General features: G+C 64.0%; 48 protein-coding genes. 13 read left to right on the top strand and 35 right to left on the bottom strand.

What is annotated here, in order from left to right; translation table 11 throughout:
• Positions 1-14: 14 nt before the first annotated feature.
• The 11 genes from R3X27_RS09030 to R3X27_RS08980 form a co-directional block, all read right to left on the bottom strand.
• Positions 15-167: a hypothetical protein gene (locus R3X27_RS09030; RefSeq protein ID WP_317708524.1), complete on the bottom strand. Its 153-nt coding sequence runs from the start codon at positions 165-167 to the stop codon at positions 15-17.
• Positions 168-353: 186 nt separating this feature from the next.
• Entirely contained in the window at positions 354-1,328 is a 975-nt protein-coding gene (locus tag R3X27_RS09025; RefSeq protein WP_317708523.1) for an SLAC1 anion channel family protein, read from the bottom strand.
• A 136-nt stretch (positions 1,329-1,464) separates the two neighbouring features.
• A complete protein-coding gene (locus tag R3X27_RS09020; protein WP_317708522.1) occupies positions 1,465-1,833 on the bottom strand; it encodes a DUF5368 domain-containing protein in 369 nt (122 codons plus the stop codon).
• 10 nt (positions 1,834-1,843) lie between these two features.
• Complete coding sequence (locus R3X27_RS09015) at positions 1,844-3,148, bottom strand: FAD/NAD(P)-binding oxidoreductase (protein WP_317708521.1); 1,305 nt, start codon at positions 3,146-3,148, stop codon at positions 1,844-1,846.
• A 592-nt stretch (positions 3,149-3,740) separates the two neighbouring features.
• Entirely contained in the window at positions 3,741-5,546 is a 1,806-nt protein-coding gene (locus tag R3X27_RS09010; RefSeq protein ID WP_317708520.1) for a SulP family inorganic anion transporter, read from the bottom strand.
• 250 nt (positions 5,547-5,796) lie between these two features.
• Positions 5,797-7,308, bottom strand: coding sequence for a sulfatase (locus R3X27_RS09005; protein ID WP_317708519.1), 1,512 nt, complete (start codon positions 7,306-7,308; stop codon positions 5,797-5,799).
• Positions 7,309-7,364: 56 nt separating this feature from the next.
• Positions 7,365-8,786, bottom strand: coding sequence for a sulfatase (locus R3X27_RS09000; protein ID WP_317708518.1), 1,422 nt, complete (start codon positions 8,784-8,786; stop codon positions 7,365-7,367).
• A 178-nt stretch (positions 8,787-8,964) separates the two neighbouring features.
• The gene (locus tag R3X27_RS08995) at positions 8,965-9,948 is read right to left on the bottom strand and encodes a tripartite tricarboxylate transporter substrate binding protein (RefSeq protein ID WP_317708517.1); all 984 of its coding nucleotides are present in this window, start codon (positions 9,946-9,948) and stop codon (positions 8,965-8,967) included.
• 137 nt (positions 9,949-10,085) lie between these two features.
• Positions 10,086-11,609 (bottom strand): tripartite tricarboxylate transporter permease, encoded by a 1,524-nt coding sequence (locus tag R3X27_RS08990; RefSeq protein WP_317708516.1) that lies wholly within the window; start codon positions 11,607-11,609, stop codon positions 10,086-10,088.
• 13 nt (positions 11,610-11,622) lie between these two features.
• Positions 11,623-12,090: a tripartite tricarboxylate transporter TctB family protein gene (locus R3X27_RS08985; RefSeq protein WP_317708515.1), complete on the bottom strand. Its 468-nt coding sequence runs from the start codon at positions 12,088-12,090 to the stop codon at positions 11,623-11,625.
• 79 nt (positions 12,091-12,169) lie between these two features.
• Entirely contained in the window at positions 12,170-12,979 is an 810-nt protein-coding gene (locus tag R3X27_RS08980; RefSeq protein ID WP_317708514.1) for a MarR family transcriptional regulator, read from the bottom strand.
• Between the two features lie 524 nt (positions 12,980-13,503).
• On the opposite strand from R3X27_RS08980, the gene R3X27_RS08975 reads away from it, so the two are divergent.
• Together R3X27_RS08975 and R3X27_RS08970 are read left to right on the top strand one after the other, a co-directional pair.
• Complete coding sequence (locus R3X27_RS08975) at positions 13,504-14,682, top strand: anaerobic sulfatase maturase (RefSeq protein WP_317708652.1); 1,179 nt, start codon at positions 13,504-13,506, stop codon at positions 14,680-14,682.
• A gap of 230 nt (positions 14,683-14,912) precedes the next feature.
• Entirely contained in the window at positions 14,913-15,128 is a 216-nt protein-coding gene (locus R3X27_RS08970) for a hypothetical protein (protein WP_317708513.1), read from the top strand.
• Positions 15,129-15,365: 237 nt separating this feature from the next.
• Here R3X27_RS08970 and cydX read toward each other — a convergent pair whose 3' ends face one another.
• From cydX to cydD, 5 genes are all read right to left on the bottom strand, one after another.
• A complete protein-coding gene (cydX, locus tag R3X27_RS08965) occupies positions 15,366-15,476 on the bottom strand; it encodes a cytochrome bd-I oxidase subunit CydX (protein WP_317708512.1) in 111 nt (36 codons plus the stop codon).
• Between the two features lie 15 nt (positions 15,477-15,491).
• Positions 15,492-16,655, bottom strand: a complete 1,164-nt coding sequence (cydB, locus tag R3X27_RS08960; protein WP_317708511.1) for a cytochrome d ubiquinol oxidase subunit II — start codon at positions 16,653-16,655, stop codon at positions 15,492-15,494.
• Between the two features lie 6 nt (positions 16,656-16,661).
• Positions 16,662-18,275, bottom strand: a complete 1,614-nt coding sequence (locus R3X27_RS08955; protein WP_317708510.1) for a cytochrome ubiquinol oxidase subunit I — start codon at positions 18,273-18,275, stop codon at positions 16,662-16,664.
• Between the two features lie 117 nt (positions 18,276-18,392).
• Positions 18,393-20,069, bottom strand: coding sequence for an amino acid ABC transporter ATP-binding/permease protein (locus R3X27_RS08950; RefSeq protein WP_317708509.1), 1,677 nt, complete (start codon positions 20,067-20,069; stop codon positions 18,393-18,395).
• Entirely contained in the window at positions 20,066-21,757 is a 1,692-nt protein-coding gene (cydD, locus tag R3X27_RS08945) for a thiol reductant ABC exporter subunit CydD (RefSeq protein ID WP_317708508.1), read from the bottom strand. Before cydD ends, R3X27_RS08950 begins: the two co-directional genes overlap by 4 nt.
• A gap of 128 nt (positions 21,758-21,885) precedes the next feature.
• Here cydD and R3X27_RS08940 point away from each other — a divergent pair, with 128 nt between their 5' ends.
• The 4 genes from R3X27_RS08940 to R3X27_RS08925 all read left to right on the top strand — a co-directional run bounded on the left by R3X27_RS08940 (position 21,886) and on the right by R3X27_RS08925 (position 24,605).
• Positions 21,886-22,326, top strand: coding sequence for an Rrf2 family transcriptional regulator (locus R3X27_RS08940; protein ID WP_317708507.1), 441 nt, complete (start codon positions 21,886-21,888; stop codon positions 22,324-22,326).
• Between the two features lie 108 nt (positions 22,327-22,434).
• Entirely contained in the window at positions 22,435-23,202 is a 768-nt protein-coding gene (locus R3X27_RS08935; RefSeq protein ID WP_317708506.1) for a YbaY family lipoprotein, read from the top strand.
• Positions 23,203-23,328: 126 nt separating this feature from the next.
• Positions 23,329-23,949, top strand: coding sequence for a MarC family protein (locus R3X27_RS08930; protein ID WP_317708505.1), 621 nt, complete (start codon positions 23,329-23,331; stop codon positions 23,947-23,949).
• 74 nt (positions 23,950-24,023) lie between these two features.
• A complete protein-coding gene (locus tag R3X27_RS08925; protein ID WP_317708504.1) occupies positions 24,024-24,605 on the top strand; it encodes a TIGR02281 family clan AA aspartic protease in 582 nt (193 codons plus the stop codon).
• A gap of 24 nt (positions 24,606-24,629) precedes the next feature.
• On the opposite strand, the gene R3X27_RS08920 is transcribed toward R3X27_RS08925, so the two are convergent.
• The gene (locus R3X27_RS08920; protein WP_317708503.1) at positions 24,630-26,075 is read right to left on the bottom strand and encodes a TrkH family potassium uptake protein; all 1,446 of its coding nucleotides are present in this window, start codon (positions 26,073-26,075) and stop codon (positions 24,630-24,632) included.
• 21 nt (positions 26,076-26,096) lie between these two features.
• A complete protein-coding gene (locus tag R3X27_RS08915) occupies positions 26,097-26,543 on the bottom strand; it encodes a cyclic nucleotide-binding/CBS domain-containing protein (RefSeq protein WP_317708502.1) in 447 nt (148 codons plus the stop codon).
• 520 nt (positions 26,544-27,063) lie between these two features.
• On the opposite strand from R3X27_RS08915, the gene R3X27_RS08910 reads away from it, so the two are divergent.
• Positions 27,064-28,353 carry an O-acetylhomoserine aminocarboxypropyltransferase/cysteine synthase family protein gene (locus R3X27_RS08910; RefSeq protein WP_317708501.1) on the top strand — a complete coding sequence of 430 codons (1,290 nt, stop codon included), beginning with the start codon at positions 27,064-27,066 and terminating at the stop codon, positions 28,351-28,353.
• A gap of 16 nt (positions 28,354-28,369) precedes the next feature.
• Here the strand turns inward: R3X27_RS08910 and R3X27_RS08905 are convergent, their stop codons facing one another.
• The 3 genes from R3X27_RS08905 to R3X27_RS08895 form a co-directional block, all read right to left on the bottom strand.
• The gene (locus R3X27_RS08905) at positions 28,370-28,777 is read right to left on the bottom strand and encodes a hypothetical protein (protein ID WP_317708500.1); all 408 of its coding nucleotides are present in this window, start codon (positions 28,775-28,777) and stop codon (positions 28,370-28,372) included.
• Entirely contained in the window at positions 28,774-29,949 is a 1,176-nt protein-coding gene (locus R3X27_RS08900) for a hypothetical protein (protein WP_317708499.1), read from the bottom strand. Before R3X27_RS08900 ends, R3X27_RS08905 begins: the two co-directional genes overlap by 4 nt.
• Before the next feature lie 105 nt (positions 29,950-30,054).
• On the bottom strand, positions 30,055-30,786 hold the full coding sequence (locus tag R3X27_RS08895) for an SIMPL domain-containing protein (RefSeq protein WP_317708498.1): 732 nt from the start codon (positions 30,784-30,786) through the stop codon (positions 30,055-30,057).
• A 159-nt stretch (positions 30,787-30,945) separates the two neighbouring features.
• Between R3X27_RS08895 and R3X27_RS08890 the strand changes: the two genes are divergently transcribed.
• Both R3X27_RS08890 and R3X27_RS08885 read left to right on the top strand, forming a co-directional pair.
• Complete coding sequence (locus tag R3X27_RS08890; protein ID WP_317708497.1) at positions 30,946-34,275, top strand: hypothetical protein; 3,330 nt, start codon at positions 30,946-30,948, stop codon at positions 34,273-34,275.
• A 172-nt stretch (positions 34,276-34,447) separates the two neighbouring features.
• Positions 34,448-36,379, top strand: a complete 1,932-nt coding sequence (locus R3X27_RS08885) for a cation:proton antiporter (RefSeq protein ID WP_317708496.1) — start codon at positions 34,448-34,450, stop codon at positions 36,377-36,379.
• Between the two features lie 368 nt (positions 36,380-36,747).
• On the opposite strand, the gene cobT is transcribed toward R3X27_RS08885, so the two are convergent.
• The gene (gene cobT, locus R3X27_RS08880) at positions 36,748-37,770 is read right to left on the bottom strand and encodes a nicotinate-nucleotide--dimethylbenzimidazole phosphoribosyltransferase (protein ID WP_317708495.1); all 1,023 of its coding nucleotides are present in this window, start codon (positions 37,768-37,770) and stop codon (positions 36,748-36,750) included.
• 97 nt (positions 37,771-37,867) lie between these two features.
• Here cobT and cobS point away from each other — a divergent pair, with 97 nt between their 5' ends.
• On the top strand, positions 37,868-38,608 hold the full coding sequence (gene cobS / locus R3X27_RS08875; protein ID WP_317708494.1) for an adenosylcobinamide-GDP ribazoletransferase: 741 nt from the start codon (positions 37,868-37,870) through the stop codon (positions 38,606-38,608).
• 13 nt (positions 38,609-38,621) lie between these two features.
• Here cobS and R3X27_RS08870 read toward each other — a convergent pair whose 3' ends face one another.
• The 6 genes from R3X27_RS08870 to R3X27_RS08845 form a co-directional block, all read right to left on the bottom strand.
• Positions 38,622-39,662, bottom strand: a complete 1,041-nt coding sequence (locus R3X27_RS08870; protein ID WP_317708493.1) for an aldo/keto reductase — start codon at positions 39,660-39,662, stop codon at positions 38,622-38,624.
• A 267-nt stretch (positions 39,663-39,929) separates the two neighbouring features.
• Positions 39,930-40,442: a CarD family transcriptional regulator gene (locus tag R3X27_RS08865; RefSeq protein ID WP_317708492.1), complete on the bottom strand. Its 513-nt coding sequence runs from the start codon at positions 40,440-40,442 to the stop codon at positions 39,930-39,932.
• Between the two features lie 289 nt (positions 40,443-40,731).
• The gene (gene fdxA, locus R3X27_RS08860; protein ID WP_317708491.1) at positions 40,732-41,067 is read right to left on the bottom strand and encodes a ferredoxin FdxA; all 336 of its coding nucleotides are present in this window, start codon (positions 41,065-41,067) and stop codon (positions 40,732-40,734) included.
• A gap of 49 nt (positions 41,068-41,116) precedes the next feature.
• On the bottom strand, positions 41,117-41,503 hold the full coding sequence (locus R3X27_RS08855) for an RNA-binding S4 domain-containing protein (protein ID WP_317708490.1): 387 nt from the start codon (positions 41,501-41,503) through the stop codon (positions 41,117-41,119).
• Positions 41,504-41,519: 16 nt separating this feature from the next.
• Positions 41,520-44,576 (bottom strand): helicase-related protein, encoded by a 3,057-nt coding sequence (locus R3X27_RS08850; protein ID WP_317708489.1) that lies wholly within the window; start codon positions 44,574-44,576, stop codon positions 41,520-41,522.
• Positions 44,577-44,764: 188 nt separating this feature from the next.
• The gene (locus R3X27_RS08845) at positions 44,765-45,325 is read right to left on the bottom strand and encodes a tetratricopeptide repeat protein (RefSeq protein WP_317708488.1); all 561 of its coding nucleotides are present in this window, start codon (positions 45,323-45,325) and stop codon (positions 44,765-44,767) included.
• A gap of 71 nt (positions 45,326-45,396) precedes the next feature.
• Between R3X27_RS08845 and R3X27_RS08840 the strand changes: the two genes are divergently transcribed.
• Positions 45,397-45,684, top strand: coding sequence for an SCP2 sterol-binding domain-containing protein (locus tag R3X27_RS08840; protein ID WP_317708487.1), 288 nt, complete (start codon positions 45,397-45,399; stop codon positions 45,682-45,684).
• A 12-nt stretch (positions 45,685-45,696) separates the two neighbouring features.
• Positions 45,697-46,638: an alpha/beta hydrolase gene (locus tag R3X27_RS08835; RefSeq protein WP_317708486.1), complete on the top strand. Its 942-nt coding sequence runs from the start codon at positions 45,697-45,699 to the stop codon at positions 46,636-46,638.
• A 38-nt stretch (positions 46,639-46,676) separates the two neighbouring features.
• Here the strand turns inward: R3X27_RS08835 and R3X27_RS08830 are convergent, their stop codons facing one another.
• From R3X27_RS08830 to R3X27_RS08800, 7 genes are all read right to left on the bottom strand, one after another.
• Positions 46,677-46,973, bottom strand: coding sequence for an AzlD domain-containing protein (locus tag R3X27_RS08830; RefSeq protein ID WP_317708485.1), 297 nt, complete (start codon positions 46,971-46,973; stop codon positions 46,677-46,679).
• Between the two features lie 3 nt (positions 46,974-46,976).
• Positions 46,977-47,648 carry an AzlC family ABC transporter permease gene (locus R3X27_RS08825; protein ID WP_317708484.1) on the bottom strand — a complete coding sequence of 224 codons (672 nt, stop codon included), beginning with the start codon at positions 47,646-47,648 and terminating at the stop codon, positions 46,977-46,979.
• A gap of 214 nt (positions 47,649-47,862) precedes the next feature.
• On the bottom strand, positions 47,863-50,928 hold the full coding sequence (locus tag R3X27_RS08820) for a valine--tRNA ligase (RefSeq protein WP_317708483.1): 3,066 nt from the start codon (positions 50,926-50,928) through the stop codon (positions 47,863-47,865).
• Positions 50,929-51,076: 148 nt separating this feature from the next.
• Positions 51,077-52,129 carry a lipocalin-like domain-containing protein gene (locus R3X27_RS08815; protein ID WP_317708482.1) on the bottom strand — a complete coding sequence of 351 codons (1,053 nt, stop codon included), beginning with the start codon at positions 52,127-52,129 and terminating at the stop codon, positions 51,077-51,079.
• Positions 52,119-54,518: an ABC transporter permease gene (locus R3X27_RS08810; protein ID WP_317708481.1), complete on the bottom strand. Its 2,400-nt coding sequence runs from the start codon at positions 54,516-54,518 to the stop codon at positions 52,119-52,121. The genes R3X27_RS08815 and R3X27_RS08810 overlap by 11 nt, the downstream gene beginning before the upstream one ends.
• Positions 54,515-55,171 (bottom strand): ABC transporter ATP-binding protein, encoded by a 657-nt coding sequence (locus R3X27_RS08805; protein ID WP_317708480.1) that lies wholly within the window; start codon positions 55,169-55,171, stop codon positions 54,515-54,517. Before R3X27_RS08805 ends, R3X27_RS08810 begins: the two co-directional genes overlap by 4 nt.
• A gap of 148 nt (positions 55,172-55,319) precedes the next feature.
• The gene (locus R3X27_RS08800) at positions 55,320-56,057 is read right to left on the bottom strand and encodes an FCD domain-containing protein (protein ID WP_317708479.1); all 738 of its coding nucleotides are present in this window, start codon (positions 56,055-56,057) and stop codon (positions 55,320-55,322) included.
• Positions 56,058-56,447: 390 nt separating this feature from the next.
• Between R3X27_RS08800 and R3X27_RS08795 the strand changes: the two genes are divergently transcribed.
• On the top strand, positions 56,448-57,520 hold a 1,073-nt coding region (locus tag R3X27_RS08795), incomplete at its 3' end, for a mandelate racemase/muconate lactonizing enzyme family protein (RefSeq protein ID WP_317708478.1).

Here is a 57,520-nt window from a genome sequence, read left to right as displayed (position 1 = left end):
CAAAAATAGCCCGGTCAGATACTGGCGAAATCTGTAAAGGAATAGCGCGGGCGGCGGCCCAGTTCTGGCGTCGGCTTCTGTTGTTCGCGCGCAGGATCGCGCAACGTCTTCGCCTCCGGAGGTGTTTCGGCGGCGGTCTTGGGCGGTGGGGTCTGATACTCACTCATCTTGTTTGACTCACATTGCTGCGGCCGGGAACCGCCCCGGCCGGAAGGTCGTTGGTCCTGCAATGAGAGCAGAAAAAGTTAACAAAATACAGGGAAAACCAGAGCGGAGACAGATTGTTTCCAAAACGGCCCGTATTATTGCAACATTGTGACAGGCTGCACGCCCTAGCGGTAGCGAAGAAAGGCTTACTCCGGGACGCAGATCTCTCCGGCGCGAATGGCCTTCACCGTCCGAGCGATCAACGACACCATGATGATCAGCAACAGGACGTAGAACAGGGCCGCCAGCACCGCGTGGAAACCGGAGCCCGACAGGGCCGCGAACCGAAAGGTGGCGACGGTCATCGCTGCAGATGGAAAGCTCAGCGCCCACCAGGAGAGCGCAAAGGGGATGGCACTGAATTTCGGGGCCTGAACGGCGACAAGCGCAGCGAAGATAAAGGCACTGTTGAGCAGGATGCGCGCGAAGGCGTCGATCTGGCCACCATTGAGATTGATCCAGGCGACGAAGCCCACGGCAGGCGGCGCGATAAGGATGGCCAGGGTTGGCAGCATCCGTCCGGGCAGCGGGTCATGAAAGATCAGCCGGTTCATCACCAGCACCAACAGCACGATCCAGAAGACGAGCCCGACCGAGAAGAAGAACCAGGAGAGTTCCACGAAGCCGAGTCCGACCCCGGCGAGCGGGGCGACGATATTGCCAACCGCCGGAATGAACCAGGCCGGCGAAATATGCAGCGGCTGGAAGGGCTTGTGGCCGATCCAGCCGGAGATGACGGCCAGCGTCAATCCGAGTTGCAGGCTGGCCCCGACGATCCAGACCAAACGCGCCAGCCAGGGAAGCGATGGTGCCAGTGCTGTGGCGATCAGCAGCAGAGAGATGGAGATGGCGGGGAAGAAAGCTTTCTTGACCGGGTGCTCCCACTCGCCGAGGAAATGGCCACGGTGACGGTTCCATTTCAGCGCGAAGAACCAGCAGAGCGCGGCGAAGGCGACAACCGTGCCGAGCAGGAGCAGGGTCGAGAGAAGGGCCGGCAGGCCCCATGCATGCTCGGCGGTGTGTGTGGCCAGCGTCAGCCCGGCCAGCCCCATGATGGTGGCGAAGAACGTGACCGGGAAATGCGCGAGCTTCGGCTCGGCGACCTGTTCGGCTTCAGTCATTTTTCAGATGCTCCCTGGATCACGGCGCGCGCCTTATCGGCAAATTTGGTCAAAGCGGTGTTGCCCGCAAGCCCAATCGACAGCGGCGCGACCAAAATGACCGCGCCGCCCGGTTTCCATACGACCGCGTCGCGGATCAGTAGTCGAACTCGTCTTCATCCACCTGCGGCCAGATCAGCGATTCCAGCACATAGACGAGGATCGCCAGCCCGATGGCGCCGGCCACGGCGACCCCGAGCAGCACGAAGACATCGACCGGCCCGCCGATATCGGCGAAGCTGGAATTGGTCATCTTCTGCACGAAGAGCACCGCCGCGATGGCGCCGAAGGGCATCGAGAGCTGCGCCCAGAGGAATTTGCGCCAGCTGACCGAGCGGTCGCGGATCAGCACGTAGATATAGAGCAGCGTGATGATCGCCGCGGTGACCACCATGGCCCAGAAGAGCCAGAAGCCGAAGATCTCTTCGAAGACGGCGATGAGGGTTTCGAACGTGAGGTCCTGCATGTCTCTCTCCTCAAGCCTTGCCGCGCAGCATGGCGTTATAGGTGGCTTTCAGCGCGACTTCCTTCATCAGCCAGGAAATCCACAGCTCCTCCAGCGGCGCGATAATACCGGGGAAGGACGGCACGAGATTGTTGTTGTAGTCAAACTCGACCAGCATCGCGCGTCCGATCCGGGTGATCATCGGGCAGGACGTGTAGCCGTTATAAAGCTTGGTGCCTTCCTTGCCTTCGATGGCCGCGACGAGATGGTCCTCGACCACCGGCACCTGCCATTTGACGCTCGCCGCCGTCTTGCCCTTCGGCACACCGGCGATGTCGCCGACGGCGAAGACTTCCGGGTAACGGACATGCTGGAGGTTGTACTTGTCGACCTCGAGCCAGCCCTGCGCGGCCCATTTCCCGTCCTGCCAGGGCAGGTCGGAATTGCGGATCACGTCGGGGGCGACCTGCGGCGGGATGACATTGGTGAAGTCGTAGGGCAGCTCCGTATCGCCTTCGGGCGTGGAGAAGGTCGCGAGCTTCCTGGCCGGATCGATGGATTTCAGGACGTGGTCGAAGGTGGTTTCGAAACCGCGATCCTCGAAGAGCATCCGCACTTTTTCGTTGACGATGGGCACGCCGAAGAAACTCTTGGAATGGGCCGCATAGGTGATGTTCATCTTGTCGCGCGTGTCTTTCCTGCGCGCATAATCATCGGTGATGAAGGTGTATTTCAGCGGCGCCCCGGCGCATTTCATCTCCGTGGCCGGGCGATAGAAGAGCCCCTCCCCGCCCTCGTCGGTGAAGCGGTCCATCGCTTTCCACGTCTTCGCGGCATAGTCCGGCCCGGCATAGACCGCGCCGATACCGTTCTCGCCAACCATGTCGAGCGAGAAGCCTTCGATGGCGTCCCAGTCCAGCTTGATGCCAAGCGCGACGACCAGGTAGTCATACTCGACCGTGGCCCCGCCCGCCGTCATCACCTTCTTCGCCGCAGGGTCGATCTCGGCAACGTATTCAGGGATCAGCTTGGCCGATCGCGGCAGCCAGTCCGGGGTCTGCGTGACCGAGTAATCGGCCGGCTTGAGGCCCGAGGCGATCAGCGTGAAGCCCGGCTGATACCAATGCTGCTTGCGCCCGTCGATCAGGGTGATCTCGGCGCCCTTCAGCCGGTCGTCCAGCCGATTGGCCATCGCGGTGCCCGCCGCGCCGGCTCCGAGGATCACGATCTTCGCCCTCGTCTTGACCTTGGCGGCCCGGGCCGGCGCGGCCTGCAATCCGGTCAGCGCGGCAGCACCGGCCGCAAGCCCAAAGAACTGTCTGCGACTCGTCTTCATATCTGGCTCTTTCCCTCCGTTTCACGGCTGCGAGTCGTGATCGCACCCAGAATAATCCCCGCCTGCATACGCAGGACTTTCCGGCTGATGAAGCATTGCATACATTCGCATGCATTGATCCATATCAAATACATATTTATAAAACATATTTAATTCCCCTTCCCGAGGGAAGGCCGCCAGGCTCGCGCGCCGGATAAAGGTCGAAATGCGGGAACGACTGCCCGCCGCTGATACCGCGAGGTCTTGCCGCCGGAGAAGCGCCCTTCTGCGCCCAGGTCAGGTGGTCTCAACCTGAAGCGGGAAGCAACGCATTTGGAAGCCGGTCCAAAACGATCGGCGTCGGGTGGGAGACAGAAGTGCTTGAAGTCATCATTGTGACTAGCGCCCCGGACCGTCGCTTTGCGCGCGCGAAATCGTTCCTCGCGGTTTCAGTCATCGTCCCGAGGGGCGGACAACGGATGTTTTTTGCACTCGGCTCCAACCGCCTTAGTGCGATGCGAGGCCTCTTCGGCCCGATGGTCGCAAAAGGAACTGCGTCACAACCGGTCTAACCCGCCAGACACGACCTTCGCGCGCACGCCGGAACGCCGAATCACCAGGAACCCTCGCGTTTTGGGGCGTCCTTCTTCGGCGCAACACCCGGCGGAGCCGGTTTGCCACCGCATTCGATGAAAGCCCGGATCGTGCAGTGCCGGCAGGTTTCGTCGTCGAACTGATCTGTTGCTGCCTGGATCGCCTCGCTCTTGTTGGGGTGGAGATTGACCCTTTCGAGATCTTCGAAAAGGTTCATTCGCTCCAGCGCATCCACTGTTTCCTTGAATGGAACGACAAGGTGATACTCGCCACCGGCTTTCCGGGCCTTGGCAATTTCATCAGCCAACAGGCCGACTCCCGACAGGTCGATCTTCCCAAGCCCCTTCAGCACGAGAATCTTGAAACGCGGGCCAGGAAACAGCGCTTCAAATCGGCGGAACTCACTTTCAACGTGATCGACAGAGCCGAAAAACAGCGGCCCATCCAGCCTGAGGATGCTCACTTGCGGGCACTGCTTCAGATCATGGAACAATGCGCCCCGCAACTGCCGGTGCCCGTGACGTTCGATCGGCGCAAGCACCGCGATATGCGGGTGCGAACTGCGGAACAGGAACACTGCAAGAGAGGCGATGACGCCAACGAAGATCGCGTTTTCCAGCTCTGTGGTGATGCCGGCAAGAAAAGTCAGAAACAGGATCAGCGTTTCACTTCGACTGCTTCGAACGATGTGACGGATCTCACCGAAACTGATCAGCCGCCACGCCACGTAAACGATGATCCCGGCCATTGCCGGTTTCGGGATATGGTCGACGAACGGAGCCACCACGAACAACAGCGCGAGCAGCCATGCGGCGGCAAAGACCGCGGACAGGGGCGTCCTGGCGCCGGACTCGGCGTTCATCGCAGAACGGGTGAACGATCCGGAGCCGGCATAGGCCTGAAAGAACCCTGCGACCACGTTCGAGAGGCCCTGACCGATAATCTCCTGGTTGGCGTCGTATCGCTCACGCCGGCGCATGGCAAAGGCGCGACCGATGCTGATCGCTTCGAGAAGCCCCACGAAGCCGACGGAGACCGCGCCCGGAAGGAGCGCCGGCAGATCCGTCAACGCCACGGTGGGCGCGCCAAAACTGGGAACCAGCGAGGGAAGCTTGTCGAACATCTCGATACCGGCCTCGCGGGCCCCGACGATTTCCCCGACCGCCACCCCGACAACCAGCGCCATCAGATAGGCCGGGATCTGGCGGCTGAGCTTCTGGGTGATCACGATGGTCGCCAGCGAGCACGTGGCCAGAAGCAGTGCGAGCGGATGGAAGCCCTCCCAATGCTCGACGACCCGAGCAATGCGCTCGATCACGCCGCCCCCGCTTTCGACGCTGATTCCGAGCGCCCCGCCGAGCTGGGACGCGCCGATCAGGAGCGCGGCGGCCGCTGTGAAGCCGACCATCACCGAATGCGAGATGAACGAGATCAAACCGCCCAACCGGAACACGCCCGCCAACAACTGAAACAGACCGGCCATGATCGTCAGGGTCAGCGCGAACTGGATGTAGACGGGCGTGCCGGGGGGCGCCAGTTCGGCGAGCGTCGCGAACATGACCGCCGATATCGCTGTCGTCGGCCCCGACACCATGATCATCGACATCCCCCATATCGCGGCGATCACGGGCGTGATCATGGCGGTATAGAGCCCGTATTCCGGAGGAAGGCCTGCGATGACGGCAAATGCCACGCCTTGCGGCAGGACAATCGCGGCATTGGTCAGCCCGGCGAGGGCGTCGGCGCGCACGGTCTCTCGGTTGACCAGGCTGAACCATGGTCGACGGGGGCTGAAATTCGCGATCAGTTGGTGTTTGTTCGGCATTGATCAGGTATCTTGCAAAGCTTGGGATTTGGGTGAGCCCACCCATGAAGGCCGTTCGTTCGCCAACAGACCTGCGTCACAGGCCGACTGCGTCAGCGCTCGTTCGGGCCTGTCACGCCAGAAAATGGCCGCGCACCGGCTCGCATGGAGACGGATTGCCGCCATTCTCTGCCTTTTCGCAGGAGCGCGGGCATCAGGAGAAACGCAGACACTCTCTGACCACGGACCTGCGGATAGGGAGATAGTTCCCTTAGACCCAGCTGCGCGGGCCGCGCGATCCCTCCCGATGCTGTCCCCTTGCCGGACGTCCCGGGGGCGACATCATGGACATCGCTCCGCGCACGCAGGCGAGAGGATAGCCCTGGCTGCGGATCCCGCTCTCCGTGCGCCAGCGCAGGATCTCGTCTACGAGGCGGCGCCTGGTGTCGGCATGCCCCGGATCAAGCCAAAGGTTTTCAAGCTCTTGCGGGTCCGATGCGAGGTTGAACAATTGCCCCTCCTCGCTGTCCACGAAATGCACCAGCTTGAAATCGCCCTCGCGCACCATCGTCACCATCCGGGTTCCTTCGAGCAGCGCGTCGTTGGAATGCTCGCAGAACACGCGCGGGCGGTCCTCCTGCTCGCCATTCATCAGCGGGATGAGGGACTGCGCCTCCATCCAGTCCGGAACCTCGATACCAGCCAGCTCGAGAATCGTCGGCCCGAAATCGAACAGGTTGACCAGGTCGCCCAAGCGGCGCCCGCCATCGAACCGACTGGGCCAGGAGACGATGGCCGGCACATGGACGGTGCTCTCGTACATGTTCCATTTCTGAGAATGGCCATGATCGGTCAGGCTGTCGCCGTGATCGGAGGTGAAGATCACAACCGTCTCCTCCAGAACGCCACGCCGGTCCAGCGCTTCGATGATCTGGCCGACCTGATCGTCGATCATGGACACGTTGGCGTAGTAGTGCAGGCGCTGTCTGCGCGCCTGTTCAGGGGTCGGGTTCGTCAAGTGGACGATCCCGTCCGCGTCATCCTCCAGATGGTGCTGGCGCAGCTTTTGATAGGCGGAGGGTTGTTCGTCGATATCGTCGGCGGGGATTGGATCGGGCAGATCGCGGCCCTGATACTTGTCGAGATATTCCTGCGTGGGGTCGTAGGGCGGGTGCGGCCCCGGAATGCCAACCTGCAGGAAAAAGGGCTCATTGCCCGGATACCGGTCGATCCAGCACTTCGCGAGCTGCGGCACGAAGACGTCGGGGTGCAGGATCGCTTCATCCTCCCAGACCCAGGCGCCGAGTAGATCCTCGTAGCCCTGCCGTCGGCGTTGCGTCACGCGCGAGGGCTTTTCCTTGCCACGGACGAAGTAACCCTTGTCCCAGTTGTCGAGATAGAAAGGCAGATCGTCATGGTCGCGATCCTTGTTCTCGGTGACATGCCGCTCGTGGAAGCCGAACGCGCCCTCGACCGGCCATGTATGCATCTTGCCTATATTGACCGTGTGATAGCCGGCCTCCGCAAGATCCTTGACCCAGCAATAGGACCATTCCTCGTCATTGCGAAACACGCCGTTGGTATGCGGGTAGGTCCCGGTGAAAAGTGCAGCACGGGAAGGCGCACAGGACGGCGCGGGGATATACATCTTCTCGAAAGCCACGCCGCGGTCGGCAAGCTTGTCGAGATTGGGCGTGATCATGTGATCGAAGCCCAAAGCGGCAATCGTGTCGTATCGCTGCTGGTCGGTGATGATGAAGACGATGTTGGGTCTTTTGCTCATGGTAAGCTTTCCTCTTACCGCGCCGCTCCATGGCTGCGCGATGGAACGGTTGGAAACTAGAAATTGCCGACGATTGCCGGCACCGGATCCACGGTCGCAACGCTCTGCGCGAAATTCGCGAGAATCAGGTCGCATTTGATCGACTGGTACTCCGGGTTGGCCCATTTGTTGTCGAACTCGTTCGGATCCGTTTCGAGATCGTACAATTCTCCGATTTCCTGCCCATGGAAGACGGTCAACTTGTAGCGCCCGTCAAAATACATGGTCGCGAAGACCCCTTTGTGGGAGGCCGGCAGGGAGTTGTAATACTCGCAATAGACCGAACTCTTGTGCATGTCCGGTTTGGCCTTGCCCTCCAGGATCCCGACCAGGCTGCTTCCCTGCATCCGATCCGGAATGTCGATGCCGGCAAGACCAAGGATTGTCGGCGCAAGATCAACCAGTTCAACCAGAGCCTGGCTGCGAAGCTTTTCCTTCAGGCGCGCCGGGCAGGAGAAGATCAAGGGAACATGCACCAGTTCCTCATAGAAATGCCCGCCCTTCAGGATCTGCCCGTGATCTCCAAGCATTTCGCCGTGGTCGCTGTGGAAGATGACGATCGTGTTGTCACGCAGCCCGCTTTGGTCGAGGTAGTCGATGATCCGTCCGACCTGTTTGTCGATTTGGTCGACCATCGCATAGTAGTCGGAGACATATTCCCTGATTTCGAGGTCATTGAGCTTCTTGCAGCTCGGACCCAGACCGCTTTGCCCGCCATTCTCGTAATCGTCCGTCTGGACAAGCGGCTTGGTGTCTAGCTCGCCGTCCCTCCATTTGGGCAGGGGCATGTCTTTGGCGGGGTACTTCTCCTTGTACTCCTTCGGCGGGTCAAAGGGGTGATGCGGATCGAAGATGTTGATGCTGAGCAACCACGGCCTGTCCGCATTGGTTTCCATGAAGTCGATGGCTTCATTCGCACACCAGGTCGTCTGGTGGTACCTGGACTCGATGCCGCCTTCCTCGCCGTGGTAATCCTTGTCCCAGGACTTGCCCTGCGATTTCAGCCAGACCTGATAGGCATTGTCGTCGCCCCACCCATCCCGAGGCCCGTGGCTCCATTTGACCATGTCATAGCCATGATGTTTGGGGAGGACTTCCGTCCGTCCATCCGCCGCTGAAAGATGCAGTTTCCCGATCAACCCGCATGTGTAGCCATGCTGGGACAGGATATGCGGGACGAGGATCTCGTCGTCCGGGAAGTAGTCGTTGCCGTTGCGGGTCGTGCCCGTCGTGCGAGGATAGCGTCCGGTCAGAAAACTGGCCCTGCTCGGAGTGCAGACCGGGGCCTGACAATAGGTTCGATCAAAGGAGACACCCGTCTCGAGCAGCCCGTCCAGGTTTGGCGTATCGATATACTCGTTGCCGTTGCTCCGAAGCGTATCAAAGCGTTGCTGGTCGGTGCAAATCCACAAGATATTGGGTTTGTTCTGGTCTCTCATGAGTTCGATACCCTCAAAGTCGTCTCTTGGGATCAGCCAAAAGTGTCTTCGGTTCCAGAGGGCCAAGGGGGGCGATATTCCCCGGGCCATTCCGTGTTGTCGTGGTTGTTTCATTGGCCCGGCCTGATCTCTCCGGCCGTTTGACCTATCAAGACCGGACCAATGATCTGTTTCGCACCTACTTCAGCACGCCGAGATCCTTCAGGACCCCTTTGTTCACGACGTCGAGTTCCTGCATCCGGGCCAGATAGGCTTCGGAGTCATTGTAGTTGATCATGATCTTCCGTTTGGCCAGAGCTTCGATCAGCTCGGGTTCCTGCAGAGCAGCATCGACAGCGGTGGACAGGATATCCAGGATTTCCTGGGGCGTTCCCTTCGGCGCGATGACGCCCACGAAGAGCTGGCTCGGCGTATAGCCAAGGTCCTTCAACGACGGGATGTCGGCGAAGTAGTCCGGCTTCACTTCCATCACATCGACGATCGGCTTGAGCGTACCGGCTTCAAACTCGGAAATGATGATGTGAGACGGCATGATGGCCGCTTCGATTTCCCCACCAAGCAGGGCCTTTTTGCTTTCGGCGCTGCTCTTGTAGGTAATTTCGTTCAGATCAACTTCTGCGGAGAGTTCCAGGTTCAACAGCGGCAGGTGTTGGACGTTGAAAACCCCATCGACGCCGACCCGCACCTTGCCAGGGTTCTCCTTGGCATGCGCCAGGAGGTCGTCGAGCGATGCGAAAGAAGAGTCGCCGGGGACAACGATGTAATGGGCGGCATCGAACACGTTCGCGATCAGTTCGAAATCCTCGTATCCCGCATAGCTGGTCTTGCCGAGATGGGGCATGATCGTCAGCGGCGCAACCGACGCCTGACCGATCGTGTAACCGTCCGGCTCTGCGTTAAATACGGCGGACACGGCGATTGTTTGCGTCGCCCCCGGGAGGTTCTTCAACACGAAGGTCGCGTCGTTCGGAAGATTTTTTGCCACATACGGATAGATGGTCCGCACGATGGAATCCAGACCGCCGCCGGCCCCATCAGGCACGATCCAGGTGATTGGCTTTTCCGGATACCCCTCGGCCGTTGCCATCGATGGATTGGTCCCCGCAACGATTGAAGCAAGTGCCAGACTTGCCACGGCGGTTTTTGTCAAAAACGTTAGCATTAGGTTGATCTCCCTTTGAGATTTGTCACCATCGCACGCCCAATTCATCGCTACTTGGGAGGCCGGGCATGCATCCATGGTCGATTTAAAAGCAGCCAAACACGTACCGGCTACTTTGCGGCTCCTCCTTCACCGTTTCATCTTGCTGCATCCACGCTCTCATCCACATTTTCAGAGACTTCGCGGTTCTTCCGCCTCCTGTAATCTCCGTAAATGCTGGCCGAGATAGCACCCACGATCATGAGGACCAAGGCGATGGAATACACGCTGGAAAAGAAGACGTTATAATTCCCGTTCGAAAGGGTCAGCGATCGTCTGAAGTTCTCTTCAATTATCGGCGCAAGGACGTAGGCAATAATCACGGAGGACACCGAGTAGTTTAACCGTTTCAGGAAGTAGAATGTCACACCAATTCCAAGTGCCAGCCACAGATCGAAGAACGCGCTTTTTGACGCGTATATACCAATGAGACAGAGAACCATCACAATGGAAATCAAGAATGAGTTCGGTACAACGAGAACCCGCGCGAATACCGGCGTCAACAGGCGTCCAATCAGATACATCGCCATTGTCGTCACGATAAATCCGTAGAAGATCCCGTAAACAAGGTCTCTCTCGGCTGTGAACACATTTGGCCCGGGCTGGATTCCGTGCATGATGAATGCACCCATAATGATTGCAATCGCTGCCGAACCTGGAATGCCGAGGGCCAGGAATGGAACCAACGCGCCACCCGCCGATGCGTTGTTTGACGACTCTGGCGCAACAATACCTTCCGGGCTCCCCTTGCCAAAAGCTTCCGGAGTCTTGGACATTTTGCTCACGGCCGCGTAGGCAAACCAACAGGACGCACCACCACCAATTCCTGGCAAGATGCCGGTTCCGGCGCCAATGACCGATCCAACCGTTGTGGGCTTGATAATCTTCTTCACCTCTCCGAACGAAAGGCCGGTCTTCAACTTGCTGTAGTCAGCAACGTATCTGATGTTCAGCCCCTTGCTGATCATCAAGAAAAGTTCAGATATCGCGAACATTCCAACCAGGAAGGCGACAAGGTTTACGCCGTCCATCAGTTCCGGTTGATTGAACGTCGCACGGTTTACACCGGTCAGTGTATCGACCCCCACCGTTCCGGCCATCAACCCGAGGACGACAGAGATCAAGCTTTTGATCTTGTCTGTTCCGCTCAACAGTCCGACCGCCATCAGTCCGATAATGCCCAGCAGGAAGTATTCGGGACTGCCGAAATTCAACGCAAACTTGGCCAAGGGAACGGAAATAAAGATGAGAACCATTCCACCGAAAAGGCCACCAATGCTCGACGACAGCAGGGAATAGCTCAGCGCCTTTCCCGGGGAGTCGTTCATTGCCATTGCATGTCCGTCGATGACGGTTGCGGCGGCCTGAGGGGTTCCCGGCACGCCAAGAAGAATGGCTGAGATGGACCCGCCATACTCGCCGGCCTGATATGTCGCGAGGAGCATCAGAATTCCGGCAAGAGGCGGAAGTGTGAATGTCACTGGCAGCAAGAGGGCAACCGCGATGACAGTGCCGAGGCCCGGCAAGGCACCGAAAACCATCCCCACCAGGGTGCCCAGCAGGATACACAGCATGTTGGTGACGGTGAAAAGATTCAGAAGGTCGTAGCCAAGTGTTTCCATTTTCTTCCCACCTCTAGAAGGAAATAGTCAGAATTTTTCCGAACAGAGCGTAGAGAAATCCAGTCGTTAGAGCTGAAGTTACTACAGCGACACCGAGACTATTTCCGATACCGAATTCCATTCTGAAGATCGTCAGCAGGACGGCCAGAAATACGAATACGTTCAGGTAGAAGTAGCCAAGCAGTTGCCAACTTGCGATGAAGGCAACAACAAGGGCGAGCGTCGCGATGATATACCAGAAATTATGTGTGGTTATCTTTTCGGTGTTTTCCGGCCGCAGGTCCCGAAAATTCCTGTACAGGGTAGCCAGAGACAACAATATGAGCAGAGCCGTAAGGATATTGGGAAAGTAAGTTGGCCCAACACCCCCAGAGGAAAAGAATATCGCCTGCGACGCGCTATAGTTCAGGTTCAGAGCGTAGCACAATCCGCCTATTATCAGGATAACAGACATTATGCTGTTGAGGCTTCGCCAGGTCATTCAATCACCTGCCTGCACGAGGTCTGTTGTTCTCAGATGTGTCATAGTTCCTCCCAGATTGTGCCGACCGCCGCTTCCGTTATCCTCCTCGAAGCGGCAAGGCGTGGTGCTTGGGTGCCAGTCGGTTGGCGCTGCTCTCCGCATATCCAAGCTCGGAAAGCTCGGCGCGCGCCGCCAGCAAGGCGTCCTTGTATTTCTCAATGTCGTCGTTCGGACGGTCATCGGGCTCTGCCAGGGCCAGCAAATGCAGAAACTTGCCATTCGGGTCCTCAACGACCGTTGCGCACCGGCGAATTCCGACGTGGTTTCCTTCAGGATCTGCGGCAAACACTTCCGAACGCATACCGTCCAGAGTGTCTCGAACTGCTGGCGCCGGCAGCCAGTGTGTCGCCTGCCCGGTCTTTCTCAGGGTTTCAAAAAAACCGTCAGTATAGAAACTGGCCTGCACATCGTCCCAGGTCAGCCGGCTCAGGTACAACTGAGACAGAACATCCAGTTCATAGAGCGAGCGGCGGAACCCAACGCTTGCGCGGATCACCACGTTTGGATCCGGATAGCCTGTCTTTGAGTGCCACAGGAGTTCATGGCCAGCGACCACAATCACTTCCGCCGAAACGCCAAGCCGCTCGGACATGTCTTTCATCGTGCTGTCGAGCTTGGCCAAGTAGGTCTGCGACATCGGCACGTTCCGTTCCAGCCGGAAGTTGCGAACGCAGTATTTCTCGCTTGTGCGGAACAAGTAGCCCCAATCCGACAGAGACTTGACGATCCGGTTCAGCGTCGACGGCGACAAACCACAGTGTCGCGCGATGTCGGTTTGCTTCACCGGTTCCGGCCCTGCGGCCATGATGTACTCCAGAACTTGCAGTGTTCGCTCTGTCGGGTTCATGAATATTCCATATTTGGTTGTATGAATTTCATTATTGGTATTTTGACCGTGAGCGTTTTTGGAGATTCTGTCAAGTGAAGTCTTTGCCCTCAGGGAAACACCAGCCTCTCCAGGAGAACCGCCCACGGCGCCAATCGGGCCGGCCTACCCTTCTTCAGGTCGATCGCATCAGTTCCAGTACAACGGTTGGCTTGAACGGAAAGACGAGGGCGGCGCGATGGTCTGGTTTGGCGACACGGCGCTGCGCATCGGGTCCGAGGTCACGTCTCGCGGCTTGCCCGGCGGCGGTTTGGATCACGACAATGGAGGCCGCCAAGCAAAAGCCAGGACGCTGCTCCAGAACAGGTCCGCTCCCTCGATCTGCGCGGGGGCCAAGATGGGTTATGCCCTTTCCCCGGTTTACCGGATTCCTCTGCTAAGATATGACAGGTGCTGAAATCGCCCCTTTGCCGGTTCGTCCTGTCCCGGAAGGTGCCTTGCAGTGAGATCCCCCTCCCGTGACCAATCCGCGCCCTTTCAACATCATGACAAAACCCATCGGACCGCGGTGTAACATTGACTGCAAGTACTGCTACTACCTTGAAAAAGAGAAGCTTTACCCCTCCGAGAAAAAGTTCCGGATGTCCGATGAGATATTGGATAGCTATGTCCGACAGGTCATCGAGACCTCGCTCGAGGCGGGAATGCCGGAGATCAATTTCGCCTGGCAGGGCGGTGAACCCACCATGCTCGGCGTGGATTACTTCCGGAAAATCGTGGATCTGCAGGCGCGGTACGCACCCGCGGGGACGAAGCTCACCAATGCGTTCCAGACCAACGGCATGCTGCTGGATGACGACTGGGGTGCGTTCCTTCGAGACACCGGGTTCCTTGTCGGGATCAGCATCGACGGGCCGAAAAAAGTCCATGACCGCTACCGGGTCGACCGGCAAGGAAAGCCGACCTTCGACAAGGTGATGCGCGGCCTCGAGGTCCTGCAGCGGCACGAGGTGGAGCATAACTCGCTGACAACCGTGCACCGCGCCAATGGCGGCAAGGGCAAGGAAGTCTACCGCTTCCTCAAGGGGTTGGGCATGGAATTCATGCAGTTCATTCCGATCGTGGAGCGCAACGGAGCGGACGGTCTGGCGAGCGCGCCGCAGGTCGATATGGACCCGGGCAACAGCGTGACGGAGTGGAGTGTCAGTCCGCGCGCCTATGGAAAATTCCTCTGCGATATCTTCGACACCTGGTTCCGGAATGATATCGGCGAGGTTTTTGTCCAGCATTTTGACGTGATGCTGGGCAAATGGGTCGGCGCTCCGGCTGGATTATGCGTGTTTGCAGAAACCTGCGGCGACAGCCTGGCGCTGGAACATGACGGCAGCCTGTATTCCTGCGATCACTACGTCTATCCCGAATACCGGCTCGGCCGGATCACCGAGACGCCGATGCGCGACATGCTGTGGACCGAGCGTCAGGAAGAATTCGGACAAGCGAAATCGTCCACTCTGACAGAGCAATGCAAGGCGTGCGACTATCGCTTCGCCTGCCACGGCGGGTGCCCCAAGCACCGCTTTGCCAAGGCTCGGAACGGAGAACCGGGGCACAACTATTTCTGCGAGAGCTACACCATGTTCTTCCGCCATGCTGAAGAGAGGCTGGGAGACATGGCGCGGCTGGTCTCGACGGGTCGTCCAGCCGCTGAGGCGGCGAGGAAGTAGCACGAGCCCCGCCTCAAGTCTGATTCAACATTTTGAAAAGATAAGAAGTTCTCCCCGCCCCCCACCGAACCGGGGGCGCATCGGACATTCCCTGAACGCCCTTGGGGCGTCCCATGTCAGGCGCGCTATTCGCCAGACGCAGCAGCGCCATGCAAAGTAAATGGTAGCGCAAACAGTGATAATGTCCTACGCAATGCCAAGGGGAGGAAGGCTGTCATAACGGTGTCCTTATGTCTGATACGTCCATTGTCCACGTCCCGACCAACTGGAACGCGCTGCTTCTTGCGCCGGTTCGTGCAGTTCTGAAGGGTCTGGTTATTTTTCAATTGGCCCAACGCCAGGCGAAGCTGGCGCAGAAACTTATCAATCTCTCCGATGTGGAACTGGGAAAGCGCGGGCTTACGCGTGAACAGATTCCGCAATTCGTTGCCAACCTGGCACCCTGACGGAACTTGTTGCGCGAACCGGACGAGATGTCATCCGCCCGGCGGTGACGTTCCACGTTCGGATTTCGCTCTTGTTGCGGAATGTCGCAAAGCTGTCGCCGGGCGTGAAAAAGCCTGCCGCGACGATCGCGACAGGCTGTCTTGTATCATGTCCCATTGCGGGACGGGATCAGCGCGAAAGCCCGGCAATCTCGTTCCGGGAACGCGCCCATGAGACGTGGTGTTGGATCGTTGCGGTCACCCCTCGTCTGCCAATGCGCGGTCTTCCTGCATCTCGAGCCACATGGCGTTGAGAACGGCGACAAGGGCAGCGAGCGGGAGGCCGAGGAGCCAGGCGAAATACCACATTGGGATGTCCTCTCTTCAGTAGACGGATTCGGAATTGTCGGCGATTTCATCCTGGGTGACCTTGCCCCAGAGCACCCAGTAGACCCAGGACGTGTAGGCCAGGATCAGCGGCACGAAGATCACCGAGCAGATCAGCATCACGAACAGGGTCAGGTGCGATGACGAGCTGTCCCAGACGGTCAGCGAAGAGTTCGCATCGACCGAGGAGGGCAGGATGAACGGGAACATGGTCAGGCCCACGCTCGAAATCACCCCGAAGATGCCGAGCTTGGACCAGAGCAGCGGCGCCACGTCGGAATGTCCGTTCAGCGTTCGCGCCGCCATCAGGATGCCCGCAAAGCCAAGCAGCGGCGCGATGGCGATCCAGGGACGGGCGGCGTAGGCGACAAGCCAGCTATCCGTCTTCACGATTTCCGAGAGCAGCGGGTTGGACGGCCCGTCCAGCACCGGCGCCTCGGCGAAGGCGAACCCCTCGATGCCGAAAGCCAGCCAGAGCCCGGCCGCGGCATAGCCCGCCGCGGCGAGATAGCCGAAGAGCGGGCCCATTTGGCGGGCACGGGTCTCGACCATGCCATCCGCCTTCAGCGCCAGCCAGGCTGCGCCATGTTGGAGCAGCATAAAGAGCGACACGAGACCGGCGAGCAACGAGAACGGGTTCAGCAGCCCGAAGAACTTGGCATAAAACGGCCCGTCATAGATCGAGAGCAGCTCCGGCGAGAGGTGGAACGGCACGCCGACCAGTACATTGCCGACCGCGACACCAAAGATCAGCGCCGGCACCGCGCCGCCCACGAAGAGCGCCCAGTCCCAGCCGCTGCGCCAGGCGGCGGAGGGCCGCTTGGAGCGGTATTTGAACCCGACCGGCCGCAGGATCAGCGCCGCCAGAACGGTGAACATCGCAAGGTAGAAGCCCGAGAAGCTGACCGCGTAGAGCGGTGGCCAGGCGGCGAAGATCGCGCCCCCCCCGAGGATAAACCAGACCTGGTTGCCTTCCCAGACCGGGCCGACCGTGTTGATCGCTTGCCGGCGTTCAAGGTCGGTCCGGGCGACGAAGGGCAGGAGCGCGCCGACACCAAGGTCGAATCCATCCGTGAGCGCGAAGCCGATCAGCAGTACGCCAAGCAGCGCCCACCAGATCACCCGCAGGATTTCAAAGGAAAGAAGTTCGTGAAGGATCATGTCTCTTTACTCCGCAGGCGTTTGGACACCGGGCACCTTGCCGTCATGCGTACGCAGACGGTGCTCGTGGCGGGCGGTCCAGTCTTCCGTCTCGGAGACGTCCAAATACGGCCCCTTGCGGATGTATTTCAGCATCAATCCCATCTCGATGACGAAGAACACCGAGTAGAAGGCGACGAAGCCGACAAGCGTGATCAGCAGATCCGCGATCGAGAGATGCGACACCGACATCGCCGTCGGCAGCACCCCGTCCACCGTCCATGGCTGGCGGCCGAACTCGGCCACGAACCAGCCAAGCTCGGCGGCAATCCACGGTGCGGGGATGATCCAGACCGCAAGCCGCAGCGCCGGCCGCGGGAAGGTCATGCCCTTCCAGTTGGCGCGGTAGAAAAAATAGGCCATCAGCCCGATGAAGCCGAAGCCGAGCCCCACCATCAAGCGGAAGGCCCAGAAGAGCGGCCAGACGGTCGGCACGGTATCGTTGGACGCCAGCGCGATCTGTTTCTCCGTGGCTTCGCGCGGGTCGTCCACGTAGCGCTTGAGCAGGAAGGCAAAGCCGAGATCGGCGGAATGCGCCTCGAACTGTTCCGTCAGTTCCGGTGTCATCTCGCCCTTTGCGGCGCGGATTTTCTCCAGCGCGTCATAAGCGATGATGCCGGATTTGATGCGCGCTTCCGCATTCTCGACCAGTTCGGCAATGCCGGGGATCTCCTGCGTCAGCGAGCGTGTGCCGATCAGACCCATCATCCAGGGGATGTGCAGCGCGTAATGCGTCTCGCGTGCCTCCATGTCCGGGAAACCGACAGCCGTGAAGGATGCGGGGGCGGGTTCGGTGTGCCACATGCCCTCGATGGCCGCGAGCTTCATCTTCTGACTGTGGGTCGCCGCGTAGCCGGACTCGTCGCCCAGAACGACGACGCAGAGCGCCGAGGCGAGGCCGAAGGAACAGGCAACCGCGATGGAGCGGCGGGCAAGCGCGGCATGGCGGTCATTGAGCAGGTACCACGCCGAAACGCCGAGCACGAAGACGGCGGCCGTCACGTATCCGGCAGACACCGTGTGCACGAATTTCGCCTGCGCGGTCTCGTTGAAGACGACGTCGAAGAAGGAGGTCATTTCCATCCGCATCGAGACAGGGTTGAATTCGGCGCCGACGGGATGCTGCATCCAGCCATTGGCGATCAGGATCCAGAGCGCGGAGAAGTTCGAGCCGATGGCCACGAGCCATGTCACGGTGACGTGCTGCACCTTGCTCAACTTGTCCCAGCCGAAGAAGAAAAGGCCCACGAAGGTCGCTTCCATGAAGAAGGCCATGAGCCCTTCGATGGCCAAAGGTGCACCGAAGATATCGCCAACGTAGTGGCTGTAATAGGACCAGTTCATGCCGAACTGGAACTCCATCGTGATCCCCGTGGCGACGCCGATGGCGAAATTGATTCCGAAGAGCGTGCCCCAGAATTTGGTCATCTGCCGCCAGATCGGGCGGTTTGTCATCACATAGACGCTCTCCATGATCGCTACGATGACCGAAAGACCAAGCGTGAGCGGGACGAAGAGGAAGTGATACATGGCCGTCATCGCGAATTGCAGTCGCGACAACTCCACAAGATCGAGTTCCATTGATTGCCTCCGTGCAGGGATACAAGCGGCGAAGATATATTTGCGATACCGCTTTGTTTTGGCTATTGCACGGGCCCGACCTGTCACACTTTGACACAGATCAAGAGAATTGAGGAATTAGAATATATCTATTTCTTTCCGTACCTCCCGATCCAGTGACAGCGCCTTCCCCGCCCAGTCCCGCTCGACGCCCCGGTGCGCGGCGAGCAGAATTGCGGCCCCGGGACAATGGGCCCGGAGTCCGGCCAACACGGCGCGGGCGGTGTCGCGATCAAGCCCTTCGGTCGGCTCGTCGAGCAGCAGAAGCGCAGGCCGCCGCAGAAGCGTTCGCGCCAACACCAACCGTCGGGTTTCGCCGCCAGACAGCCCCCTGCCGCCTTCGCCGAGACGAGCCTCCAACCCACCCAGTGTCGCAATGACAGGGCGCAGGGCGACGGCGTCCAGCACGGTCTCCATCGCGTCCTCTGTCGCCATCGGCGCGCCGAGCCGCAGGTTTTCGGCGATCGTGCCGCCGATCAGCGTCGCGCGCTGTGGCAGATACCCGAGATGGGCGCGCAGATCCGGTTCGGTCCAGTCAGGAAGGGACCGCCCGGCAATCCGGATCTCGCCCGCGCGAGACGGCAAGAGGCCGGCGATGCTGTTGAGCAGGGTCGTTTTGCCCGAACCGCTCGCTCCGGTCAGGGCGAGGATCTCACCCGGCGCAAGCGCCAGACTCACCCCCTCGATCAGCGGCGGTCCGTCCGGGCCGTTGGCGATCGAGACGTCGGAGAGCGAGAGGGCGTCGCCAGTCAAAGGCGCGGCGTTGACGGATCGGATCGGCGCCTCTTCGGGCAACCAGTGTGTCACCCGCCGCGCGGCGTCGCGCATACCGCCCAGCTCGCTCATGGCCCGGCGCAGCGGACCGATCACCTCCGCCAGCGCCAGCGTGGCGAAGAATCCAAGCGCGGCCAGCGCCGGGGAGATCGTTCCCGCCCGGGCCAGTTCGGCACCGAGAAAGAGTGCTCCGGCGGCGGCGAGCGTCGCGGTAAAAGAGAGCGCCGCGCCGCTGCGGCGTTCGATCCGGGCAAGCGCGAGGCGGTCGGTCCGAGCGCGGATATCGGCAGCTCGCACATGCGCCGAAGAGGTTTCGAGTTGTCCGGCGAAGGCGAGCATGGCACGGCCGCGCAAATGGTCGATGGTGCGGGTTCGGAAGGCCTGTGCGGCGGCTTCCGCGCGACGTGAGGGGCGTGCAGAGCGCCGCGCGGACCACACCAGCGCAAGCGCCCCGCCCGTGACCAGCGACAGCACGGACCAGGCTGCAACGCGCGGATCCACAAGCAGCGCCAGTGCCACCCACGCCAGAACGAGGGTCGCACCGCCCGCGAGCAACGGGATGACCAGACGCAGCGCGACACCGTCCAGCGCGTCGATATCGCAGGTCAGCCGGTTCAGGACCTGCGCGCCCCGGAAGCGCTGCATCACCGGGAAGGGCGCCGCAGACAATCCGGCAAGCAGCCGCACACGCAGCGCCGACAGCGCCTTGAGCGTCGCGTCATGCGTGAGCAGCCTCTCGCCGTAGCGCGCCGCCGTTCGTCCAAGCGCGAGGAACCGCACGCCGGCGGAGGGGCGAAACACATCGAACAGCGCCCCGGTCCCGGCGATCCCCGCTGCCCCGGCCGCGATGATGAACCAACCCGACAGGCCAAGCAGGGCCACCCCCATCAGCAACACGACAATCGAGAGCGCGATGCCACGCAGGAGCGACCAGCGCTCGGCGCGCCAGATCAGCGCAAAGATGCGGAGCAGCGGTCTCATGCGGCCCTCCCGAGCGGAATCTCGCGCGCCATCCGGGACACGAGCGCCGGATCATGCGTGGCCACGACCAGCGTCGCCCCGGCCGCAGCCAGCGCCAGCAAGCCATCGGTCACCGCCGCGGCGCTTGCCGCGTCAAGATTTGCGGTCGGCTCGTCGGCCAGCACCACCCGCGCCTGCCCAAGGGCCGCGCGGGCCACCATCAGCCGCCGCGCCTCGCCGCCCGAGAGCCCGGCGCCGGTCTCGCCCACCCGCGTTGCAAGCCCGCGCGGCAGCCGGGCGACGATATCCTCGGCGTGGGCGCGTTGCAGCGCCCGGTCGATTTCCGCCGCCCCGGCTTTCGGCGCGGCGAGCCGGAGATTGGCCCGCAGGGAGCCGGCGAAGAAATGTGGCTGTTGCGGCACCCAGCCAAGCGTCATCCGCCAGGCATCGGCACTGGTCTCGTCGAGCAGGCGCCCCGCGATTTCGATCCGCCCCTGTGCCGGGATCAGCCCGGCAAGCGCTGCCAGAAGTGTCGACTTGCCCTGCCCGCTGGGCCCGGTCAGGGCGCAGCTCTCGCCTGCCGCGATGTCGAAATCGGGAAAACAAAGCTGTATTTGCGCACCGAGATCCACCTGCACCCCGCGCAACGAGATCGCCGGCGCACCGGGCACGGGCACCAAGGCGGGGACGGCCGCCCCCTGCCCCAGCAGCGTCACCGGCGCCTCCGCTTCGGCTGCGACCAGTTCGCTCGCCACGGCCATCGCCGCAGCCCGGTCATGCCAGGCCGCCGCGAGATCTCTGAGCGGCTGGAAAAACTCCGGCGCGAGCAGCAGAAGGAAAACACCCTCGCCCGCCGTGAGCGGCGATGCCCAGGCACCGAAACCAAGCGTGCCGAGCAGCGCGAAACCGACATAGACCGCAACAAGCGCCACCCCGAGCGCCGAAAAAAGCTCCAGCACGGTCGAGGAGAGGAAGGCCACGCGCAGCACCGCCATGGTACGCTCGCGCAAGGCCTCGGCACGGGTCTCGAAATCCGCCGCGACACGGGCGCCCGCATCGAGCAGACGGATATCGACCAGCGCCTGCAACCGTTCCAGCAACATGCCGTTGAGCGTGCCAACCTCCTGCATCTGCCGTTCGGAGGCCTCCTGCGCCGCCATGCCGACCAGCGCCATGAAGAGCGGGATCAGCGGCCCGGCGATAAGCAGGATCGTCGCCACAACCCAGGATTTCCAGAACGCGACTGCGAGGATCGCCAGCGGCAGCAACCGAGCCCGCAGAAAGGCAGGCCGGTAGCGCAGGATATAGGGTTCCAGCGCGCCAAGTTTCTCTCCCGCCAATGCGGCCAGCTCGCCCGAGCCTGGCCCCGCGGCCATGGGAGAGCGCCGGCTCTCGCGCGCCAACAGACGCGCTCGCTCTGTCTCCAAGACCGCCTCCGCCGCCTCCGCCAGCCAACGCTCGGAGAGCGCCTGCATGGCTGCCCGCATGGCCCCGAGCACCGCAAAGCCCGCCGCCGCCAGCGCGGCGTCCCCGGCCCGTGTCGTCCCGGCCAGCAGCGAGGCGAAAAGCCATGCAACCAGCCCCGCCTGCGGCAGCCAGAGCAGCCCGCCCCCCACGGAAAGCCCCCCCGCCCGGCTCAGCCGTGCGGAGACAGGCGCGACGGCTTGCGACAGGCGCAATTTCGCGGAATCTGGGGGAATATCGGCCATGCACCCTCCCATAGATACATTTTTGATGCATTTAAACTGGATACCGCGGCCTGTTTGTGATCTGATTCAAATTGACCGCGGGCCTCTCCAGCCTTGAACGCCAGATATTCGAAAGGATGCGCCGAATCATGCGTCTGACCGTACGCACCAATCTCGCCATGCGCGCGCTCATGTTCTGCGCGATCAATGCTGACCGCACCGTGCGCAAGGCCGAGATCGCCGAATCCTGCAATTCCTCGGAGAACCATCTCGGCGTCGTCATCAACATGCTCGGCCAGACCGGCTTCATCGAGACCGCACGCGGCCGCAATGGCGGCATCCGCCTGAAGGTCGCCCCGGAAGCGCTGTCGGTCGGTCAGGTCTTCCGCGTCTTCGAGGCCAATGTGCCCTTTGCGGAATGCTTCGCGGGCTCGGACAACCATTGCCCACTCACCGCCTCCTGTCGCCTGCGGGGCCAGCTCTCGGTCGCGCTGGAAGCGTTTTACGGCGCGTTGGACAAGGTGACCTTGGCCGATCTGGTGGATGACAATTCGGGCCTGCGGACATTGCTGGAGCTTGAACCGGCCTGATCCGGCCCCCATCTGCCACTCCGACATCGTTTCGCCGCAACGGCTGTGCCCTTTCCGGGCGCTGCCGCATCCCCATTGCGTCGGCCCGTTCAGCCATTGGAGAAAGAAATGCGTCAGAAACACATTGCGGTCCTTGCCATTGCCCTGTCGGGGCTGATCGCCCCGGCCCTCGCCGCGGCCGACACGCTCTCGGGCACGGTTACCTACCTGCAGCGCATCGCCATGCCGCCGGATGCGGTCCTGACCGTCGAGGTGCAGGACGTCTCGCGCGCCGATGCGCCTGCGGAGGTGATCGCACATCAGACGATCGCAAGCCCGGGCAATCCGCCCTATGCCTTCGCCTTCGACTTTGATCCCGAAACCATCGATCCCGCGCACAGCTATTCCATGCGGGCCACGATGCATCAGGACGGCAAGCTGCTGATGACCACGGACCAGGCCTATCCGGTGCTGACCCGCGGGGCCGGCGACAGCGTGGAGATGGTAATGAAGATGGTCTCCGAGAGCGATCAGGCGGCGAAACCGGATTCGCCGATGGTAAATACCTACTGGAAGCTGCTGACGCTGAAGGGCGAAGCGGTGCCGGTTGCCAAGGAGGGTCGGGAAGCGCACCTGATCCTGCGCAATGACGGGAATTTCAGCGCCACGGTCGGCTGCAACCAGATCAATGGCGGCTATGACATCACCGGGGCCGATCTCGGCTTCACGCCGGGCCCGATGACGATGATGGCCTGTATTCCGCCCTTTGACCGGTTCGAACAGGATCTGGTCGAGACGCTGGGGACGGCTGCGGGCTTTGGCATTTCCGGCGAAAGCATGGAGTTGCTTGATCCCGCCGGCGGAACGCTGGCAACCTTCCGGGCGGTCTACTTCTAAGCAACAGCCCCCCTCGGCGTTGAAACCGGGCAGGAGAGCTGTGCCTGATCTTGCGCAAGCTCTCCTTCACCGCCTGCCTCCACGACGCGGTTTGACCCAAGCCACGAATCGGCGCACATCCCTCTGATGGACATGACTTTCTATATCAGCGCCTTCGTGGCGCTTTTCGTCATCATTGACCCGATCGGGCTCGCGCCGGTCTTTCTGGCGCTGACCCATGGCAGCGACAAGGCGGAGCGGAGCGCCATCGGGCGGCGCGCAGTGCTCATCGGATTCGGGCTGCTGATGCTCTTCGGGCTGCTTGGCGAGGCGGTGCTGAACTTCGTTGGCATCTCCATGCCCGCGTTCCGCATCGCCGGGGGCGTGCTGCTCTTCCTGACCGCGCTGGACATGCTCTTCGAACGCCGCACCAAGCGGCGCGACTCCACCGCCGAGGAGGAAGAACGCCCCGACCCATCGGTCTTCCCGCTCGCCATTCCGCTATTGGCCGGTCCCGGCGCAATCACCACGATGATCCTCCTGGTCGGGCAGACGGACGGTCCGCTTGAGGCGTCCGGCGTGTTCGTCGCCATGGCGCTGGTGTTGGCGGTCGTGGCGATCATGTTCCGCAGCGCAGGCCTGCTGGAGCGCGCGCTCGGGCGAACGGGAACGGTCGTGGCGACGCGGCTCCTCGGCATGTTGCTGGCTGCGCTAGCCGTGCAATTCGTGCTCGACGGGCTTCACGGTGCCGGCATGTTGCCGGGCTGATGCGCTGTCCGGGCTGGCAGTCCCGCCGCCCGCCCCCTACATGATTGGGGAACAGGACTGAAAGGGAACCTTGCATGACGGGCGACCAGACCGCTTCGCTGATCTATCTGACGCTGCTCGGCCTGCTGATCGGCAGCTACCTGCTCGTCTCGGCGCGGAAGAATATCGGGCGCTCCCTGCGCCACGGCGCGCTGTGGGTGCTGATTTTCCTTGGTGTGCTCGTGGCCTACGGGCTCTGGGACGATATCCGCGGCACCGTCCTGCCGCGCCAGAGCGTGCTTGCCGAGGGCGAACGGATCGAGGTCCCGCTGGCACGCGACGGGCATTACCACATGGTGCTCACCATCAATGACACGCCGGTGCAATTCGTCGTCGATACCGGCGCCTCCGACATTGTCCTGACCCGCGCCGATGCCGCCCGCGCCGGGATCGAGCTGGACGGGCTGCCCTTCCTCGGAATGGCCAATACCGCCAACGGGACCGTGCGCACGGCGCAGGTCCGGCTTGACGAGGTCGAGCTTGGCGGCGTGACCGATACCCGCGTGCCGGCGCTGGTCAATGGCGGCGAGATGGCGGGCTCGCTGCTGGGCATGTCCTATCTCAACCGCTTCTCCGAAGTCAGTTTCGGCAATGGCCGGATGATGCTGACGCGGTGAGCGTCTGGCCAGCGCCACCCGGCCTCACCCGGTCCAGAATCGCCGCGTCAAGAGCACGTAGAAGGACAGGATCTCCAGCCGCCCGGCCAGCATGGCAACGATCATGATCCACTTGGCCGTGGCCGGGAAGGCCTCCATCGAGCCCGACGCCCCCACCGCGTCGCCAAAGGCCGGGCCGATATTGGCCACCGAGGTCCAGGCCGCGGTGACCGAGGTCTCGAAGCTCAGCCCGGTCAACGCGATGGCCACCGAGGCGCCGCCCAGCGTCAGCAGGAAGAGTGTGAAAAAGGCGATAACGGAATCGATCACGTCACGCTCCAGCGGCCGCCCGCCAAGCCGCGCCGTGTCGACAAGATTGGGTGAATACATGCGCCGGATATGGTGCTTGAGGCTCTCCCAGACGATCAGCCAGCGGAAAATCTTCACCGAACAGGCCGTCGAACCGGTACAGCCGCCGATCAGCCCCACGATGATCACCACGCAGAGCGCGAAACTGCCCCAGCGGGTGATGTCCTCGCTGGCATAGCCCGTCCCGGAAAAGAGCGTGACCACGTTGAACAGCGTCTCGCGCAGGATGTCGGACAGCTCCCCCTGCCCCAGATAGAGCCGCCAGCCGGCCACGGCACCGCTGGCCAGCAGCAGCCAGCGCAGATAGGCGCGGACCTGAACATCGCGGAACAGTGCCCCCGGGCGCCCGCCAAGCAGCTGCACGAACCGGACCAGCGGCAGGCTCGCCAGCACCATGAACAGCGCCGAGACATATTCCAACGGCCCGGTGAAACGGGCAAAGGAGGCGTCCGAGGTGGAAAACCCGCCCGTCGAGATCGTCGTCATCGCATGGACCAGCGCGTCCAACGGCCCCATCCCGAAGCCCGAATAGGCCAGACCGCAGGTCAGCGTCAGCAACACGTAGATCCCGAGCAGGGACTTGGCGATATCAAGCGCGCGCGGCAGGATCTTTCCCAGCGTGTCGAACCCCTCGGTCAGGAAGAACTGCATGCCGCCAACCCGCATCGCCGGCAGGAAAATCATCGCCACGATGACGATCCCCAACCCGCCCAACCATTGAAGTATGCCACGCCAGAGCAGTACCCCGGCGGGCAGCTCTTCGAGATGGTGAAAGACGGTCGAACCGGTCGTGGTCATGCCGGACATTGCCTCGAAATAGGCATCCACCGGTGTGGCGTGGGGCGCGCCGAGCACGAAAGGCACCGCACCCACGGCTGGCAGCACGCTCCAGACCAGCGTCGTCAACACGAAGGCCTGGCGGCGATCGAGGAAATGCATCCCCGCCCCGCGCGTCGCCAGCACCAGGCAGAACGACAGCGCCAGCACCGCCATGCCATCAGCGACGAAAACAGTGCCCGGCTGCCCGCCAGTGGCCGCGTCGAGCCCGCCACAGAGGAGCATCAGCCCCCCCATCACAGCGGAGAGCCACCCCACGGCATTCGCGACCGGTCGGAGGTCCATACCCTTCTCCGTCGCCCGCGGTCAGACGCCCGGCACGGAGCGGCCGATCGCCAGCTCCCGCAGGATTTCGGCCTCGAGAACATCGTCCTGATGGATCTTCTCCAACAGGTCCTTGAGGGAAAAGATCCGCACGAACGCGGCCGCGCGCGTGACGATGAGATGCCGGATCCCATTCTGGCCCATCAGCCGGAGGGCCTCGCCGAGCGATGTGTTGATCTCGCAGGTGATCACGGGCGTGCTCATGCAGTCGCCGACGCTCACATCGTCAAGGCGTCCCTCGCTCTTCACGAGTTGCCGTATGATGTCGTGATCCGTAAGGATGCCGGCCACCGCGCCGCTGCGGTCCAGCACGGCCAGCGCGTTCACATCAAGCGCCGCGATGCGTTGGGCCGCAGATAGCAGGGGCGTTTCCGGCATGCAGCAAGCCCGGATTCCGGCCTCGTAATTCTCGATACTCTGAACAGACATTGTCTTCCCCGGTTGGTGCAACGGGCAGTCGGGCCAAAGGGTCCGGCCACTCACCCGGCGTGTGGACCGGGCTTCAGCCTCGCAGCACTCTTCATGCGGCGGATCAATGGAAGCGCTCGCGAAGTGGCGCTGGAAACGACGGCGCCGGGCGATTGGCCCGGCGGAATACGGGAAAGGCTGACCCAGCTTGTTCCAGTCCGCAAGGGGGTCCACACGACGGACTGCAAGAAAGTCGAAACGGGTCCAGACAGAAAACTCCGAACGGAAAAATACATTAACTTATTAAATTCAAGTGACTGCGGACCATACTTCAAGCATAATCTTCCCCTCGCAATGAACCAAGCCCTGCCAAACCCGCAATCCCGAATTCCAAACCGCTCAGGGCTCGCGGGCGCCAAACACCCCGCCCGATGCTCGACGACTCACCCGCTCCGTTTGCGCGCGGAAGCCATTGCCGCCCGCGCGCCCTTCCCATAGGCTCCGCGCCACAACACCGCGCGACCCTTCAGGGAGGACCCCCATGACTGACCGCCAACTCGGCTTCGACACGCTGCAGATCCATGCCGGCGCCCATCCGGACCCGGCCACCGGCGCCCGCCAGACCCCCATCTACCAGACGACGGCCTATGTCTTCCGCGACGCTGATCACGCCGCCGCCCTCTTCAACCTGCAAGAAGTCGGCTATATCTACTCCCGCCTTACAAACCCGACAGTGTCCGTCCTCGCCGAGCGTATCGCCACGCTCGAAGGTGGCGCGGGCGCTGTCTGCTGTTCCTCTGGCCATGCTGCACAGATCATGGCGCTCTTTCCGCTGATGGCGCCGGGGCGCAACGTGGTCGTCTCGACCCGGCTTTATGGCGGCTCGATCACGCAGTTCTCGCAAACGATCAAACGCTTCGGCTGGTCGGCGAAATTCGTCGATATGGATGACGTCGAGGCCGTCAAGGCGGCGATCGACGACGACACCCGCGCCATCTTCTGCGAGAGCATCGCCAATCCGGGCGGCTATATCACCGACCTGCCGGCCATGGCCGCCGTGGCCGACGAGGCCGGCCTGCCGCTCATCGTCGACAACACCACCGCCACGCCCTACCTGTGCAATCCGATTGCGCTCGGCGCGACGCTGGTCGTGCACTCCACCACCAAATACCTCACCGGCAACGGCACCGTCACCGGCGGCTGCGTTGTGGATTCGGGCAAGTTCGACTGGTCGGCCTCCGACAAGTTCCCCTCGCTCTCCGCGCCGGAGCCGGCCTATCACGGGCTGGTCTTCCACGAAGCGCTCGGGCCGATGGCTTACACGTTCCACTCCATCGCCATCGGGCTGCGCGATCTCGGCATGACGATGAACCCGCAAGCGGCACATTACACGCTGATGGGGATCGAAACCCTCTCGCTGCGCATGGAGCGACATGTGGCAAATGCCGGCAAGTTGGCCACCTGGCTGGAAAACGACCCGCGCATCGATGTGGTCACCTATCCCGGCCTCGCCTCCTCGCCCTATCACGGACGCATCGCGAGCGTCTGCCCGAAGGGCGCTGGCGCGCTCTTCACCTTTGGCGTGAAGGGCGGCTACGAGGCTTGTGTGAAGCTGGTCGACGCGTTGGAGCTCTTCAGCCATGTCGCCAATCTCGGCGACACCCGGTCGCTGATCATCCACCCGGCCTCGACCACGCACCGCCAGCTGCCGCCCGAGCAGCAGGAAGCCGCCGGTGCCGCGCCGAACATGGTCCGCGTCTCCATCGGGATCGAGGATGTCGATGACCTGATTGCGGATCTCGACCAGGCATTGGCCAAGGCCACCGCCTGATCCGGGGGGCCGTGCGTCAGCGCACGGCCTGCCAAGCCGCATGGGCGGCCTCATAGGGCGTCCGCTCCCCGGCGGGCGCCGCGAATTCGGCCCGCAGCGCATCGGCCTCGGCGCTCTCGCGCGACGGCGCGGCCAGCGCCCGGATCGCAGCCAGGATCGGTGCGAAAGCCGGATCCCCAACCACCGATCCGTCAGCCTCCGCGCGTTCGGACGCGCCGGGCGTCAACACGCCAGAGACCGGTGCAACTGTCGGCAAGGGCGCCTCGCCGACCCGGACCCGCCGCGCCCCGGATCCGTCTTCGCTGCCGACCTTGACGAAATTCTGCGCCCCGACATCGCCCGGCCAGCCAAGCAGGCCAATGCCGAGGCAGGTCAGGACCAGCGCCACGCGCAGGGCAACGTGTTTCAGGAATTGCTGTATCATTCGACCACCTGTGCGATCTGTTCAGCCTCTTGCTCCGCCTTCGTCACGCGGGCGAGGTCCTCGACAAGCTGTCCCATCTCGTCATCTGCCGCTTCGGGCATGGCGATCAGGGTCGCGGTGCCGGCGAGAACGGCAACCTGCGCCCCGGCCAAACCGCGATAGGGCACACGAAGCAAGGGCTGCGCCGGGATCGGGCCGACCAACGCAAGCTGGCCACCTTGCGCATGGCCGATCCTCAGCGCATCCGCCCCAATCCCGAACTGCGCCGTGAACCATGCGTCCCAGGCGGCGGCGGTCTCGGCACGCGCCTGCAACTGCCCGCGCGCGGTCTCGACCGGCAGCCTCCCTGTGGCCACCAGGTCGAAGATCGGATCATTGGCGCGGGGGGCATGCGCTTGAACGAGCCCACACTCGGCCAGCGCCGTGGCGTCCAGAATGTCGACCGGGACGGCGTTGGGCAGGTTGGCAATGGCCGGAAGCGTCCCCCCCAGCAGGGTCACACCGGAGAGTTCCACCCCGGCGCTGGAATGGATGTTCCACAAGACCCGTTCCGAGCCGGCCTCCAGCACGAGATGCACCGGCGCAGCGGCCTCCGAAATGGCGACATCCATCAACCGGTAGCGCCAGGGATCGGTCGGTTCCGGCGCTGCCCCCCCGGTCCCGGCCAGCTCCGCAAGGAAGTCGAGCACGCCGCCCGTCTCCAACGAAACCGTCTCAACCCGGTCGGCCACGGCGGGGTCCAGTTCGTCGGCGCGCCAGGCATGGAAGGACACCGAAGCGACGGGCAAGCCGGACTCGACATGGGCAATCCGGCTGCCGGAAGCCGGGCGCGCCGGGGCGCATCCGTCCGTCGCCGCGATCTCGCCAACCCGTCCCGGCAGCTCCGCCGGATCGGGACGGGCATAGCCCGCAACCACCGCTTCGATAAAGGCCGGAGCGCCATGTTCGGTCGCCGCCACCGGCCCCGCAACAGACACGCCTTCCTTCATCGCGACAAGGTAAGCGCCGGGATCGGAGAGATCCCGGCCCGCCGCAGCCAGTTCGGCCGCGAGGCCCGCATGGGCTTGCACCACCGGGTCAGGCCCGGTTTCGTCGCCCGTTCCCATTGTCCCGATCAACCAGGACCCGCCAATCAGCGCCGCCCCGGTGAGAAGCAGGAAGCGTCCGTCCATATCCAGCCTCATTCCCGTAAATCACTCGTCCACACCCACCTGCCTGTTCAAAATGGCAGGTATGGGGCAGCAATCAGGAAAGACCGGTACGTGTTAACACCGGGTTTAACGATTGCCATCCGTTGCCGGGGCAAGCGCCCAGGTGACGGTCACCGTCGCCTGCCGCTCGACCTCTCCCGCCGCGATCGGCATCCCGCTCCCGCTCACACGCGCGGCCATCTCGGCCCGCATCATCGGCGGCTGCGCGGCCCCGGCCTCGGTGATCGACAGGATCGGTCCCAGCGTCAGCCCCGCAGCCTCCGCATAGAGCTCCGCCTTGCGCAGCGCATCCGCGACCGCGGCCCGGCGCGCCGCGTCGAGCTGCACCTCCGGCGCCTGAAGGTCGAACTGCAAGCCCCTGAATTCATTCGCCCCGCCGGAGATGAGCCCATCGAGAAGCTCGCCCAGGCCTTCCAGGTCCCGCACCCGCGCGGTCACCTCGCTGGAAGCGCTGAACCCGACGATCTCGCGTTCTTCCTGCCGCTTCGGGTCGTAATCCGGCCAGCGCGGTTGCAGCGACAGCCCGCTCGTCTGCACATCCCGCGCTGCGATCCCGGCGGCGTCCAGCCGAGCGAGGATTGCCTCCATCCGCGCGCTCATCTGCTGCATGGCTTCATCCGCGCGCGGGCTTTCGGCCACCGCGCCCAGCGTGATCACGGCCATGTCCGGCGGCACGGCAACCCGCCCCTCGCCGATCACGACCAGTTGACCCGGCTGTCCCGCCGCCTGCTGTGCCACAGCGATGCTGGCGGCCCCTGCCAATGCCAGCGCCAGCGGGATCCAGAGCATAGATTTCATGAGATTTTCCTTTCCATCATCAAACTTCTCCCCTTCGACGCGGACGAAACGGGAAAGCTTGGAGCCAACCTGTTTATTTAAGCGATTTCCTGCTATAAAAACGATCTATTGAATCGACGGCTTGCGCCGACGCCCAGACACCCTTCAAGATCAGGCGCGATGACCCCGAGCTTTGCCCTTCTTCTCGATCCCGACGGAATTTCGCTGCTGCATCGGAGCGGCGCGAGTTGGCACAGCCTTGGCGCGGTGTCGTTGGACACGCCGGACCTGGGCGACGCATTGGCCAACCTGCGCGCCAATGCGGAGGCATTGGGCGACGGCGCCCCGCTGCGCTGCGCGCTCGTTCTGCCCAATTCGCAGATTCTCTATACCGAGGCAGAGGCTGGCCGCGACGCGAAAGAAAATGCCACCCGCGCCGCGCGCCGGCTGGACGGGGCGACGCCCTATCTGCTGGACGAGCTGGTCTTTGACTGGCGCGCCCGGGGCGAGGAGATCTGGATCGCCGCGGTCGCCCGCGAGACGCTGGAAGAAGCGGAGGGATTCGCAGCCCTGCACGGCTTCGGCCCGATCTGTTTCACCGCGACCCCCGAGCCCGGCGCCTTCCCCGGAGCGCCTTTCTTTGGCCCGACGGATGCGGCGCCCCGACTGCTGGCCTCCGGCGAGGTATTGGAGCGGCTGAACCGCCCGATCATCGCGGCGCCGCCGCAGGAGCCCCTCGAAGAGCCGGCCGCACAGATCGCCGCCGACACACCGGACAAGGCGGAGGGTCCGGAGCCCGAAGCACCCGCGTCAGAAGCGCGTGCTCCGGTACAGGAGCCGGAAGCGCCGGAACCGGTCTCGACGGAGGTTTCGGAGACGGAGGGTCCAGAGACAGACGCTGTAGAGACGGAGCCAGTTGAAGCCGAACCGTTATCGACGGAAGACGCGCCATCCGATCCGGCGGAGGACGCCAAGGCGACACCGATTGCCCCCCCGGACAAGACAGAGCAGGAACTGCGCCCCGAGCCGGAGGCTGAAGAGACTCTGGCGGATCCGGTTGAGTTCCGCCGCACCGATCTCGACGCCCCGCTGCCCGAAACACCGCCGGAACTGTCCGCGCCAGCCGCCCTCGATCCGTTGGAGACGGAGGAAGAGGACGAAGGCGAACCTGCATCGAAGCCGCACCATGCTCCGGTGATTTTCCGTCGCGCCGATCTCGACCCGGTCGAGCCGGAAGAAACAGATCCCGCGCCGCCCGTGCCCGAACCCGACGCCGGCGATGCGCCAGAAATGTCCGAGGACGGCGGCGAGGCGCCCCCTGCCGTGGCCTTCGCGTCGATTCGACCCAGCGTTGACCCCGAGCCGGCCTCGATTGCGGTGCCGGAGCTCGAGACCGAGTCCTCCACGATGCCCCCCGCGCCGGAGCAACAATCCAGCCCCGCGAAGGCTCCGACATCGGCAAAGAGCCGTCGCAAGGGCTCCCGCAAGCGCAAGGAGCCGCCGGTGGCCGCGCCACCGCCCTCCTCCCCCGCAACCACCGAGGCCCAGGAAGCACCGGCCCCTGCCACGCTGAGCGCCGCGCTGTTCGCGGCCGATGCGGCGATGTCCGCCACGCCGGCCCCTGGCAATGCACCGTCGCAATCAACGACAAGCGCGCCGAGCGGGCTGCAGCGCGAGGCGGCGGGACTCTTTGCACCCGAACGCCAGCAGGCACTGAGCGAGGCCGAGGCGCTGACCGTTTTCGGCGCCCGCAAATCGCAGAAGCAACCCGGCGGCTCCATCAGCGCCGGGCTGATCGCGGCCGTTGCCGGGATCGCGGCCATCGGCCTTGTCACCCTCTGGGCCTTTGTCGGGCGCTCACCGGGGGAGGCCGGCATTGCCGGGCTGACGCCGCCGGAGGGCCTCATCATCGAGGCCCCGCGCGCCCCGAATGTCGCGACACCGGAAGCAATCGCGATCGCGCCGACAAGGTCCGATCCGGAACAACAGGCCGTGGTATCGGCGGAGTCTCAACCCGAGAGCAGCGCACCGGAGGCTGTGGCCGGCGCACTCGGCACCAAGGCGCTCGTAACCGAGGAAGTCGCGCTCGCGACGGATGACAACGCCGAGACCGGAAGCGCCGCCGCGGATTACGGTGCGGAGATGCAACTGGCCGCGCTCCCGACTGCCGAAAGCACCGGGCAGGACGAGACCGGCCAGCCCGCCGCGCGGCTCGAGGCCGAGGGCGCGCCGCAGGTCGCGACCGATCCGGGCAGCGCCGACGCAGTTGCGCCCCCGCCCGCGCCTCTGGACGCTATCTCTGCCCGCGCGGCCTATGCCGTCAGCGGAATCTGGCAACGTGCGCCGGAACGCGGCTACCTGCCGACACAGGACGGGCTGGAGGATTTCTACATCGCCTCCATCGACCCCAAGATCAGCAATCACGACGCCTTTTCCCTGCCACGGCTGGACCTGCGCCCCGATGAGCAACCGCCGGTGGCCGAGATCCCGGTGGTGCCCGTGCCGCAGGCGGCGGACACCGACGCGCAGACAGCCAGCATCCCGCCGGGCGGAGTCGAGATCCGGCTCGGACGCCCCGATATCGTCCCGCCGCGACGTCCCGAAGGGCTGGCCCCGCAGGAACCAACATCGGCCGACTCCGCCGAAACAACCTCTGCGGTAGATGAGCGACTGCGGGACGCACGGCCGCGCCAGCGTCCGCAAGGCCTGATCGAGGATAACGAGCGGGCCGTGCTTGGCGGACGGACCCGGTCCGAGCTTGGGCGGCTGCGCCCGGTCTCGCGCCCCGCTTCCGTGCAGGAGACGGCGTTGGCGCTGTCCGACGCGGCGCGGATGGCCGATGCGGAAACGCCCGCAGAGCAAAGCGACGAAACCGTGGCCGACCGAAGCGCGCTTGAGGCCGATCTCGCCACGGCGACGAAACGTGCCGTCGCGCGCTCCCCCGAACCCCGGCTGCGCCCCGCCAACATCGCGCAGATCGCCGACCGCGCGCGTCAACGGGCCATTCGAGAGGCCGTTGTCGTTGCCGAAGCCGAGCAGAAAGCCCGCGCAGCGGCCGAACAGGCTGCCCTCGCCAAGTCGCGCGCCGATGCCTCCGCGGCCCGCAAGGCTGCTCTGGCGGCGGCAGCGGCGGAGAAGCAGCAAAAGGAGGCGGCCGCCCGCGCCACCAAGGAGGCCGAGGCAGCCGCCAAGGCCGAGGCGAAGGCGGCCTCGGCTCGCGGCCCCGCCGTTCCGCGCAATGAGCGGGTTCGACCGAAGACGACCACCCCGGCCACCGTCGCCCGCAAAGCAACCGAGAAGAACGCCTTGCGGCTGAGCCGTGTCTCCCTGATTGGCGTCTATGGCACGTCGAGCCAGCGCCGCGCGCTGGTCCGCCTGCCCTCTGGCAAATATGTCAAGGTCAAGGTTGGCGACCGGATCGATGGCGGCCGCGTCGCCGCGATCGGCCAGAGCGATTTGCGCTACAACAAGAGCGGTCGAACCGTGACGTTGAAGATGCCGAAGGGCTGACGCGACCACGGCAAGACGATTTCCAGCGATCTCACAGCGTCTGGCGAATTGTCGGACAGGACAAACTGTGGCAGGGCTCGAGTGGGTCCGGCCCCGGCGCCGATACCCGGGGAAGATGATTTGAGACGAACACGCTGCCTGTCCCGACGGGTGCGCGACAAGGGATTGAGGAATGGAAGGCTTTTTCGACGACGCGACGATCCTGCTCGGCGCCGCCGTGATCGGCGTTCCGATTGCAGCGCGGCTGGGCCTGGGCTCGGTGCTCGGCTACCTGCTGGCCGGGATCCTGATCGGCCCGTTGCTGCACCTGGCCGGGATGGAGGCGGAGACCTTGCGCCACTATGCCGAGTTCGGCGTGGTGATGATGCTGTTCCTGATCGGGTTGGAGCTGGAGCCGCGGACGCTCTGGCATATGCGCGACAAGCTGATCGGCATGGGCGGGTTGCAGATCGGGTTGACCACGGCGGCGGTGACGGCGCTTGCCTGGCTGTTGGGCGAAACGCTGGAAATGTCACTGGCCATAGGCCTGATCCTCGCGCTCTCCTCGACCGCCATCGTTCTCCAGACCCTCTCGGAAAAGGGACTGATGAAGACCGGCGGTGGCAAGGCGACCTTCTCCGTGCTGCTGACGCAGGATATCGCCGTGATCCCGATGCTGGCGCTCTTGCCGCTCCTGGCCATGCCGAGACAGCCGGTGCTCGACCCCAGCGGCACTATCCTGCGTCCCGGCGACCCAGCCCTTGAGGCGGCGGCCCATCACGGCTTCTCGCTGATCGAGGGGTTGCCGGGCTGGCAAGCGACGGTCGTCATCATCTCTGTCATCATCGCGGTGGTGCTCGCGGGCATATACCTCTCGCCCCTGCTCTTCCGCTTCGTCCACATGGCGAAACTGCGCGAGATCCACACCGCGACCGCGCTGCTTGTCGTCTTCTCCATCGCCTATCTGATGGTGCTGATCGGTCTCTCGCCCGCGCTCGGCGCTTTTCTCGGCGGCGTCGTGCTGGCGACGTCCGAATTCCGACACGAGCTGGAAGCCAATATCGAGCCCTTCAAGGGGCTGCTGCTGGGCGTCTTCTTCATGTCCGTCGGCGCGGGGATCGATTTCGCCGTCATGTCGAACAATATCGGCACGGTCATCGGACTGACAGCGCTGCTGGTGCTGACCAAGGGGCTGGTGCTGTTGCTGCTGGCCAACATCTTCGACCTGCGCAAACGGGACAAGTGGCTCTTCACGCTGGGCCTCGCCCAGGCTGGCGAGTTCGGCTTCGTGCTGGTCTCCTTCTCGCTGCAGGAGAATGTCCTGCCCGAACGGCTGACGCAGATCCTGCTGCTGGTGATCGCGCTGTCGATGCTGCTCACACCCCTCTTCTTCATCCTCTATGACGCCATCGCGCACCGGCTGGGCGATCACTCGGCAGCCACCGACGTCCACCGCAAGCATGACGAGATCGACGAACAGGCGCCGGTGATCATCGCCGGGATCGGCCGGTTCGGGCAGGTGGTGAACCGAATGGTGGAGATGGCGGGGCTGAAATGTACCGTTCTTGACCATGATCTCGGCGCCATCGAGCTGATGCGCCATTTCGGGTTCAAGGCCTTCTATGGCGACCCGACGCGGCCGGTTCTGCTGCATGCGGCGGGCCTGAAGGAGGCACGGGTGCTGGTCGCGGCGCTGGACGATCCGCATGCGACGACGCGGCTGGTCCGCTATGCCCGTTCGCAACGGCCGGACCTGCATATCGTTGCCCGTGCCGAGGACCGCGTGCATGTCTACCAGCTCTATCAGGCCGGTGCCGATGACATTGTCCGCGAGATGTTCGACAGCTCGCTCCGGGCCGGGCGATACGTGCTGGAGAACATGGATTTCTCCGCATTCGAGGCCAATGAGATGGAGAAGACGTTCTACAAGCATGACCGGATGACCCTGCGCGAGCTGGCCCCGCTCTGGGATCCGACCCGCTCGCTGAAGGATAATCCGGCCTATCTCGAACGCGCCCGAGAGCTGAACAAGGTGCTGGAAACGGCACTGGTGACAGCGCTTGAGGTTCAGGAGCTGGAGAACCGAGATCACGCGGACGACCCACCGCGACCGACTGTGGAGTAGACGAACCGCCCCGCTTTTGGTCGAAGGCAACTGAAGCGCCTGCCGCTTCGTTTCAGGACACGCTTCCGACGTAGCCTGGAGCCGGCTTGAGACATTGGGGATGCGTGCTGACTGGCACGGAATCAAGGCCTCGCCGCCGTGCCAGCGCCTGCCCGACCCTGCGGGCTGGCGCTTTGCCATCGGCGTGCAACGCACTGATCTTCGTCCGATCTTGCTGGGATAAAGTGTAGACCTCAGCCGGGGCAGCGCCATCCCACGGGCAGGCGCTGGCACGGCCTGGGGTGCGCTTCTTTGCGCACCCGGCAAAGGACAGCTCTGTCCGCAAACCAACCGGGCCACACCCTGACGGACGGTCGGCCCGGCGAGCCTTATCCTCCCGAGACGCCGGCCTCGCCGAAGGTGGCCATGCCGGAATGGCAGGCAATCGCGCCCTTGAGCACGCTGATTGCCAGCGCCGCGCCGGAGCCTTCGCCCAGCCGCAGCCCGAGGCTCAGAAGCGGCGCCTTGCCGATCTTCTCCAGCATCATCGAATGCGCGCCTTCTGCCGAGACATGCCCTGCAACCGTGTGATCCAGCGCGCCCGGCGTGACCGACTCGAGTACAGAGGCAGCGGCGGTACAAATGAAGCCGTCGAGAATGACCGGAATCCGGAAATGCCGAGCCGCCAGGATCGCACCCGCCATCGCCGCGATCTCGCGCCCGCCGAGCCGGCGAAGAACCTCCAGAGGGTCGCTCAGCGCCTCGGCATGCAGCGCGAGCCCCGCATCGACCACGGCCCGCTTGCGCGCCAACCCCTCGTCATCGACGCCAGAGCCGCGCCCGACCCAGGTCTCGGCGCCGCCACCATGCAGCCCGGCCGCAATCGCCGCCGCGGAGGCGGTGTTGCCAATGCCCATCTCGCCGGTGACCAGCAGCCCGGCCTCCGGGTTGACCGCGTTCCAGCCTGCCGCCATGGCTGCGACAAGATCGTCCTCGCTCATCGCGGCGGTTTCCGAGAAATCCCCGGTCGGGCGGTCAAGCTCGAGCTCGACCACCGCCATCTCGGCGCCAAACGCCTCGGACAACCGATTGATCGCCGCGCCGCCGGCACGAAAATTGGCCACCATCTGCACCGTGACCTCTGGCGGGAAGGCCGAAACGCCCTTGGCGGCGACGCCATGGTTTCCTGCAAAAACAATGGACTGAGGCCGATCAAGCTGCGGACGCGCATCGCCACGCCAGCCCGCGTACCAGATCGCGAGATCTTCCAACCGCCCGAGCGCCGCCGGCGGCTTGGTCAGCATCCCGTTGCGCTCATTCGCTCCGGCCGTTGCCGCTGCATCCGGCTGCGGAAGGTCCGCAAGCGCGGCGCGAATTCCGTCCATATCGGTAAAGGGTGCTTCCCGTGTCATCTGTCACCTCTGTCTTGTTTCCGGGCTTTTGCGCCCTTAGAGCGAGGAGGACAAGAGCCAGCGGAGAGAATAGAACATGGCCGGGCAGCGACAAATTATGACCCCTCGTGATCTGGCCCTGGCCTGCGCGCTGCTGACCCGGCTGCCCATCCCGGTCGCCACCGAATTCGCCGCCAATCGCGGCGCGAAGGCCGCTTGGGCCTACCCGTTGGCGGGCGCGCTTGTGGCGCTGATCGCGGGTGGGATCGGCTGGGGGGCTCTGGCGCTCGGCCTCTCGCCGATGATCGCGGCGGGGTTGGTGCTTGCCGGGCAGGTCATCATGACCGGGGCGATGCATGAGGACGGGCTGGCCGACTCGGCGGATGGGCTCTGGGGCGGCTGGACGAAGGAGCGTCGGTTGGAGATCATGAAGGACAGCCGGATCGGCAGCTATGGCGTGCTGGCGATGGTCCTGTCGATGGGGCTGCGCTGGAGCGCGATTGCCGCGCTCGGCTCCGCCTTGCTGCCTGCCCTTCTGGCCAGTGCGTTGCTCAGCCGCGCCGCCATCATCTGCCTGATGGCCGGCCTGCCGAATGCGCGCGAGGGTGGGTTGTCCCGCGCAGTCGGCCGGCCCGGAGCGGCCACGGTCACGCTGGGCGTGGTGCTGGCAGTGCTTCTCAGCCTCGCGCTGACCGGCTGGATCGGGCTTGGCCTCGCGCTTGTTGCCGCCGCCGCTGCCCTGATCTGCGCCGCCATCGCCCGCGCAAAGATCGGCGGCCAGACCGGGGACATTCTCGGCGCCGCGCAACAGATCTGCGAGATTGCGATCCTCGCCGTCGCGAGCGTCGCGCTGGTCTGAACCTGCGCGTCTCTTAGCGGCGCTGCTCGTCCAGTTGCCGGGTACGGCCCTCTGTCTGCCGCTCGATCATCCATCCGGGATATTCCGCAGGCAAGGCCGTCACAGCCTCCAGCGCGGCAAGCTCGTCGCCGGAAAGGTCAACCGCCGCGGCGCCAATCGTGTCCACCAGCTGATCTACCCGTTTGGCACCGAGGATGACGCTCGTCACCACCCTCTGGTGGAGCAGCCAGGCAATCGCGATCTGGGGCACGGAACAGCCTTTCTCCGCCGCGATTGTCCGCATCAGATCCACCGCATCATAGGCGCGCGCCTTGTCGATCGGCGGGAAGTCGAAGGCGACGCGACGGCCTTCGGCGGTTTGCCCGTCCCGGTCGAACTTGCCGGTGAGAAACCCGCCGGCCAGCGGGCTCCAGACCATAAGCCCAATCTCTTCCTGCAACAGCATCGGCGCCAACTCGCGCTCGAGATCCCGGCCAGCGAGTGTGTAATAGGCTTGCAAAGAGACGATGGGTGCGAGCCTGCGGGCCTCGGCGATACCGACCGCCTTGACGATCTGCCAGGCCGCCCAGTTGGACACGCCGACGTAACGAACAAGCCCGTCACGCACCAGGCTGTCGAGCGCTTCCAACGTCTCGGTGACGGGTGTTGCGGGGTCGATGCCGTGGAGTTGGTAAAGGTCGATATGGTCGAGCCGCATCCGCGTCAGGCTGGCCTTGACCTGATCGAGGATGTGACCGCGCGAGAGCCCCCGCGCATTCGGCCCCTGCCCCATCTGCCCATGTACCTTGGTCGCGATCACGACATCCTCTCGCGGAACGCCAAGGTTGCGCAACGACTGGCCGAGGATCTGTTCGCTGCGGCCACTCGCATAGACATTCGCGGTGTCGATGAAGTTGATCCCGGCATCAAGGGCCGTGCGCAGGAGCGCGTCGGCCTCGTCCTGTTGGAGCTGGCCGATCTGGCCCCACATGTCATCCGTTCCACCAAAGGTCATGGTGCCGAGGCAGAGTTCGGACACGAAAAGGCCACTCTGGCCAAGTCGACGATAACGCATTGCTCCAATCCTTCCTGAAATCGCCACACACGGAGGCGTTTGATGTCAGCCTCGCAGAAATCGCGTGGCTTCGGGAAATGAAAATAACGAAAAGTCTGGGATGACTCCGGTCGGTCGGCCCGGAGGATGCCGGGAAAGGCGAAGACGCGGGTCAGGCCGGGCTGGAGTCACATGCCGCCAGGTTCTGCAGGGCTCGTTTCGCCGTGCCCGAATAGAAAAAGGGCCGCGTCTTCCGACACGGCCCATTGAATTTTCCGGTTGCCCGGATCAGGCCGCCGCGCGGCTGACCAGAACTTCGTCCACCTGTTTCTGGGCGTCGGTCTCGCCGAGACCGGACACAGCCGCGATCTCGCGCGTCAGCCGCTCCAGCGCTGCCTCGTAAAGCTGGCGCTCCGAATAGCTCTGCTCGCGCTGGTCATCGGTGCGATGCAGGTCGCGGACAACCTCGGCAATGGCGATCAGGTCTCCGGAATTGATCTTCTGTTCGTATTCCTGCGCCCGGCGCGACCACATGGCCCGCTTGACCTTGGCCTTGCCTTTCAGCGTCGTCATCGCCTTGGACACGACATCCGGCGAAGAGAGCGAGCGCATGCCAACGGCGGTGGCCTTGTTGGTCGGCACGCGCAGGGTCATCTTGTCCTTCTCGAAGGAGATCACGAAGAGTTCCAGCGAGAGCCCGGCAACTTCCTGTTCCTCGATGGAGACGATCTTGCCGACCCCATGGGCCGGATACACCACGAACTCATTCGGGCGGAAATCCAGTTTCTTACTTTTAGTCATGTCATCCCCTCGGTTTCGACACTCTCAGAGCCAAAAAAACCCCACCGGAAAAGTGGATTCCGGGGAAGTTTCGGGTCAGGGCTCATGAGATCCACCTCACTGGTGAGTAGCCCCAGCAGGCGGGAGTCAGTCGTCAATATTCATCACCGACAGAATATAGCAGATTTTCTGCCATATTCAAAGCGCCGCGGCGCGGCATCGTCACAACATATTGTTTTTAAATGGAAACGCCAAGAACCGCTGACCTTCGCTCCGCAATCGACAGGACCGCCTGCCGATTCGAATCGTTTCAGCCGCCTTCGCCGGGCTCTTCGGAGAATATATCCATCTTGCCCGGTTTCCCATCCATCTCCTCGGCACTGGGCATCGGGTCTTTCTTGGAGACGATGACCGGCCAGAGTTCGGAATACTTGCGATTGAACTCGACCCATTTTTCCATGTCCGGCTCGGTATCGGGCCGGATCGCATCGGCGGGGCATTCGGGCTCGCAGACGCCACAATCGATGCATTCGTCGGGATGAATCACCAGCGTATTCTCGCCCTCGTAGAAACAGTCCACGGGGCAGACCTCGACACAGTCTGTGTATTTGCAAGCGATGCAATTCTCGGTGACGACATAGGTCATGGGGACCTCCGGAGTGACGTTTCGGTGTGAGTTAGCCGAGCGGGGCGGGCTAATCAAGCGGCTCGCTGCGAGAATTGATGAGTCTGCGGCGTTCTTTTTTTGTCGGCCGCGCCCCGACGCGCGCCAGTGGTGCCTGGCGGGGCTGGTCCTCGGGCGGCGATAGGTCTTCGTAAAGCGCCTGTGCCTCGGGTGCGGGGCCGCGTCGCTCCCCGAGTGCGACCACCCGCACGACGCGGATGGCATTTGCCTGCGGGAAAGTCAGCACATCGCCGGGCCCGATGGTGCGGGCCGGCTTGGAGATCTTGGTGGCGTTGACCCGGATCTTGCCCTCGGAGACCTGTTTCGCGGCGAGGCTGCGCGTCTTGAAAAAACGCGCATGCCACAGCCACTTGTCGATGCGGAGGCTTTGCGGCGACGGGCTTTCGGCGCCGCTCATTCTGACCGCCCCCGGATCACTTCTTCTCCGTCAGCCCCATCAGCGCGGCGGCGAAGGGATTGTCCGGATCGATGGGCTTTTCTTTCCGCGGCGGGCGGGCCTGGTAGGTCTTGCCGCCCTGCGGCTTGCTACCCTTTCCGCCCTTTTGGTCGCGGTCACGACCCCCCTTGCCCTCGGAGCGTTTGCCAGGCTTGCCGCCCTTGCCACGCGGCTTGCCACCCTGGCGCTCGCCCCGTTCGCCGTCTCCCTGCTTGCCGCCCCGCTGCTGATCGCGGTCTCGGCGCGGGCGACCGCCGCCTTGACGACGGGGAGCCCAGGTGAAGGTGTAGAAGGTCTCGAGGTCCGGCTCGGCCTCCGCTGTCGGCTCGACGTCTCCGGCCTCTGCTGGGGCTGCCGCCTCTTCGGACGCTGTCGCGCCCTCCTCGGCGACGGGGGGGGCCTCGGCTTGCGCCTCGGCCGGCGCAGCTTCAGCCACTTCCGACTCCTCTGGCGTGGCGTCCTCCACCACGACAGCCGCGTCTTCAGCGGGGGGGGCTTCGGCAGGTGCTTCAGCCTCGGCGGGCATCTCGGATGCGACCGGATCCGCGGTTTCCTCGGCGATCGGGGCTTCTTCGACTTCCGGGGCGGCCTCTTCGGCGGTTGCCTCCGGCGCGTCGGCGGCGGGTGCCGCCTCCGGCTTCGGCTCCGGGGCAGGCGCCTTGACCTTCACCCGTTCGCCCTTCTCGGCCTTATACCCCAGCCCTTGAAGCAGTTCGGCATATTGCTCCAGCGTCATGCCGGTGATCGACAGCATGTCCGCTGTGGCTTCGAAGCCCCCGCGGCTGTCCTGGTTGCGCAGCTGATCGGCCAGGCGCTCCAGCATGTCGATCCTAATCGCGCGCGAGCCGGCGATGCGGTAGCCGGACATGGCAGCATGTTCCTGCGGCGTCCCCTCGGGCACGGGCACGGTCACCAGCCCGGGCGGCGGCGCTTCGGGGAAGATGTCCAGATCGTTCCAGAGCGACCAGAGGACCAGCCGCAGCCGGGTCGGCGCCGGCTTCAGCAGAAGCGGCATGAAGATGGTGTATTGCCCGAAGCGCACGCCATGCTTGCGCAGCTGGCCGCGCGCATCCTGATCGAGCGCCTTGACCTCGGCGGCGATGCCATCGCGCGGCAAAACGCCAAACCCTTCTAGCATCTGGAACGCGAAACCCCGCGGCAGGCCGGCGAGCGTCTCGTCCCGGCTCATGCCCAGCAGCGGCTCGAAGAGCGTGGCCACCTTGCGGTCGATGAAATGCTGCAGCCGCCGCGTGACCTTCTCGATCACGTCATGGCCGGCATCGTCCTCGACGAAGGCCTGCACGGTCGGCTTGAGCGCGTCGCCGCCCTTGACGAGCTTGCCGACGGCATGCTCGCCCCACATCAGCCCGCCCTGCTCCGTGAAATCGATCTCGGTATCGGGGGCGTTGTAGAAGCGGTCAGCGCGCAGATGGAATTCCGGGCGCAGGGCGGTCATCGCCGCTTGGTGCAGCATCTTCGCCTCTTCCGGCGTCTGCGATGCATCCTGGGAGAAGCGGAACCCCTCCAGACGGCCCACGAATTGCTCCGCAACCATCACTTCGCCCTTGTCGTTCACCTCGGCCACAAGGCTCTCCTTCTGCTTCAACCGCCGCAGCAACACGCTGGTGCGCCGGTCAACAAATCTTTGAGTCAAAGCTCCGTGAAGAGCATCTGACAGGCGGTCTTCTACAGCGCGCGTTTCGCCGCGCCAATGCATTTCGTCATCCAACCAGCCAGAACGTTGCGCGATATAGGTCCATGTGCGGATATATGCCAATCTCTTGGACAAGGCGTCGATATCGCCGTCGCTCCGGTCGATGCGTTTGACCTGCCGCGCCATCCAGTCATCGGGCACCCGTCCGGTCTCTTGCAGGAAGCCGAAAATGCGGGTCAGGAGGCTGGCGTGTTCGGCATGGCTGATGCCACGGAAATCGGGGATTCGGCAGACATCCCAGAGCAGCCGGACCGCGCGCGGGTTGCGCAGCCGCGTGAGCACCTCGTCCTCGGCGGCGAGGCTGCGCAGCGCCAGCAGGTCGTCGGAATCGCGAGTGCGGGTGAGCAATTCGTCATCGGTCCGCTCCTCCAGAGAGGCGATCAGACGGTCCACCGTGCCGAATTCGAGATCCGAATTGCGCCATTGCAGCTTCCGGATCGGCGCGAAGCGGTGATTCATGATCGCCTCGGCCACCTCCTCGTCGAGCGGCGGGGCCTCGCCGGTCACGCCGAACGTGCCATGGGTCTTGTAGCGCCCGGCCCGGCCGGCGATCTGGCCCAGCTCGTTGGGTTGCAGGTCGCGCATGCGCCGGCCGTCGAATTTCCGCAGCCCGGACAGCGCGACATGGGTGATGTCGAGATTGAGCCCCATGCCGATGGCGTCGGTGGCGACGAGGTAATCGACCTCGCCAGACTGGTAAAGCTCGACCTGCGCGTTGCGCGTCCGGGGCGAGAGCGCGCCCATGACCACCGCCGCCCCGCCCTTCTGGCGGCGCAGCAGCTCGGCGATGGCATAGACGTTCTCGACCGAGAAACCGACGATGGCCGAACGCGGCGGCATGCGGGAAATCTTCTTGCTGCCGGCATAGGTCAGCTCGGAAAACCGCTCCCGGCGCAGGAAATGCGTCTTCGGGACGAGGGCTGCGATCGTACCGCGCATCGAATCAGACCCGAGGAACATGGTCTCGTGCAGCCCGCGCGCATGCAACAGCCGGTCGGTGAAGACATGGCCGCGCTCGGGATCGGCGCAGAGCTGGATCTCGTCGACGCCAAGGAAATCGGCGCCAAGATCGGTGGGCATCGCCTCGACAGTGCAGATCCAGTATTTCGCCCGCTCCGGCACGATCCGTTCTTCGCCGGTCAGCAGCGCCACGACGGAGGGGCCGCGCAGCTTGACGATGCGATCATAGACCTCGCGGGCCAGCAGCCGCAGCGGCAGGCCGAAGACTCCGGTGCGATGCGCCAGCATACGCTCGATGGCGTAGTGCGTCTTGCCTGTGTTGGTGGGGCCCAGAACCGCTGTGACGGTGGTCTCTCGCATGTTTCGGGGTCTTTTTGCTGCTGGTTTCGGGAGAATGTCAGGTCAGGTTGGCGGCACGCGCCTTGCGGCGTCCTGGCCCGGGCGATCCGCCAGGGTCGGGCACGTCCCGCCTTGCTTCGATCTGTCCTTGAATCGGCTCCGGGGCTCCGAATTCCGCATCACACACCCCTTTTTCATGGCAAGGGCGATTACAGATGCTCGCCCTCGACCGTCATTGCAAGCCGTTCTATTGCTTCGTGTAGTTCAGGGCGGTGCGGATGTATAGCCTCGACCGCGCGCCAGGCCTCCAGCGCCTCTTCCTCGTAGCCAAGCTCCTCGAAGATCACCGCCAACCCCGTCATCGCGCCGAAATGCTCCGGATTGAGCAACAGGGTCCTGCGGATATCCTCCAGCGACAACCCATATTCTCCCATCTGGAAGAAAACCGTCGCGCGCGCGTTCCAGCCTTCGGCGAAATCCGGCGCGTGATCGGTCAGCGCGGTCAGGTGCTCGACCGCCGCCTCAACGTCCCCCGATTCGAACGCGTCGTTACCACGCCGGAGCAGAAGATCCATGGCAGGAGATCCCGACTTGGCCCATTCCAGCAGAATGCTATCTTCTATCTGGCGCCAACCAGGCTGTTCGGGCTTGGCCAGCTCATCCATAAGGCGGTCCAGCTCGTTTTCCTGCGCGAAAACCGGCAGGGCAAAGGTCATCGCGGCGAGAAATGCCGTAACGGACCTGTTGAGAGAAGATGTCTTGATACCCATAACGGGTCGAAGTCTAACGAGATCGCCGGAAAAGCCAACAAGCCGGCCATCACAACCTGCGGAGGAAGACCATGAGTGATCTTATCGAGAAGGCTGTTGCCGCCCTGTCCGAGCGTCTTGACGGCGATCTGGCCGGCTCGGCCAAGTTCGTGCTGGGCGAGGAAGGCAGCATCATGATCGACGGTTCCGGCGTGCGCGCGGGCGACGAAGACGCCGACGTGACCCTGTCCGCCGCCCCGGAGGTCTTCGAGCAGATCCTCTCCGGCGAGATGAACCCGACCGGCGCCTTCATGTCCGGACAGCTGACCGTCGATGGCGATATGGGCATCGCCATGCAGCTTGCCAACGTGCTGTCCTGAGTCGCCCCCGGAATGGAGCCCGCTCCCTTCTTTGCTAACATTGCCGACGCGCCCCGGGGCGCGTCGGCCTTCTGGCGCGTGGCGTCGGACGGCGTGCGGCTGCGCATTGCAGAGCTGGCGCCGCCCCCCGACGGAGCGAAGGGAACGGTGCTGCTCTTTTCCGGCCGTACAGAATATGTCGAGAAATACGGCCCTGCGGCCGCAGCGCTGCAGGCGCGCGGCTTCGCCTGCCTCAGCCTCGACTGGCGCGGACAGGGTCTCTCGGACCGTCCGCTTGACGACCCGGCGACCGGCCATGTGCTGGAGTTTTGCGAATACCAGCGCGACGTCGCCGCCCTGCTCGCGGTCGCCGAAGAACGCGCCCTGCCCCGCCCGTATTACCTGATCGCGCATTCCATGGGCGGCGGGATCGGGCTCCGGGCGCTGCATGACGGCCTGCCGGTCAAGGCCGTGGCCTTCTCTGGCCCGATGTGGGGCATCGCCCTGCCGGCCATCTACCGCCCGATCGCGCGTCTGCTGGCCGCGCTCAGCCATTCCACCGGGTTCGGGCATAACTACGCCCCCTCGACCAAGCCCGTCACCTATGTTCTCGAAGCGCCATTCGAGGACAACACCCTGACCACTGATCCGGGCATGTTCGACTGGATGCGGCGGCAACTGATCGCCCATCCCGAGCTCGCCCTCGGCGGCCCCTCGATGACCTGGCTCAACGCGGCCTTCCGCGAGATGCGCCAGCTGCGCACCCTGCCCGCCCCCGCACTGCCCTGCCTGACCTGGGTCGGAACCAACGAACGGATCGTCGAGATGGACGCAATCCGGCAGATGATGGCGGAGTGGCCCGGTGGAACGCTCAAGGAGATCCCCGGCGGCGAACATGAGGTGATGATGGAATCGGCCGAGATCCGCGACGCCTTCTTCGACGCCGCAGCCGGGCTTTTCGCGCACTCAACCTGACGCCGGCTCAGCCCCATGAGGCCCGACTGCCCTGCGCATCACGCCAGGAAATAGCTCAGACCGGCAAAGCTCGCGACGCCGACGATCATCGTGGCAATGACATCGCGCGTGACCCATGCCGTGGCGAAAGCACAGGTGGCCGCGAGCCAGCCGAAGGCCGGCAGATCCGCCAGCGAGGCCCCAACCAGTGATACGATGATGGCGCCGGGCAGGTCGTCAAGCAGCGGCGCGAACCGGGAGCGACGGATCGCGGACCCCGCCAGCAGGCCAGCAATGCGGATCAGTGCCGCTGCGAGGGCGAGAATGGCAATCAGGATCCAGTGGGAGTGCGACATGGCTCAGCTCCGGATCCGGCGTTGCAACGCCGACAGGGTGACGCCGACCACCGCGCCAAAGACGATGGCATAGGCCTTTGCCATGCCAGCCAGCACCAACGCCACCGTCAGGGCAAAGCTGCCGATCCAGGGCAACAGATCGCCACGGCCGCGGAACATGCCGCGCGCCATCGCGATGAATGCGGCCGTGAAGGCAAAGCCGAGGCCAAAGCGTTCCAGGTCCGGCAAGGCACTGCCAACCAGCGCGCCGAGCGTGGTGAATACGGTCCAGGTCGTGATGGATACGAGTCCGGAGCCAATCAGGAAGGCGGCGCCGATCGTCTTGTCCCGGGCGTTTTCCGACATGGTCAGCGCCCAGTTCTCGTCGCCGGTGATGTGGATTGCCAACAGGCGAATCGGCAGCGGCGCGTGCCGCAGGATCTCGGTCAGCGATGCGACGATGCCGATATAGCGCAGGTTGAGCAACGCCCCGGCCAGCGCCGCGCCAACCAAAGCCCCGCCGCCGGAAAACTGCTCCACGGCAACGATCTGGGAGGAGCCCGCATGGACGGAGGCACTCATCATGGCAACGCCCCAGAACGGAAACCCGACCTGGGCGGCGAGGATGCCAAAGGCGAAGCCGTAGATGGCGACGCCAAGGGCAAGTGGCAGGAAAGAGAGCGCACCTTGTTTCATGGAGATTGGCCGTAGTGCATTTCAGCGCACAGGTGAATACGCCTTGATGCTGTCTGGCGGGGCGACCTTCGCTGAAGACTGCACATCTCGGGAAGCAAATTGCCTCTGCGCCCCCTGTCCCGGCCAAACCCGATCCGGCCCGAATGCCCCCGAAATGAAAAACGCCGCCGCAATCACTGCGACGGCGTTTGCCGGTCATCTGGTCTGCTGCGTTTCAGCCAATCTCGGCCAGCCGCGCCAACGCCTCTTTCAGGCGATCCTGCTCTGAGGTCCGGGTCGCGAGGTTTTCGCGCAGCTCGGCCACCACATCCGCCGGGGCGGAGGCGGCGAATTTCGGGTTGTCCAGCCGTTTGGCCATCCCGCCGATCTCCTTGTCGAGCTTGGCAACGCTTTTCTCCAGCCGCGCCTTCTCCTCGGCCACGTCGATGATATCGGCCACCGGCAGCCCGAAGGTCGCGCCGGGGACAGGCACCGTGATGCAGCCCTTGGGCATCTCGTCGAAGCCTTGAAGCGAGTCGATGCGGGCGATGCGCTTGATCAGCGTCTCGTTATTCTCCCAGGCGGCCTGCGCGGCCGTGTCGAGCCCGGTATGGACCATCGGCACCTTGAGGCCCGCCGGAACGCGGACCTGCGCGCGCGACGAACGCACGCCGTCGATCAGCGTGATCACCCAGTTCATCTCCGCATCGGCTGTCGGATCGACCAGATCTGCCGCCGTGTATTCCGGCCAGTCGCCATGGGCGAGCAGCCCGTCATGGCCGAGAACCTGCCAGAGCTCTTCAGTGATGAACGGCATGATCGGGTGAAGCATGGTGAAGGCCTGCTCCAGCACCCACCGCATGGTCGAGCGGGTCTCGGCCGCGAGCGCCGTGTCCTCGCCCTGCAGGAGCGGTTTGGCGAACTCGACATACCAGTCGCAGACCCTGCCCCAGGTGAAGGCGTAGAGTGCGTTGGCGGCGTCGTTGAAGAGATAGGCGTCAAGTGCGCGATCGACCTCTTCGCGCACCTTGGCCGTCTCGCCGATGATCCAGCGGTTGACGGTGGCCGAGGGCTTCGAGGCGGGGTCGATGGATTTCACATCGGCCTCGAAGACACCGTTCATCTCGGCAAAGCGCGCCGCGTTCCAGATCTTGGTGCCGAAATTGCGATAGCCGGCGATGCGCTGCATATCGAGCTTCAGCACGCCGCCGAGGCTCGCCATGGCAGCATTGGTGAAGCGGAGCGCGTCGGCGCCGTATTCGTCAATGATTTCCAGCGGATCGACCACATTTCCGGTCGATTTGGACATCTTCTTGCCCTTGGCGTCGCGGACGAGGCCGTGGAGATAGACCGTGTGGAAGGGGATATCGTCGACGACGGCGAGCTGCATCATCATCATCCGGGCGACCCAGAAGAAGAGGATGTCCTGCCCGGTGACGAGAACGTCGGTCGGGAAGTATTTCTCCAGCTCGTCGGTCTTTTCCGGCCAGCCCAGCGTGCCGATGGGCCAGAGGCCGGAGGAGAACCACGTGTCGAGCACGTCCGGATCGCGGTAATAGGGGATTGCGGAGGGCTCCTGCGGCGAGCGGATGCGCCCTTCGGTGCGGGTGCGACCGACGGCAGCGCGGATCATCTGCGCGGCCTCGGCGGGCTCCGTCACCAGACGGAAATCGCTATGGCCGTAATACTCGGTCATCTGGGCGATGACCTCTTCCTGCGTCGCCGCACAGAAGGGCTTCCACTCGGCTTCCGGCTCGTCGCCACCGTGATCGAACAGGGCGGGCGCATACCAGACCGGGACCTGATGGCCCCACCAGAGCTGGCGCGAGATGCACCAGGGCTCGATGTTTTCCAGCCAGTGATAATAGGTCTTCTCACCGCTTTCGGGCAGGATCCTGACCCGGCCGTCGCGGACAGCGTCCAGCGCCGGGCCGACGATTTTCTCGGCATCGACGAACCACTGGTCGGTCAGCATCGGCTCGATGACGACCTTGGAGCGGTCGCCAAAGGGCTGCATGATCTTCTTGTTCTCGACCAGCGGGGCGTATTCCTCGATGCTCTCGGGATCTTCCGGATCGGCGTCCTTGACGCGATGCATCACCGCCAGCCCCTCTTCGGTGATCTGGGCAACGACCTTCTTGCGGGCGTCGAAGCGGTCGAGGCCGCGCAGATCGTCCGGGACAAGGTTCAGCGTGTCGACTTCAGAGCCGGTGAAGTCATCGCCCTCGGCGATTTCCATGGCCCGGACGGCCGCGTCGGCGTAAGGCGCGCCGTCGTCGCGCATCGTGCCGCGCGTGTCCATCAGGCGATACATCGGGATGCCGCCGCGCTTGGCGACGCCATAGTCGTTGAAGTCATGCGCGCCGGTGATCTTGACCGCGCCGGAGCCGAAATCGGGATCCGGGTACTCGTCGGTGATGATCGGGATCAGGCGGCGATGCTCCTTCGGGCCGACCGGGATTTCGCAGAGTTTTCCGACGATTGGCGCGTAACGTTCATCCGATGGGTGAACCGCGACCGCGCCGTCGCCGAGCATGGTCTCGGGACGTGTCGTGGCGATGGAAATATAATCGCGCTCTTCTTGCAGCGTGACGTTCCCGTCCTCGTCCTTCTCGATATAGGTATAGGTGGCACCGCCCGCGAGCGGGTATTTGAAATGCCACATATGGCCGTCGACTTCGATATTCTCGACTTCGAGATCGGAGATGGCGGTTTCGAATTGCGGGTCCCAGTTCACGAGGCGCTTGCCGCGATAGATCAGGCCCTTTTCGAACATGTCGACGAAGACCTTGATGACGGCCTCGTGGAAATCGGGCGAGTTTTCATGCCCGGTGCGCGGATCATTTGGAGCGCCAGCCATGGTGAAGGCGTTGCGGTCCCAGTCGCAGGACGCGCCGAGGCGCTTGAGCTGTTCGATGATCGTGCCGCCGGACTTGCCCTTCCATTCCCAGACCTTGTCGAGGAAGGCATCCCGGCCGAGATCGCGGCGGGAGGGCTGCTGGCTTTCGGCAAGCTGGCGCTCGACAACCATTTGCGTGGCGATGCCAGCGTGGTCCTGCCCGGGCTGCCAGAGCGTGTCGAAGCCGCGCATGCGGTGCCAGCGGATCAGGATGTCCTGCAGCGTGTTGTTGAAGGCATGACCCATATGCAGGACGCCCGTCACATTGGGCGGCGGGATCATGATGGAGAAGGTCTCCTTGCGGCTGGCATTGGCACCGGCCTTGAAGGCGCCGGCCTGGTCCCAGGCGGCGGAGATGCGGGATTCGGCCTCTTGGGCGTCGAAATTCTTTTCCATCGGCATGATATCAGTCCTCGAACGGGTCGAGGGCCGGTTTAGCCCCTGCGCGCGGGAAGGGGAAGAGCGGGAAGGGCTATTAGAAAGCGCGCCTTGCGGCGCATTCCTCTTGCGCGCGTTCCGCGTTGGAGAGGTCGGAGGTCTTTGGCGTGCGTCACTCCGGCTCCGGATAGCCGGTCATCTCGAGATAGCCGCGGCCGGCATGGCTTCCGCTTATGCGCACGGGGCCTTCCCAATATGGGAAGGAGAGCGGCATCCATGCCTGAGGGTTGATGGCATCGATTTGGACCGTAAGGTTTTGTGCCGGAAGAGTTATCTGCCAGCTTGTTGGCGGCTCCGTGTCGGAGGTCGGGGTCATGGTGAGGGCCCCGTCCGGATAGGGCGTGGGCGTGCCGTCGGGGGCGATCCATGTGGCCGAGGTGAAGGGAGCCCCCGCACGGTCGCGCAGCCGAAAGCCCATGAGCTTGGCGCCGGTGTCGAGATGCAGTGAGATCCAGTCCCAGCCATCCTGCGTTTCCGAGAGTGGTTGGGAAGAGTATTCGCGGTCGAGCCAGCCCTGGCCGGTGACGGACACGTCCCGATTGGCCAGGCTCAGGGTCCCGGCGATCTCGTAGAAAGGCTGGGAATAGTAATGGCTGGCCTGGCCTTCGGGAGATTTGACCGAGTAGCCCTCGACACCTTGCGGGACGAGCGGGCCCTTGGCGTCCAGCGAAAGGCTGTAGGCAAAGCCGTCTCCGTTGGCGCTGAGGGTGAGGGCGTCGAGTTGGTCGCCGGTCTTGGCCGTGGAGGCCATGCGCCACTCGTCGATCCAGGCTTCGAAGGGTTGGGCCGTTGCGCCGGCCTGGCCTGTGCCGCCGCGAGCGAGGCGTTCGGCGGCATAGTGGTCGGTGGGCGTGGTCAGGCCAGCATTTCCGAGCCAGATCTGCGGTGAGGCCCAGCCTTTCGCCTCGTTTGGTGCGAGGGCAGAGCGGAAAAGGGTCCACTGGATGCCATAGTCGGTACCGTCCGCGTCGGTCAGATTGGCGGTCAGGTACCACCATTCGATGCGGTAATCCGGGTGGGGACCGTGATCTTCGGGGAAGCTGAAACGGGTCTCGGGCGCGGGAATAGCGAAACCGTCCGCCTGCGTGCCGAGACCGGCATAGCCCTGGGCGACGGCGGGGCCCGCGGCGAGGGTGGCGAGGAGCGCGAGGCATCTAGCGTTCATCGGCGAAGACCTTGAGGAACTGCGACGGTTCGGTGCGCGCAAGGCGACGCACCGGGAGGATGGAGGCGACGAGGGCGGCGAGCAGCGCCAATACGAAGAGAAGGAGCCATTGGCGCGGGAAGAGAAACATCGGCAGCCGCCAGCCGAAAGCCTCGACATTGACCACCGCCAGCAGGCACCAGGCCAGCGCCAACCCGACCGGGAGCGCGACGGCGAAGGTCAGCGCGGCCAGCGCCAGCGAGCGCAGGATCTCCAGCCGGGCGAGGCGGCGACGGGTCAGGCCGAGCGCCCAGAGCGGGGCGAGCTGCGGCAGGCGCATGGTGGAGAGGGTCAGCAGCGCCGTCAGGATGGCGAAGCCGGCGACCGAGAGTGTCAGCACGTTGAGCGCGGCGGTGACGGTGAAGGTGCGGTCGAAGATCTGCAGCGAGGTCGCCTTGAGGGTTTCGTTGTTGATCAGATTGGCGCGCGGCAGGCCGAATTCGTCATGGAGCGCGGCGGTCAGGCCGGGAACGTCATCGGTCAGCAACCCGTGGCGCAGGCGCGGCACCTCCGGGTGATATTGCAGCATCAGAGGCAGGGCGATCATGGCCTGTCCGTTGGGGTTGCCGTAATCGGAGTAGATCCCGGCCAGCGGCAGGACCCAGCCGGGGCCGAGCGTGACCGGATCGCCGGGGGAGAGACCATTGCGCCGGGCGAGTTGCTCGTTGGCCAGCACGCCCTCGCTGGCGAAGAGCATGTCCCAGGCGTCCGGCGCGGCGTCGAGCAGGGGCCAGTGGCTGCGATAGACCGGGCTGTCGGAGATACCGAATAGCTCGCCCGGGGCGTCATGCAGCGGCAGGTCCACCTTCCAGATCGGCAGGAACTCGGCGCGGCCCTGCAACCAGTCTCGCAGGCGGGCGGCCTCGGCCTCGGAAGGGGCCGTCACGTAGAGCTGCGAGACGAGGCGCTGGTCGAGCCAGCCGGTGAAGGTCAGCCGGAAGGAGGAGACCATGGTCGAGACGCCGATATTGGTCGCCAGCGCCAGCAGAAGTGCCATCAGGGCGAGGCTGAGACCGGGAAGCTGCTGGCGCGTGTCGGCCCAGAACCATTGTGCTTGCGGGCCACGGGCGCGAGACGCGCCGAGCGAGAGCGCGGCAGAGAGCAGGAACGGCAGGACGAGCGCGGAGCCCAGCAGCAGCCCCCCGAGCAGCGCAAATCCGGCGAGCAACCCGTCGGCGATCAGCGGCGCGGCCGCGCCCGCGAGCAGGAGTGCTGCGCCCGCCGCCGCTTGTCGGCGCAGCGCGCGGGCGGAAACGGTGCTCCAGGCGCGGGGCTGGGCGGCTGCCAGCAGCGGCATGCGGCGGATCTTGTCGAGCCCATGGGCAGCGGCGACAAGCGCGCCGGCCAGCGCGATGCCTAGGCCGGACAGCGCCCAGGCAGGGTCGAAGGCGAGCGTGCCGGGCAGCGAGGCTCCGTAGAGCCCGCGCAGGGTCGCGGCGACATCAGGCAACAGCGCGCCGGCAATCAGGTATCCGAGCGCGATTCCGACGAGGCCCGCGACAAGCGCCAGAAGCAGCAGCTCGGCCAGCAGCAACGACAACAGCACGCCCAGCGGCAGTCCGAGGGCACGCAGGGTGCGGAAGATCGGGCGGCGTTGCTCGAAGGCCAACCCGATCGTACCATGAACGATGAAAAGCCCGACCGCGAAGCTCAGCAGGCCGAAGGCGGTCAGGTTGAGGTGAAAACTGTCGGTGAGCCGGGCGAGATCGCCCTGATCCTGAGGCGCGGCCCGACGCAGCGCGGGCGCGATCTCCGTGGGCAGGCCCGCAGGCGCGCCGGGAAGCAACAGGAGCCGGTCGATACCGCCATCGGCTTCCAGCAGCCGGTCGGCAACCGCAATATCGGTGACAAGCTGGCCGGGCGGCAGGGATGGGTCGGCCATGAGGCGCGGCAGGCCGGGCGTGTCCTTGAGGACGGCGACGGTCTCGGGGGCAGCAAAGCCAAGGCCGGGCGGCAGGAACAGCTCGGCCGGTGTCAGCCCGGATTCAGCGCCGAGTCCGGCGGGCAGGCTCGCGACCGGGGCGGAGATCGGCTCGATTCCAAGGATGCGCAGGCGTTGATCGGTGACGACCAGACGTCCTTCGAGCACTGGAGAGACCGGCCAGCCAGCGCGACGCAGATCGGCGAATGTGGCAAGCGGCATCCGTCCGGCGGGATCGGAGAGGGTCTCATAGGCGCCGAGGCCGAGCGTTCCGGCGGCGGCATCATAGGACCGGCGCGCCTCGGCATTGATGGCCTGCACCGCCGACCAGAGCGCAGTGGCGAGCGCGAGCCCCGCCAGCAGCGTGAAGAGCTGCATCGGCTGTCTGCGCCAATGCGACAGCAGCGCAGACAGCGCGGCGCGCCTCATGCGATGCGGCCCTGGGAGAGGTGGAGCCGCCGCGACAGGCGTGCGGCGATCCGGGTCGAATGGGTGACCATGAGCAGGCCCGCGCCGGTCTCGGCGACCAGTTCGAGGATCATGTCGAGCACAGTGTCGGCGGTGGCTTCGTCGAGATTGCCGGTGGGTTCGTCGGCGAGCAGGAGGTCGGGGCGCGGCGCGAGCGCGCGGCCAATGGCAACGCGCTGCTGCTGCCCGCCGGAGAGCTGTTCGGGGAAACGGTCGAGCAGCGGCGTGAGACCGAGGCGCTCGGCAAGCGCGGCGCACCAGTCGGGATCGTGGCGACCGGCCAGGCGGGCCTGAAAGGCGAGATTGGCGGCGAGATCGAGCGACGGGATGAGATTGAATTGCTGGAAGACCAGACCGATCCGCTCGCGCCGGATCGCCGCGCGCCCCGCATCGTCAAGCGCGGTGACCTCTGTCTGCGCAAGATGAATGGAGCCGCTGTCAGGTGCGTCGAGGGCGGCGAGCAGGTGCAGCAGCGTGGACTTCCCGGAGCCGGATTCGCCGGTCAGGGCCAATGTCTGGCCGGGGTCCAGCGTCAGCGAGACACCGGCGAGAACCGGAAGAACCCCGTCACCGGTCTTGTAGGTCTTGTGAAGGTCGCGCGCTTGGACGAGCATGGCGTGGGGCTCCGGGTTCTTTGAGCAGAGACCTAGCTCGCACTCGGGGCAAGGGAAAGGGCCAGCCTCCGCAGGGTGTAATCCGGACGGGTTGCGAGGGATGCCAGACATCTTCTGCGCGACGGAAGACGACGCGGACCCGCGGACCCTACCCTTCGAGACCGAAGCTGTCGCGCACGAAGCTCCAGGCCGTGTTCAGGTGAGACGCCAGCGCCGCCTCCGCAGCATCCGGGTCGCGCTCGAGAATCGCCGAGTAGATCGCCTCGTGGCTGGCATAGTTGGTCTCATTGCGCTCTTGCGAGCGGGCCATGCGTCCCCAATGCGGCGAGAGCCAGGACGCATAGGCCGCGTGCAGGGTCGGAAAGATCGGGTTGCGCGGGATATTGTAGAGCACACCGTGGAAGTCGATATCGGTGCTGAAAAAGCTCTCCGAATCCGGAATTGCCGCCTTGTTGGCGGCGAGCGCATCCTTGAGCGCGGCGATGTCGTCGCGCCCGGCCGAGGTGGCGGCATCGCGCACCAGTCCACGCTCGACAAAGACCCGGCTCTGGAACAACGCGGAGACACCGCCGGGCTGTTCCAGCATCAGCTCCACGACCGAGCCGACCGAATTGAGCGCGGTATCGAAGCCGGGCTTGCGCACGATTGGCCGGTAGCGTGGCCGGGCCTCCAGAAAGCCCCGGCTGGCCAGGGTCGCGACCGCCTCGCGGATCACCGTCCGACTGGCGGAGAACTGTTCCATGAGGTCGCGTTCGGAGGAAAGCGGCGAGTTATGGGCAAGCTCTCCGGACAGGATCCGCTGCTGGATCTGCTCCACGATCGCGTCCGAGGCGCGTCCCTCGGACGGAACGGTTTCCTTGCCCCGCATGCGACTCGTCTCTGCCACGCCATTCTTCCCTTTGGTACGATGATATTGGAACTGTTATCCCTGCACGCCCGGGACATCAACCGATACAGGCCAAATTGGCGATGACGGCTGCCTTTCGCGAATAGTCTTGACGCAGATAGTCCTGTCCGCGTATTGCTTGAGGCAAGTTTGGTATGACCATATTTGCACATCATACGCCCTCGCCCCAGCCCACCCAATGCCCCGTTCAGGGGCGGTGGACTGAGGCGGATGCGGTGTTTTGGAGGCTTGTCTTCGATGTGAGCAGCCCCGAGAACGGAGGCTGCGTGATCGCTTGTTCGCAGACGGTCATTCGGGGTCACGATTTTTCACCGCCATCCGGATGCATTCGCGCATGAACGGGTCGGCAGAACAACAAGGAGCCTGACAGTGGCCCGGATCACCTCCCTCTCTGCGCGCCGTTTCGCCGTGCCGCTGGATGAAGTGCTGACCGATGCCAAGCACGGCGACCATTCCCATTTCGAACTGATCACCGTCACCATCGGCATGGAAGACGGCTCCGAAGGCACCGGTTACACCTATACTGGCGGCAAAGGCGGTTGGTCGATCCTCGCCATGATCGAGCATGACCTGAAGCCCTTCCTGCTCGGCAAGGATGGCGCCGAGATCGAGGCGCTCTACGAGGCGATGCAATGGCATGTCCATTACGTCGCGCGCGGCGGCATCGCCTCCTTCGCGATCTCGGCGGTCGATATCGCGCTCTGGGACGCGCGCGGCATTCGGGCGGACAAGCCGCTCTGGCAGATGGCCGGCGGCGCCTCGAACCGCTGCAACTGCTATTTCGGTGGCATTGACCTGAACTTCCCGCTGCCGAAACTACTGGACTCGATCCGGGGCTATCTCGCGAAGGGTGCGAACGGGGTGAAGATCAAGATTGGTCAGCCCAGACTCGCCGATGACGTGGAACGCATCGCCGCAGTGCGCAATCTGATCGGACCAGATATCAGCTTCATGGTCGACGCAAACTACGCGATGAGCGTCGAGCAGGCCATCGAGGCAGCGCATGCGTTCAAACCCTATGATCTTCTCTGGTTCGAGGAGCCGACCATTCCCGACGATTACAAGGGCTTTGCCCGGATCGCCGAGCAAACCGGCATGCCGCTGGCCATGGGCGAGAACCTGCACACGATCCACGAGTTCGAATATGCCTTCGACCAGGCCCGCCTCTCCTTCGTGCAGCCAGACGCCTCCAATTGTGGCGGCATCACCGGCTGGCTGCAGGTGGCGGAGCTGTCGCGCAAACATGGCGTGCCCGTCTGTTCGCATGGCATGCAGGAACTACATATTTCGCTGGTCTCGGCACAGCCCAATGCGGGCTGGGTCGAGCTGCATTCTTTCCCGATCGACCGCTACACAACGCGCCCTGTCGTGCTGGAGGACGCCCTCGGCGTTGCCCCCGACACGCCCGGCACCGGCGTAACCTTCGATTGGGACAAACTGGA

It is taken from the genome of Tropicimonas sp. TH_r6 (assembly GCF_033101155.1).
Lineage (GTDB): Bacteria > Pseudomonadota > Alphaproteobacteria > Rhodobacterales > Rhodobacteraceae > Tropicimonas.
Note: the sequence above shows the minus strand (reverse complement) of the source record. Positions and strands in the feature narration are given on the sequence as shown.

Excerpts from the sequence above, each read along its gene's own strand:
- R3X27_RS09030 (WP_317708524.1), bottom strand. The coding sequence starts at position 167 with ATGAGTGAGTATCAGACCCCACCGCCCAAGACCGCCGCCGAAACACCT.
- R3X27_RS09025 (WP_317708523.1), bottom strand. The coding sequence starts at position 1,328 with ATGACTGAAGCCGAACAGGTCGCCGAGCCGAAGCTCGCGCATTTCCCG.
- R3X27_RS09020 (WP_317708522.1), bottom strand. The coding sequence starts at position 1,833 with ATGCAGGACCTCACGTTCGAAACCCTCATCGCCGTCTTCGAAGAGATC.
- R3X27_RS09015 (WP_317708521.1), bottom strand. The coding sequence starts at position 3,148 with ATGAAGACGAGTCGCAGACAGTTCTTTGGGCTTGCGGCCGGTGCTGCC.
- R3X27_RS09010 (WP_317708520.1), bottom strand. The coding sequence starts at position 5,546 with ATGCCGAACAAACACCAACTGATCGCGAATTTCAGCCCCCGTCGACCA.
- R3X27_RS09005 (WP_317708519.1), bottom strand. The coding sequence starts at position 7,308 with ATGAGCAAAAGACCCAACATCGTCTTCATCATCACCGACCAGCAGCGA.
- R3X27_RS09000 (WP_317708518.1), bottom strand. The coding sequence starts at position 8,786 with ATGAGAGACCAGAACAAACCCAATATCTTGTGGATTTGCACCGACCAG.
- R3X27_RS08995 (WP_317708517.1), bottom strand. The coding sequence starts at position 9,948 with ATGCTAACGTTTTTGACAAAAACCGCCGTGGCAAGTCTGGCACTTGCT.
- R3X27_RS08990 (WP_317708516.1), bottom strand. The coding sequence starts at position 11,609 with ATGGAAACACTTGGCTACGACCTTCTGAATCTTTTCACCGTCACCAAC.
- R3X27_RS08985 (WP_317708515.1), bottom strand. The coding sequence starts at position 12,090 with ATGACCTGGCGAAGCCTCAACAGCATAATGTCTGTTATCCTGATAATA.
- R3X27_RS08980 (WP_317708514.1), bottom strand. The coding sequence starts at position 12,979 with ATGAACCCGACAGAGCGAACACTGCAAGTTCTGGAGTACATCATGGCC.
- R3X27_RS08975 (WP_317708652.1), top strand. The coding sequence starts at position 13,504 with ATGACAAAACCCATCGGACCGCGGTGTAACATTGACTGCAAGTACTGC.
- R3X27_RS08970 (WP_317708513.1), top strand. The coding sequence starts at position 14,913 with ATGTCTGATACGTCCATTGTCCACGTCCCGACCAACTGGAACGCGCTG.
- cydX (WP_317708512.1), bottom strand. The coding sequence starts at position 15,476 with ATGTGGTATTTCGCCTGGCTCCTCGGCCTCCCGCTCGCTGCCCTTGTC.
- cydB (WP_317708511.1), bottom strand. The coding sequence starts at position 16,655 with ATGATCCTTCACGAACTTCTTTCCTTTGAAATCCTGCGGGTGATCTGG.
- R3X27_RS08955 (WP_317708510.1), bottom strand. The coding sequence starts at position 18,275 with ATGGAACTCGATCTTGTGGAGTTGTCGCGACTGCAATTCGCGATGACG.
- R3X27_RS08950 (WP_317708509.1), bottom strand. The coding sequence starts at position 20,069 with ATGAGACCGCTGCTCCGCATCTTTGCGCTGATCTGGCGCGCCGAGCGC.
- cydD (WP_317708508.1), bottom strand. The coding sequence starts at position 21,757 with ATGGCCGATATTCCCCCAGATTCCGCGAAATTGCGCCTGTCGCAAGCC.
- R3X27_RS08940 (WP_317708507.1), top strand. The coding sequence starts at position 21,886 with ATGCGTCTGACCGTACGCACCAATCTCGCCATGCGCGCGCTCATGTTC.
- R3X27_RS08935 (WP_317708506.1), top strand. The coding sequence starts at position 22,435 with ATGCGTCAGAAACACATTGCGGTCCTTGCCATTGCCCTGTCGGGGCTG.
- R3X27_RS08930 (WP_317708505.1), top strand. The coding sequence starts at position 23,329 with ATGGACATGACTTTCTATATCAGCGCCTTCGTGGCGCTTTTCGTCATC.
- R3X27_RS08925 (WP_317708504.1), top strand. The coding sequence starts at position 24,024 with ATGACGGGCGACCAGACCGCTTCGCTGATCTATCTGACGCTGCTCGGC.
- R3X27_RS08920 (WP_317708503.1), bottom strand. The coding sequence starts at position 26,075 with ATGGACCTCCGACCGGTCGCGAATGCCGTGGGGTGGCTCTCCGCTGTG.
- R3X27_RS08915 (WP_317708502.1), bottom strand. The coding sequence starts at position 26,543 with ATGTCTGTTCAGAGTATCGAGAATTACGAGGCCGGAATCCGGGCTTGC.
- R3X27_RS08910 (WP_317708501.1), top strand. The coding sequence starts at position 27,064 with ATGACTGACCGCCAACTCGGCTTCGACACGCTGCAGATCCATGCCGGC.
- R3X27_RS08905 (WP_317708500.1), bottom strand. The coding sequence starts at position 28,777 with ATGATACAGCAATTCCTGAAACACGTTGCCCTGCGCGTGGCGCTGGTC.
- R3X27_RS08900 (WP_317708499.1), bottom strand. The coding sequence starts at position 29,949 with ATGGACGGACGCTTCCTGCTTCTCACCGGGGCGGCGCTGATTGGCGGG.
- R3X27_RS08895 (WP_317708498.1), bottom strand. The coding sequence starts at position 30,786 with ATGAAATCTATGCTCTGGATCCCGCTGGCGCTGGCATTGGCAGGGGCC.
- R3X27_RS08890 (WP_317708497.1), top strand. The coding sequence starts at position 30,946 with ATGACCCCGAGCTTTGCCCTTCTTCTCGATCCCGACGGAATTTCGCTG.
- R3X27_RS08885 (WP_317708496.1), top strand. The coding sequence starts at position 34,448 with ATGGAAGGCTTTTTCGACGACGCGACGATCCTGCTCGGCGCCGCCGTG.
- cobT (WP_317708495.1), bottom strand. The coding sequence starts at position 37,770 with ATGACACGGGAAGCACCCTTTACCGATATGGACGGAATTCGCGCCGCG.
- cobS (WP_317708494.1), top strand. The coding sequence starts at position 37,868 with ATGACCCCTCGTGATCTGGCCCTGGCCTGCGCGCTGCTGACCCGGCTG.
- R3X27_RS08870 (WP_317708493.1), bottom strand. The coding sequence starts at position 39,662 with ATGCGTTATCGTCGACTTGGCCAGAGTGGCCTTTTCGTGTCCGAACTC.
- R3X27_RS08865 (WP_317708492.1), bottom strand. The coding sequence starts at position 40,442 with ATGACTAAAAGTAAGAAACTGGATTTCCGCCCGAATGAGTTCGTGGTG.
- fdxA (WP_317708491.1), bottom strand. The coding sequence starts at position 41,067 with ATGACCTATGTCGTCACCGAGAATTGCATCGCTTGCAAATACACAGAC.
- R3X27_RS08855 (WP_317708490.1), bottom strand. The coding sequence starts at position 41,503 with ATGAGCGGCGCCGAAAGCCCGTCGCCGCAAAGCCTCCGCATCGACAAG.
- R3X27_RS08850 (WP_317708489.1), bottom strand. The coding sequence starts at position 44,576 with ATGCGAGAGACCACCGTCACAGCGGTTCTGGGCCCCACCAACACAGGC.
- R3X27_RS08845 (WP_317708488.1), bottom strand. The coding sequence starts at position 45,325 with ATGGGTATCAAGACATCTTCTCTCAACAGGTCCGTTACGGCATTTCTC.
- R3X27_RS08840 (WP_317708487.1), top strand. The coding sequence starts at position 45,397 with ATGAGTGATCTTATCGAGAAGGCTGTTGCCGCCCTGTCCGAGCGTCTT.
- R3X27_RS08835 (WP_317708486.1), top strand. The coding sequence starts at position 45,697 with ATGGAGCCCGCTCCCTTCTTTGCTAACATTGCCGACGCGCCCCGGGGC.
- R3X27_RS08830 (WP_317708485.1), bottom strand. The coding sequence starts at position 46,973 with ATGTCGCACTCCCACTGGATCCTGATTGCCATTCTCGCCCTCGCAGCG.
- R3X27_RS08825 (WP_317708484.1), bottom strand. The coding sequence starts at position 47,648 with ATGAAACAAGGTGCGCTCTCTTTCCTGCCACTTGCCCTTGGCGTCGCC.
- R3X27_RS08820 (WP_317708483.1), bottom strand. The coding sequence starts at position 50,928 with ATGCCGATGGAAAAGAATTTCGACGCCCAAGAGGCCGAATCCCGCATC.
- R3X27_RS08815 (WP_317708482.1), bottom strand. The coding sequence starts at position 52,129 with ATGAACGCTAGATGCCTCGCGCTCCTCGCCACCCTCGCCGCGGGCCCC.
- R3X27_RS08810 (WP_317708481.1), bottom strand. The coding sequence starts at position 54,518 with ATGAGGCGCGCCGCGCTGTCTGCGCTGCTGTCGCATTGGCGCAGACAG.
- R3X27_RS08805 (WP_317708480.1), bottom strand. The coding sequence starts at position 55,171 with ATGCTCGTCCAAGCGCGCGACCTTCACAAGACCTACAAGACCGGTGAC.